Genomic DNA, 47,561 nt, shown 5'->3' with positions numbered 1-47,561 from the left:
GGTGCGAGGGCAACGGTGGCGGGCCGGTCCCGTCGGCTCCCGTGCGTCACGGCGCCCCGGTGGCCGCGGGCGGGCGGTGCCGTACGGGCCGGGGCGCGGCGGCCCTTCTCACAGGGTGCGCTCCAGGCGGTCGGCCATCAGCCGGACGAAGCGCGAGGGGTCGGCCAGCTCGCCGCCCTCGGCGAGCAGCGCCAGGTCGTGCAGGAGCTCGGCCGTCTCCTCCAGGCCGGTGCCGGCCTCCTCGTTCCGGTCGGCGTACGCCCGGTTGAGGCCGCTGACCAGCGGGTGCTCCGCGTTGAGTTCGAGGATGCGCTTGACGTGCGGGACCTCCTGGCCCATGGCGCGGTACATGTTCTCCAGGGCGGGCGTCACGTCGTGCGCGTCGGAGACGATGCACGCGGGCGAGACGGTGAGCCGCGAGGAGAGCCGCACCTCCTTGACGGTCTCGCCCAGCCGCTCGGTCATCCAGCCGAGGAGGTCCGCGTACTCCTGCTGCCGGTTCTCGCGCTCGGTGGCAGCCTCCTTCTTCTCCTCCTCGGTGCCGAGGTCGACCTCGCCCTTGGCCACCGACCGCAGCTTCTTGCCGTCGAACTCCGCGTCCGCCTCGACCCACACCTCGTCGACGGGGTCGGTCAGCAGCAGCACCTCGACGCCCTTGGCCCGGAACGCCTCCATGTGCGGGGAGTTCTCGATGGCCTGCCGGGACTCGCCCGTGAGGTAGAAGATGTGCTCCTGGCCGTCCTTCATCCGCTCCACGTACTGCCGCAGCGTGGTCGGCTCGTCCTTGTCGTGGGTGGTGGCGAAGGAGGCGACGTTGAGGATGGCGTCGCGGTTCTCGAAGTCGCTCAGCAGCCCTTCCTTGACGACGCGGCCGAACTCCCGCCAGAACGTGGCGTACCGCTCCGGCTCGGAGGACATCATGTCCTTGACCGTCGACAGCACCTTCTTCGCCAGGCGCCGGTGCATCAGCTGGATCTGACGGTCCTGCTGGAGGATCTCGCGCGACACGTTGAGCGAGAGGTCCTGTGCGTCGACGACGCCCTTGACGAAGCGCAGGTACGGCGGCATCAGCGCTTCGCAGTCGTCCATGATGAAGACGCGCTTCACATAGAGCTGGATGCCGCGCTTGTACCCCTGCATGAACAGGTCCTGGGGCGCGTGCGACGGGATGAAGAGCAGCGCCTGGTACTCGAAGGTGCCTTCCGCCTGGAGGCGGATGGTTTCGAGCGGGGCGATCCAGTCGTGGCTGATGTGCTTGTACAGCTCGTGGTACTCGTCGTCGGTGACCTCGTCCCGCGAGCGGGCCCACAGGGCCTTCATCGAGTTGAGGGTCTCGGGCTCGCGCGGGGCCTCGTCGGCCCCTTCCTCGTCGCCCGCGCCCTCCACGGCCTCGGGGGCCATCCGCACGGGCCAGGTGATGAAGTCGGAGTACCGCTTGACGATCTCCCTGATCTTCCACGGGGAGGTGTAGTCGTAGAGCCGGTCCTCGGTGTCCTCCGCCTTGAGCCGGAGGGTGACCTCGGTGCCCTGCGGGGCGCTGTCGACGGTCTCGATCGTGTACGTGCCCTCGCCGGTGGACGCCCATCGGGTGCCCTGGCTCTCGCCCGCGCGCCGGGTCAGCAGCGTGACCTCGTCGGCCACCATGAAGCTGGAGTAGAAACCGACGCCGAACTGGCCGATCAGTCCCTCGGCCGCGGCGTTGTCCTCGGCCTCCTTGAGTTCCCGCAGGAATTTCGCCGTGCCCGAGTTCGCGATGGTCCCGATGAGCTGGACCACTTCGTCGTGAGACATCCCGATGCCGTTGTCCCGCACGGTCAGCGTGCGGGCCTGTCGGTCCGTCTCGATCGTGATGTGCAGGTCGGACACGTCCGCGTCGAGCGAGTCGTCGCGCAGCGCTTCGAGCCGCAGCTTGTCGAGCGCGTCGGAGGCGTTGGAGACAAGTTCGCGCAGGAACACATCCTTGTTCGAGTAGATCGAGTGGATCATCATCTGCAGAAGCTGGCGAGCTTCCACCTGAAACTCGAACGTCTCAGTGGGCATAACCGTGATTCCTTCTCAGGTCCGCTTGGTTGGGATCCGGACCCGAGAACTTTAGTTCAGCCGATGATCTCTCCGGGGCGATCCGCGGGAACCCGGCGGAACCTCTTCTCTCCGGTGCGTGGCGCACCACCGGCGTCCTGGCCACCGACTTCGTTTGCAAGCAAGGCAGTTGATGGTCCATCCGCTGTTCATCGTGGCGCCTTCCGCCCTCCATCCTGCCCCCATAGCGTCGCCGCCGCCGACCGAAACGCCACCGAGGAGCAATGTGAGCACTTCCGCCCTGACAGCGCTGACCGCCGCACTCGTGCTGGTGACCGGTGCCCCGACGACGCCTCCCCCCGTCTCCGTCACCGCGTCCGTGGAGACGCCCGCCGTCCACGACGACGAGGCGGGCGGCAACGCCGACGCCGACGACCCCGCCGTCTGGGTCGACCCCGACCGTCCCGGCCGCAGCCTCGTGATCGGCACCCTGAAGGAGGCCGGGCTCGATGTGTACGGTCTCGACGGCAGGCGTCTGCAGCACATCGCCGCGCCGTCGGCGCCGGGCGAGGACGCGGCGCCGGGCCGCTTCAACAACGTCGACCTCGTCTACGGGTTCGAGCTGGGCGGCAGGAAGACCGACCTGGCGCTCGTGAGCGACCGGGGCCGTGACCGGATCCGGGCCTTCGCGATCGACCCCGCCGCCGTCGCGGCCGGCCGGCCGCCGCTGAGGGACGTGACCGCCCCCGACGTCCGGCCGGTCTTCGCCGCGAGCGAGTCCGAGGTGGACGAGCAGCGCACGGCCTACGGACTCGCCGCGTTCAGCGACGACGACGACGCCTACGTCGTCGCCTCGCAGCGCGAGGAGGCCCGGCTGAGGCTGCTCGAACTGGAGGACCGCGGCGGCCGGGTCGGCTACCGGACCGAGGACACGCTCGATCTGCCCGCCTCCTTCACCCTGCCCGACGGGACCGGCTGGCGGCCGTGCGCCGACCCCGGCGAGCGCCCGCAGGTCGAGGGCATGGCCGTCGACCAGGAGGAGCACGTCCTGTACGCGGCGCAGGAGGCCGTGGGCCTGTGGCGCGTCGACCTCGACGACGAGGAGTTCGAGGCGCCCAAGATGATCGACCGGGTCCGCGAGTACGGCACGCCGTGGACGTACGACGCCGAGGAGGAGGAATGCGTCCTCGACACCGCCCATGACCCCGGCTTCGGCGGGAAGAACCTGAGCGCCGACGCGGAGGGCGTCACCGTGTACCACGCGGCGGACGGCGCCGGCTACGTGCTCGCCTCCAGCCAGGGCGACAACGCCTTCGCGGTGTACGGGCGCAAGGGCGGCAACGACTACGTCGGCTCCTTCACCCTCGACGACGGCCCGGCCGTGGACGGCGTGCAGCACTCGGACGGTTCCACCGTCGTCAACGTCCCCCTGGGCCGGTCCTTCCCCGAGGGTCTGCTGGTGACCCACGACGGCGAGGCCACTCCCGCGGACGGCGGGCGCGAGGCCACCGACTTCAAGCTGACGCCCTGGAACGCCGTGGCGTCCGCCTTCCCCGAGCCGCTGACGGTCGACACCGAGTCGTTCGACCCCCGCGACACCGACTGACGCGCACACCGGCGGCCGGGGGCTCGTCCCGGATGTCCGCCCCCCGGCCCGTCGCGGGCCGGGGGGCGGACGCGTAAGGGAACGGGAAGGGTCACGGCGCCATCTCGTACGACCCGGACAGCGCCTCGACGCGCTTCCAGACCCGGTCCGAGCGCCCGGCGTCCACGGCCGGGCGCCGGACGGCACCCAGGGCCCAGAGCTGCTGCTGCTCGGTGGCGGAGTCCTTTCCGTGCAGTTCGACGGCGTGCGCGGAGAAGTCCCGTACGAGAACGGCGAACAGCTCGTCCAGGACGTCCTCGTCGAGCCCGGTCAGCCGCGCCTGCTCCAGGACCAGCTGGCCGTGGACGACGAGCGCGAAGAGCTGGCCGATCGCCAGGAGCAGGTCCAGGTCCCGGCTCTGCTCCTCGTCGGGGGCCGCGGTGGCGACGAACTCGCACAGCGCGTCGGCCTGTTCGCGCAGACGGCCGACGTTGGGCAGGTGGGCGTACGCGTCGTAGGCCGGGCGCCAGTCGTGGAAACGTACGGCGCCCAGGCCGCGGGCCGGTCCCTGGCGGAAGAGGAACGTGTCGTCGGCCCCGTCCAGCCGGGTCGGCACGGGCGCGTAGTCGACCGGGTCCAGCAGGTGGTTCCGCATGAACTTCAGGATCAGCGCCAGGTTGACGTGGACGGTGCCCTCCAGCTTCGGCAGCCCCCGGATCTCGACGGCTGCCTGGGCGAAGTAGTTGTCCTTCTCGAAGCCCTTGGCGGCGATGACGTCCCACATCAGGTCGATGACCTTCTCGCCCTCCGTGGTCACCTTCATCTTCGTCATCGGGTTGAACAGCAGGTAGCGGCGGTCGTCGGGGCCCGCGGAGCGGAAGTAGTCGACGGCCCGGTCGCTGAACAGCTTCATGCCGACGAGGCGGACGTACGCGTCGGTCAGCTCGCGCCGCACGTGCGGGAAGGCGGTGACGGGGCGGCCGTACAGGATGCGGTTCTGCGCGTGCGTGACGGCCTCGTACATCGCGTGCTCGCAGATGCCGATGGAGGCGGTGCACAGGTTGAACTTGCCGACGTTGACGGTGTTGAGCGCGGCGTCGAAGGCGGCACGGCCGGTGTGCAGGACGTCCCCGGCGGCCACCGGGTAGTCCGCCAGGCGGAACTCGCTGACGAACTTCGAGGAGTCGACGACGTTCTTGACCAGGTGGTACGCCGGGTGGCGGCTGTCGGCGGCGAAGAAGACGTAGCCGTCCGGGCCCTCGACGTCGGTGCGGCGGCCGAAGACGGATACGAGTCCGGCGGCGTTGCCGTTGCCGATGTAGTACTTGGAGCCGGTGGCGCGGAAGCCGCCCTCGCTGTCGGGGGTGAGCAGCATGTCGGTGGAGTAGATGTCGGCGCCGTGCGTCCTCTCCGACAGGCCGAAGGCGAACACCTCGCCCTGGCGCAGGAGTTCGGCGGCGCGGTCACGGGCGGCGGCGTTGTCGCTCTGCCAGACCGGGCCGAGGCCGAGGATGGTGACCTGCCAGGCGTACCAGTAGTCGAGGCCGTAGAAGCCGAGGATCTCGTTGAGCGCGGCGATCCGGGCGGTGTCCCAGCGCCGGGTGTCCCGCTCCCCCTCGGCGGCGGCGGAGGCGGGCGTGAGGAAGGCCGCGAACAGCCCCTCCTCGGCGGAGAACGCGAGGAAGTCGGCCAGCCAGGCCCGCGACCGGTAGTCCTCGATCAGCCTGCGCCTGCCGCGCGTCTCGAACCAGTCGACGGTGGCGCGCAGCAGCCTGCGGGTCTCGGGGTCGAAGTGCGCCGGGTCGTAGGTGCGCGGGTTGAACAGCAGCGGATCGGTCATGGGGGTGCCTTCCGTTTCGGGTCGGTGGGAGGGATGGCGCCGGCCGGGCGGTCGTCCCGGCGGCGGCGCGGCCGGGCATGCGTGTGCGCGGAGCCGGGGCGGCGGGTCGCGAGGGGGTGGTTCAGTGCTCGGGGCCGAGCCGGTGGAGCGTGGCGAGCACGTCGTCGAGCCAGGCGAGCGTCATCCGCTCGTACGCGATGCCGCCGCGCAGCACGACGTGCTGGAGCTCCCGCCCCGCGTCGAGCGGACCGGTGCCGGACCGGTCGGTGCCGGACGGACCGGCGGCGGACGGACCGGCGGCGAATGGATCGGTGCCGGGGGACGCCGGGTCGGGGGACGCCGGGTCGGGCGTCCGCGGTCCCGTGAAGTCGCGTTCCTCGCCCGCGAGGTAGTGGGCGAGCCGCTCGGCGTGCACCTGCCGGTACCGCCGCACCTCGCGGATCAGCGCGGCCGGGTCGTCGAAGGCCGACCCCCGGATCTTCACGGCGAGGTCGTGCCGGACGCTCTCGGGTTCGATCGGCTCGTGCAGCCACTCCGAGAGGGCGTTCCGCCCGGGGGCGGCGACGGAGTACTCCTTCTTGTCCGGACGGCCCTCCTGCGGCACCTCCCGGACCTCGACCCAGCCGTCGCCCTCCATGCGCTTGAGCACGCGGTAGATCTGCTGGTGGGTGGCGGTCCAGAAGTACCCGATGGACCGCTCGAACCGCCGGGACAGCTCATAGCCGGAGCCGGGCTTCTCCAGCAGGGACACCAGGATCGCGTGTTCGATCGCCATGCCCCGATCTTTCTATGCAACTCGTTGCATGGACAAGTCGGGCCGCCCGGGTGAGACGCGACTCACCCGGGCGACGGAACCTGTGCCTCCGCCGATCACATGGCCCGCTCGACGCTCCACACCGGCAGCCGCTCGAAGAAGGCGACCGCCTCCTCGCGCCACCGGGGCCGCCAGCCGGCGGCCACCTCGGACGCCCGCTCCGCGTGGCGCCTCATGTCCGCCCGCATCCGGGCCGCCGCCCCGCTGCGCTCGCCGATCTCCCGGACGGCGGCGATGGTCTCCGGCGTGCAGGACCGGTCGCCGAGCGCGGCCTCCACCACGTCCCGGTCGGCGCCGTCGGTGGTGGACAGCAGGGCGGCGACGGTGTAGCTGCGCCGGCCGTCCCGGATGTCGGTGCCGGTCGGCTTGCCCATGACGGCCGCGTCCCCGAACAGGTCCAGGTAGTCGTCGCGCATCTGTCCGCTGATCCCGACCAGCCGTGCGTAGTCGCGCAGTTCCCCGTCGAAGCGCTCCGGCCGCTCCCCCGCCGCCAGGAGCCCGAGCTGGAGGGGGGCGAGGAGGGAGTAGCGGGCGGTCTTGTAGTCGGCCACGCCGTGCAGGACGTCCTCGTCGGGGACGGTGGTGGTGAAGTCGCGTTCCAGGTCGACGATCTGGCCCACGAAGGTGTCGGCCGCCGCCCGCGTCTGCACCTCGACCATGGCCTGGCGTACGGGTACGGGCAGTTCGGCCTCCAGGAGCGCCCGCAGGGACAGGGCCAGGGCCAGGTCGCCCGCGAGCACGGTCAGGCCGATCGCCGCCTGCGGGTGCCCGGGGAACCGCTCGCGGTAGGCGTAGTAGGTGGAGGGGCCGTCCCGGCGGGTGGGGCTGTCGTCGATGAGGTCGTCGTGGACCAGGCCGTGGGTCTGCAGCAGTTCGATGCTCAGCGCGGCGGCGTCCAGCCCCTCGACCGGTTCGGGGGTCACCAGCCGGGCCGCCTCGTGGAGCAGGACCACCCGCATCCGCTTGCCGCCGCGCAGGGACAGGTCCCGCAGCAGCCGGACGCACTCCGGCGTGAAGCGGCTGAACGACGGCGCGTCGAGCCGGGTGTCCAACGAGTCGAAGTACTCCTCGAAGAGCGCGGTGAAACGGCGCTCGTGTCCGGCGGCGCGCTTCAGTACCTCGCCGAAGCCGGCGGTGTCGGTCATGACGGGTGTTCTCCTGCGTGAGGGGCGGGTGACGTGCGCGCGGACGCGCGGGAGTGCCGTACGGCGGCGCGTGCGTCGGGGACGCGATTGTCTCAGGAGGCGCACCGGGCGACGGCCGGGGACGGGGAGCGGGAACGGGCCACGGGGACGGGGCGCGATCGATCAGGAACGAAGAAGCGGCGCCGCCGCCCGGCCCGTAGCGTGAGGCACATGGACATCGAGCTCCCGCAGCACCGCACCGCCGTCGGCGCCCGCGCCGCGGCGCCCGCCCGGCGCCGCGGACCGTGAGTCCCGGTTCACGAACCGGAGGCCGCCCACCGGGTGTTACCCTGCCGCGATCCCACCGGGCGCGAGGCCGACGAGCCGCCCGGCCGGGAGCACGACGCACCACGGCCGTCGCCCGGTCCGGCCCCCGGGGCGCACCTCATGGCCGGGCCGCGGGCCCCGCCCCGGCCGGCACCGCCGATCACACGGAAGACCACCCGCCGCCGCGCCCGTACCGGCGCGGAGGAGCGGGACGCACCGCCCGGAACCGCTCGGGCCGTACGACACCCACGAGGCCGCGAGGGCGGCCCCGCGACGGATGGAGACACGATGAGCACGGCCACGAGGACGAACACCCCGTCGCCCGCGCCGCACACCGCCGACAGCCACGAGGTGATCCGCGTGCACGGCGCGCGCGAGAACAACCTCAAGGACGTCAGCATCGAGATCCCCAAGCGCCGGCTGACGGTGTTCACCGGCGTCTCCGGCTCGGGCAAGAGCTCGCTGGTGTTCGACACGATCGCCGCGGAGTCGCAGCGGCTGATCAACGAGACCTACAGCGCCTTCGTGCAGGGTTTCATGCCGACGCCGGACCGGCCCGACGTCGACGTGCTGGAGGGGCTGACCACCGCGATCATCGTCGACCAGCAGCGGATGGGCGCCGACCCGCGTTCCACCGTCGGCACCGCCACCGACGCCAACGCGATGCTGCGCATCCTCTTCAGCCGGCTCGCGCAGCCGCACATCGGCCCGCCCGGCGCGTACGCCTTCAACGTCCCCTCGGTCCGGGCGAGCGGTGCGATCACCGTCGAGCGCGGTGCCAAGAAGACGGTGAAGGCTACCTTCAGCCGCACCGGCGGCATGTGCACGCGCTGCGAGGGCCGGGGCGCGGTCTCCGACATCGACCTCACCCAGCTCTACGACGACTCCAAGTCGCTCTCCGAGGGCGCGTTCACCATCCCCGGCTGGAAGTCGGAGAGCTTCTGGACCGTGCGGGTCTACGCCGAGTCGGGCTTCCTCGACCCGGACAAGCCGATCCGCGAGTTCACCGAGCAGGAGATGCGGGACTTCCTCCACCGGGAGCCGACCAAGGTGAAGGTCGAGGGTGTGAACCTCACCTACGAAGGGCTCATCCCCAAGATCCAGAAGTCGTTCCTGTCCAAGGACAAGGAGGCGATGCAGCCGCACATCCGGGAGTTCGTGGACCGGGCGGTCACCTTCACCACCTGCCCCGAGTGCGACGGCACCCGGCTCGGCGAGGAGGCCCGGTCCTCCCGGATCGGCGCGATCTCCATCGCCGACGCGTGCGCGATGGAGATCCGCGACCTGGCCGAATGGGTCCGCGGGCTCGACGAGCCGTCGGTGGCGCCGCTGCTGGCGACGCTGCGGCAGACCCTCGACTCGTTCGTGGAGATCGGGTTGGGCTACCTCTCGCTCGACCGGTCCTCGGGCACGCTGTCGGGCGGTGAGGCGCAGCGCGTCAAGATGATCCGCCACCTCGGCTCCCCGCTCACCGACATCACCTACGTCTTCGACGAGCCCACCGCGGGGCTGCACCCCCATGACATCCAGCGGATGAACAACCTGCTGCTGCGGTTGCGGGACAAGGGCAACACGGTGCTGGTGGTGGAGCACAAGCCGGAGACGATCGCGATCGCCGACCACGTGGTCGACCTCGGTCCGGGTGCCGGTACGGAGGGCGGCACCGTCTGCTTCGAGGGCACCGTCGAGGGGCTGCGGACCGGCGGCACCCGCACCGGCCGCCACTTCGACGACCGCGCCCGTCTCAAGGAGAAGGTCCGGACGTCCACCGGCGCGCTCGAGATCCGCGGCGCGACGGCGCACAACCTCCAGGACGTCGACGTCGACATCCCGCTCGGGGTGCTGTGCGTCGTCACCGGTGTCGCGGGCTCCGGCAAGAGCTCGCTCGTGCACGGGTCGATCCCGGCCGGTGCGGGCGTGGTGTCGATCGACCAGAGCCCGATCCGCGGCTCCCGGCGGAGCAACCCGGCGACGTACACCGGGCTGCTCGACCCGGTCCGCAAGGCCTTCGCGAAGGCCAACGGCGTCAAGCCGGCCCTGTTCAGCGCCAATTCCGAGGGGGCCTGTCTCAACTGCAAGGGCGCCGGGGTCATCTACACCGACCTGGCGATGATGGCCGGCGTCGCCACCACCTGCGAGGAGTGCGGGGGGAAGCGGTTCCAGGCATCGGTGCTGGAGTACCGCCTGGGCGGCCGGGACATCAGCGAGGTGCTCGCCATGTCCGTGACCGAGGCCGAGGAGTTCCTCGGCGCCGGTGAGGCCCGCGTCCCGGCGGCGCACAAGATCCTGGAACGCCTCGTGGACGTCGGCCTGGGCTACCTCGGTCTGGGCCAGCCGCTCACCACCCTGTCCGGCGGCGAGCGGCAGCGGCTCAAGCTGGCCACCCACATGTCCGAGAAGGGCGGTGTCTACGTCCTCGACGAGCCGACCACGGGGCTGCACCTCGCCGACGTCGAGCAGCTGCTCGGTCTGCTCGACCGGCTCGTCGACTCCGGCAAGTCGGTGGTGGTCGTCGAGCACCACCAGGCGGTCATGGCGCACGCCGACTGGATCGTCGACCTCGGCCCCGGCGCCGGTCACGACGGCGGCCGGATCGTCTTCGAGGGAACCCCCGCGGACCTGGTCGCCGCCCGTTCCACCCTCACCGGGGAGCACCTCGCGGCCTACGTGGGCGGCTGAACCGGGACCGGCCGCCCGGAACGGGTCCGGGCGTCCGGTACGGGGCGGGGTGCGCCGCCCCGTACCGGACGGCGGACCCCGGGATTCACTGCTGTCCGGTGGGTTCGAACCAGGTGGGTTCGTCCGCCAGCGACTTCTTGATCCGGAAGAGCGCGAACTCGTGCAGCGGGGGCAGCGCGTCCACCTCGAACCAGCCCACCTCCAGCGACTCGTCGTCGTTGACCCGCGCCTGTCCGCCCGTCGCCCGGCAGCGGAAGGTGACGTCCAGGTACTGGCAGCGGTCGCCGTTGGCGTACTGCACCGGCTCCAGGGCCTGGGTGAGCACCACCCGTTCCGCCACGCAGTGCACGGCGGTCTCCTCGTACACCTCGCGCTCCGCCGTCGCCGCCGGCTGTTCGCCCGGTTCGCAGATGCCGCCGATGACCGACCACTTGCCGGTGTCGGTGCGGCGGCCGAGGAGGACTCTGCCCTCGTCGTCGAAGACGACGGCGGTGACGCCCGGCAGCAGGAGCAGTTGCTGACCTGCGGTGGCGCGGATCTCACGGATGAATTCAGGAGTGGCCATGGGGCGACCCTACGTGGTCCGAAGGCTCGCTCACCTGCTGCGTCGCTGCCGCACCGCACGGAGGGCGACCAGGCCGAGCCCGGCCGCGGCGATCAGCACGAGGACGCCCTCGGGGAGCGCGCCCATCCGGGTCGCGGGCGTCTGCGAGGACCGCAGCGGCACCTCGTCCACGAGCGCGTCCGGGGTGAACAGCTTCGTCTGCTCGACGACCTCCCCGTCCGGGCGGATGATCGCGCTGACCCCGCTGGTGACGGGGACGACGACGGACCTGCTGTGCTCGACCGCCCGCACCCTGGACATGGCCAGCTGCTGGTAGGTCATCTCGCTGCGGCCGAAGGTGGCGTTGTTGCTGGGCACGGCGATCAGCTGCCCGCCGTGCGTGACCGTGTCGCGGACGGCGTCGTCGAACGCGGCCTCGTAGCAGGTCACGAGCCCCACCCGGGTGCCCGCCAGATCGAAGACGCCGACCTTCTCGCCGGGTCCGAAGTCGCGCCGCACCCGGTCCACGTCCGAGCTGAAGACACGCGCGACGGACCGCATCGGCATGTACTCGCCGAACGGCTGGATGTGGCGCTTGTCGTACGTGTCGACCGGGCCGCGCCGCGGGTCCCACTCGATGAGGGTGTTGCGCAGCTTGGCGGTGTCGGACTCGGGTTCGAGCACCGCGCCGATCACGGTGGGCGCGCCGATCGCCCGCACCGCCCGGTCGATCAGGATCCGGGCGTCGGCGTTGCGGTAGGGGTCGAGGTCGGAGGAGTTCTCCGGCCACAGGACGAGGTCCGGCTGCGGGACCTTGCCCGCCTTCACGTCCCGGGCCAGCTGCTCCGTACGGTTCACGTGGTTGTCCAGGACGGCGCGGCGCTGGGCGTTGAAGTCGAGTCCGAGCCGGGGCACGTTGCCCTGGATCGCGGCGACGGTCGCGGTGCCGTCCTCGGCCGAGTCGTCGACGAGCGGCAGCGCGGCGAAGGCGGAGGCGACGGGGACGACGACGCTCACGGCCGCGGCCGTGACGGCCGTCCGGGACACCTGTCCGGTGCCTCGGCGGGCCAGGAACTGGCGCACCGCCTCGCAGAGCCCGAAGCCGCACAGCACCACCGCGAAGGAGAGCAGCGGTGTGCCGCCGACCGCCGCGAGCGGCAGGAACACGCCGTCCGCCTGTCCGAACGCGATCTTCCCCCAGGGGAAGCCGCCAAACGGCATCCGGGCCCGGACCGCCTCGTCGAGCGCCCAGACCGCGGCGGCCCACACTGGCCACCAGGACAGCCGGGACACGGCGGCGATCCCGAGGCAGCCGAACCCGATGAACAGCGCCTCCGCCGCGGCGAGCGCCAGCCACGGCACCGGGCCGACCTCCTCGCCCGTCCAGTGCAGCAGCGGCAGCATGAAGCCCAGCCCGGCGAGCAGGCCGAGCCCGAAGCCGGCGCGGAGCCGGCGCCCGTGCAGCACCCAGCCGAGCAGGGCGAAGCCGGGCAGGACCAGCCACCACAGGGGGCGCGGGGGAAAGCTCAGGTACAGCAGTACGCCCGAGAGCACGGCGGCGGCGGGCCGCAGTACGAGGCGTGACTTCCGGGACGCGGGCGCAGGCACCGGCTGCGGGGCGTCGACTGGGGTGATGGTGGCGCTCACCAGGCGGAGTCTACGGTGGGCGGCTGTGGGTCCGGCAGCCCCCGCCCGCCGGGGGCGGTCCGCTCCACCGGGGTCCGGGGCGGGTGCGGGTCCGGCAGGGTTCAGGCCCCGGCCGCCGCGCCGCTCGCCGGCAGGTGCAGGCGTTCGCGGATGAAGCGCACGCCCGCCTCCGCGTCGTCGACCGTGATCGTGAACGTCCGGCCGTCCCCGAGGTGGAGCACCAGCCCCTCGCCCCTGCGGACGACCACGGCGGTGCCCTGTTCGGGGCGCCAGCGGTAGCCCCAGCCGCCCCACTGGCGCGGTGTGACCCGGGGCACGAACTCCGCGCCCACCACGTGGGTGAGCAGGATCCGGCGGCGCGGCAGGCCCATGTGGCCGCAGCGCACCTCCAGTGCGTCGCCGTCGATCCGGACGGCCACGTTCACGAAGGCGAGCGTTCCGAACAGCATGAGCAGTCCGGCGGCGACGCAGCCGACCACGGACATCAGCAGGGGAACGATTCCCGAGGTCCAGTTCGAGCTGACGGCCAGCTGGACGCCCAGCGCCAGACAGGCCGCGCCCGCGACCGCGAACACCCACTGGGCCCGGTTGGTGGCCCGGCCGGTCCAGACGTCGGAGCGGGATTCGGTTCCGGTGTGCGGGGGTGTACGGAGGTGATCCCTCATGCCAAGCAGCGTACTCAGGATTCCGCATGCCGGGAGGTGGGAGCGGCGGCCCCCGAGGGGTCAGCGGGCGGGGCTGACGGCCCCCAGCAGACGCCCCTCGGCGTAGGCCAGGGCTGCTTCCGGCAGGTCGGTGGAGCGGCCGCTGAGGAGCACGGTGAGACCGGTGGAGGGTTCGGCCGACGGAGCGGGTCCGGCACCGATCCGGCGCAACGCCTGGGCGGCGACCGCGTCGGCCGAGCCGTGCAGCTCGACGGGCGGCAGGCCGGGCCGGTGCACGGCGGCGCGGATGCGCTCGGCGACCAGTTCGTAGTGGGTGCAGCCCAGGACGACGGCCCGCACGTCACGGGGGGTGAGCGCGGCGGCCGCGGCGACGGCCCGGTCGATCGCCGCCTCGTCCGCGTTCTGCACGGCGTCGGCGAGGCCGGGGCAGGGGACCTCGGTGACCTCGACGGACCGGGCGAACTCACGGATGAGTCCGTGCTGGTACGGGCTGCCGGTGGTGGCGGGCGTGGCCCAGATCGCGACGGGGCCGCCGCCCGCGACGGACGGCTTGATCGCGGGGACCGTGCCGATGACCGGCAGCTCGGGTTCGAGCGCGGCGCGGAGCGCCGGCAGGGCGTGGACGGAGGCCGTGTTGCAGGCGACGATCAGCGCGTCCGGCCGGTGGGCGGCGGCGGCGCGGGCCACGTCGAGCGCGTGGGCGGTCACGTACTCGGTGGTACGGGGTCCCCAGGGCATTCCGTCGGGGTCGGAGGAGAGCACCAGATCCGCGTCGGGCCTCAGTCGGCGTATCGCGGCGGCCGCTGCGAGCAGGCCGATTCCGGAGTCCATGAGCGCGATCTTCACCCGGTCACCATAGTCGACCGCCCTTGCGGTTTTGTCCGGGTGGGGCAGACTGCGGCGAATGAGCGCCGTTGCCTGGATCGCCGTGTGTTCGCTGACCGCGTGGGTGTGGCTGCTGCTGGGTCAGGGGTTCTTCTGGCGGACCGACCAGCGGCTGCCCCGTCGGGGGGTTCCCGACCGCTGGCCTTCGGTCGCGATCGTGGTCCCCGCGCGTGACGAGGCCGACATGCTGCCGGTGAGCCTGCCGTCGCTGCTGGCGCAGGACTACCCGGGACGGGCCGAGGTCTTCCTCGTGGACGACTGCAGCGAGGACGGCACCGGGGACGTCGCCCGCGCGCTGTCCGTGCGGTACGGGGGGCTGCCGGTGACGGTGGTGTCGCCCGGTGAGCCGGAGCCCGGCTGGACGGGCAAGCTGTGGGCCGTGCGGCACGGCATCGAGCTGGCCCGGGCCCGGGAGCCGGAGTACCTGCTGCTGACGGACGCGGACATCGCGCACGAGCCGGACAGCCTGCGGGAGCTGGTCGCCGCGGCGGTGACGGGCGACTACGACCTGGTCTCGCAGATGGCCCGGCTGCGGGTGTCGAGCGTCTGGGAGCGGCTGGTCGTACCCGCCTTCGTGTACTTCTTCTCGCAGCTCTACCCGTTCCGGTGGGTGAACCGGGCCGGGGCCCGGACGGCCGCGGCGGCCGGTGGCTGTGTGCTGCTGCGGACCGGGGCGGCGCGGCGGGCGCGGATCCCGGAGTCGATCCGGCAGGCGGTGATCGACGACGTGTCGCTGGCGCGGGCGGTGCGGCGCAGCGGCGGGCGGATCTGGCTGGGCCTCGCCGAGCGGGTGGACAGCGTGCGGCCGTACCCGCGGCTCGCGGACCTGTGGCGGATGGTGTCGCGGAGCGCGTACGCGCAGCTGCGGCACAGCACGGCACTGCTCCTGGGGACGGTGCTGGGGCTCGCGCTGGTCTATCTCGCGCCGCCGGTGACGCTCGTCGCGGGGCTGCTGGGCGACGACCCGGTGGCCGCGTGGGCGGGCGGCGGCGCGTGGGCGGTGATGACCGGGACGTACCTGCCGATGCTGGCCCACTACCGGCAGTCGCCCTGGTGGGCGCCGTTGCTGCCGTTCACCGCCGCGCTGTACCTGCTGATGACGGTCGATTCGGCGGTGCAGCACCACCGGGGCCGGGGCGCGGCCTGGAAGGGGCGTACCTACGCCCGTCCCGAGGCCGCGCCCGACCGATGAGCGCAGGGGTCATCGGCCGGGGGCCGCAGGGACGGCCGGACCTTCGGGGGGTCATTTACGGCCGGGCGTCCAGTTCATGCCCCACCCGTAGGCGTAGTCGATGGTGCGCTGCGGGCTCACTCCCCGCTCGGGGACGAGGTAGCGGGCCTCGCGCTGCACCGTGAGGTCTCCCCCGTTGTTGGTGATGAGCGCGAGGGCGCAGACGGTGGACGGGACGGTGCACTCGTCGAGCGAGAAGTCGATCGGTGCGCCGTGCTGGGGCTGGAGGGTGACGGTGGCGTGGAGGTCGGCGAAGCTCCGGGCGCCCTCGTAGATCGTGACGAAGATCAGGACTCGCCTGAGCTCGTTCTTGTGGTCGAGGTTGACCGTGAGGTTCTCACCGGTGGCGACGGCGCCGGTGCGGTCGTCCCCGTCGAGGTGGATGTACGGGGGGTGCTGGAGCGCGCCGAACGCGTTCCCCAGCGCCTGCACGACTCCCTTGCGTCCGTCGGTCAGCTCGTAGAGGGCGCAGAGATCGAGGTCGAGGTCCGAGTGCTGGGCGACGGCCCGGCCGAGCTTGCTTCCCCAGCCCTTGAACTGTTTGCGCACTTCCCAGTTGAGATTCACCCGGAGCGCTCCCGAGGTGCCGCCCTGCTTGGCGAGGGAGACCGAGGGGGCTTCCTTGGTGAGGGTCACCTTGGTCAGCCGGACGGGTGCGGGGGCGGGCGGTGCGGGCGGTGCCGCCGGCGGGGCGGGCGGGAACACGGGCTGGGCCGGTGTCCGGTGGTCGGCCCGTGTCGCACCCTGGTACTGCTGCGACGCCTGCGGTTGGTGATACGGCTGAGTGGGCTGAGTCGGTTGGGTCTGCTGCGGTTCGTCGACTGAGATCCCGAAGTCCGTCGCGAGACCCTCCAGGCCGGAGCCGTACCCCTGGCCTACGGCACGGAACTTCCAGGCGCCCTGGCGCCGGTAGAGCTCGCCGAGGATGAACGCGGTCTCCACCGTCGCGTCCGTGCTGTCGAAGCGCGCGATCTCCCTGCCGTTCGACGCGTCCGTGACGCGCACGTACAGCCCGCTCACCCGGCCGAAGGTGCCGCCGTCCGCGGAGGCGGCCAGGACCACGCGGTCGATGACCGGCTCGACGCGCGCCAGGTCGACCGCGATGTTGTCCGTCGTCCCCGTGCCGGTGCTCCGCTTGCCCTCGTGGCGCACCGCTCCGGACGCGTGGGAGGGCTGGTTGTAGAAGACGAAGTCGGCGTCGTCGCGCACCTTTCCCGACACGAGGAGGAGCGCCGAGCCGTCCACGTCCGGGGCTCCCGGGGAGGTGTTCCACCCCAACTCGACCCGAACGGCCTGAGCCGTCACCGGAACATTGGCTCCTTTAGGCATGGTCATGTTTCGCCCCCATCGCGATTCCGGCTGCCCGAAAACCTTTCCCCGACAACCTAATCCCCCCGACCGGTGAGGGACTCACGAACGGGTCCGTGAACACGGGCTCCGTCTCCGTCCGGCCCCGTCCGCCGGCGCCGGCACGGTGCCCCCGCCGGGCCCGGCCGTCCGTACCGGCCTCGCGGCGGCCCCGGCGGATCGGTGGCGGGTGTGCGGTTTCGAGCCAAAATCGGTGCGGCACCGGAGGGAGTTGCCGCCGAAACGTTCCCGCCGTCTCCTTTTCCGGCCACGCCGACGCGGACCGACCGGTCCGCCGAAGCCCTATCCTCGGGCCGGAAGAAGCGCATGGACAGATCCGGTTCGGCAGAACGACGTACCGGCGCGTCCGGCCGCACGTGACCAGAAGAGGGGCCCCGCATGGGCGAAGAGCTCGATCTCGAAAAGGAAATCCGCAGCGGGACACCGCACTCGGCCCGTGTGTGGAATTACTGGATCGGCGGCAAGGACCACTACCCGGTGGACCAGGCGCTGGGGGACCAGGTCATCGCGTCCTACCCCCAGACGCGCGACCTCGCCCGGGCGTCACGGGCCTTCCAGGCACGCGCCGTTCGCCACCTGGCGAGCGAGGCCGGAATCACCCAGTTCCTCGACATCGGTACCGGACTGCCCGTCCAGAACAGCACCCACGAGGTCGCGCAGCGTTTCCAGCCGAAGGCGCGCATCGTCTACGTCGACAACGACCCGCTGGTGCTGGCCCACGCCCGCGCCCTTCTGACGAGTGCGCCGGACGGCATGACGAACTACGTGCACGCGGACATGCTGGACGCCGAGCGGGTGCTCCAGGAGGCCGGGCAGACCCTGGACCTGACGCGGCCGGTGGCCGTCATGGTGCTGTCCACGCTGGGGCACGTCGCTCCCCGGGACGGAATCGACCTCATGCGCCGGTACATGGCCGGGGTCGTGGCGGGCAGTTGCCTGGTGCTCTGCGACACCGTCGCCACACCGCAGACGCTGGCCGCGCAGGAGGCGTACGCCTCGGGGGACACACCGCCCTACCTGGTGCGCCGGCCCGAGGAGATCCTCGCGAGTGCCGACGGCATGGAACTGATCGAGCCGGGCTTCGGTTCCATCTCCCTGTGGCGTCCGGACGGGAACGAAATCGATGCCGAGCCCGTTGACCAGTGGGGGTTCGTCGCCCGGAAGTGAAAATGCGGTCCGCGCGACAACTCCCGCCGCGCCCATGGCGGCTGACGCCATGGGGCGGGTGCGCGAAAGCGTCCGTGCGCGCGGTGAATAGCGCCGGTCGTCGGCGTCCGGTTTCGGTCGGCGAGAAGTCCATGGCGCTTCCCCATAAAAGAAGTGTGTACGGCGTGCAAAGGGGAAGTGATCATCGGCGCTCCGGCCCGTCCGCACGGTCGGCGGGCCTGCCGACCGTCCACCGGTGGCATCCCTCCGGGAACGAGGAGTGCGAGGTCAGGGGCGCCCGGACCGGGTCTCCGGGCCCCCGCGGGCGCCGCGCGGATGTCGCCCTTTGCAGTCCTTCCACGACTTCTCGTCAACCATGCGGACCATCCCCGAAAAGTCCCCGTCACTAACGGGACCTTTATCAATGTTCTAGCAGGTCAGGCGGCCAGAAACGACATAAAACGGATACCCCCGAGATTAGGTCTCCCCAACCAGCACATCGTGGGCTTAACTTAGGTGCCATGACCTCCCCTCGCTCCACCTTCGGCGGCGGCTACTACGCCTCCTCGTCGTTCCCCGAAACTCCGATCTACGACTCCTTGGTCGCGGAGCGGGGCACCCCTCAGATCGCTCCGATCCGAGTGCCCGCCGCCTATGACACCGGCAATGGTTATCTGCCGGCTCTCCCGGCGGCCCTGCCGGCCCTTCCCGCGGCGCCCTCCCAGCCCGGCCCGTCGTACGGCTACCCCCAGCCGGCGGCTCCGCAGGGTTACGCGCCGATGCAGCCCGCCCAGCTGCAGCACGCCCCGGCGCCGTACATCCCGCAGCAGCCCGCCGCGCCCCGCGGCGGGTACCAGCCGCCCCAGTCGCCGCAGCAGCAGTACCAGCGGCCCGCGCCGGGCACCGGGTACGAGGCGATGCGTCCGGCGTCGCCGCGCCCCGCCCCGGCCCCCTCGCCCCACGAGGACCCGTACAACCGCCCGTACCAGGGCCGGGGGTACTGAGCCGGCGGTCGCGCACGGACGCACGGGGTCGTCGTCGAGCCATGGGGACTCGGCGGCGACCCCGGTGTTCCGGCGTCGGACGGTCCGTCAGCCCGGCCCGCCGCGCGGGAACCGGTGGGGCGACCTCCGCACCGACCGGGTGAAGTTGCTCTCTCTTCGTCCCTTCGGCACCCGAAGCGGGCCGTACCGGGTTATGACGGATGCGGGAAGGGGGGTGCCGGACTGTGCGAGCGGTCGTCGGAGTGTGGCGTTGGCGCCGCAATCCCCTGCGTCGCGCCACCGACCGGTGCGAGGCGTGGGTGGCTCTCGTCGCGCTGCTCCTCATGGCGGTGGCCGCGCCGGCCCTGGGCTGGGTCTGCGGCGCTCTCACCGACGGGTCCCTGCAGCGGACGGTGCGGGAGCAGCGGGCCCGGCTCCATGCCACGACCGCGGTCGTGGTGCGCCTGGCGCCGGGGGCGTCGCGGCCGGTCACCGATCCCGGGGCCGCCGCGGAACAGGGCCCGCGGGCCTCGGTGGTGGCGCGTTGGAGGGCTCCGGACGGCACGGCCCGCAGCGGCACGGTCACGACCTACTCACGCAGCGTCAGGTCCGGTTCGGAGGTGGAGATCTGGACCGGTCCCGACGGCCGCGCCGCGCAGCGCCCCATGGACGCCCCGACCGCCCGTGTCCACGCGGTGCTGGCCGGCGTCGGGGTGGCCCTGCTCGCCGCCGGACTGGTCGAGGGCGGCCGCCGACTGGTCGTCCGGGCCATGACATGCAGGCGGTACGCCCGGATCGACCGGGCCTGGGCCGAGGCCGGTCCGGACTGGGGCAGGACCGGAACCGGCAGCTGATCACCTCCTGATCCGGACAACTCCCGCCCGCCGCGCGCGCTACGGTGGACCGGCCCGCCCGCTTTCCCGGCGGGCGCGCCCGGGGTCCGCCGTTGCCGGAAGACCGGTGGTCCGGGCATCACGCACGCACGAGGTGGGGGCACAACAGCGCCATGGCACAGGGCACGGTCCAGGTGACGCACACCGGCACATCGCGGTGGCGGCGCCGCACAGGCGAATACGCCTCCCTCACCGCAGCCCTGGAGGCCGCGGCGGACGGCGATGTCCTCACCGTCGCACCGGGCACGTACCGGGAGAACCTGGTCCTGCACCGCGCGGTGACCCTGCGGGGGCCGGAGGGTTCCGTCGGTTCCGTGCGGATCGCCCCGGTCGACGGCGTGCCGCTGACCGTCCGTGCCTCCGCCGTCGTCTCGGACCTGCACGTGGAGGGCCAGGACTCGACCGTCCCGGCGCTGCTCGTCGAGGACGGCGCGCCGGAGATCGCGGATCTGCGGATCGTCACCCGTTCCGCCGCCGGGATCGAGGTGCGCGGTGCGGCCCGGCCCGCCGTGCGCCGCTGCACCGTCGACAACCCGGCCGGGGTCGGCATCGCCGTGCTCGACGGCGCGGGCGGGGTGTTCGAGGAGTGCGAGGTGGTCTCCGCCGGGCAGGCCGGGGTCTCGGTGCGCGACGGGGCGCACCCCCGTCTGGAGCGCTGCCGGGTCCATCACGCCTCGGGCGCTGGGCTGAGCGTCACCGGGGAGGGCAGCGGCCTGGAGGGGGTCGGCTGCGAGGTGTACGAGGTCAAGGGCAGCGGCGTCCAGGTGACCGCCCGGGCCGCCGCCCACCTCGGCGAGTGCACGGTGCACCGGACCTCGGCGGACGGCATCACGCTCGACACCGACGCCGTGCTGACGCTCGCCGACTGCGACATCCACGACATCCCGGAGAACGCGGTGGACCTGCGTTCCCGTTCGGTGCTCACCCTGACCCGCTCCACGGTGCGCCGGTTCGGCCGCAACGGCCTCTCCGTCTGGGACCCCGGCACCCGGGTGGACGCCAACCAGTGCGAGATCCACGACAGCACGGGCGACTACCCCGCGGTCTGGGTGAGCGACGGGGCGACCGTGGTACTGGACTCCTGCCGGGTCCACGACGTGCCGGACGCCCTCTTCGTGCTCGACCGGGGCTCGCGCGCCGACGTCGTCGACAGCGACCTGTCCCAGGTGCGCAACACCGCGGTGTCGGTGAGCGACGGGGCGACCGCGCAGCTCGACGACTGCCGGATCCGCGAGGCGTCCACCGGCGCCTGGTTCCGCGACCACGGCAGCGGCGGCACGCTGAACAACTGCACCGTCGACGCGGTGCAGACCGGAGTGATCGTCACCAAGGGCGCCGACCCGACGATCGAGCGCTGCACGGTCACCTCGACCGCCGAGGCCGGTTTCTACGTCTCCGCCGAGGGCCGCGGCACGTTCCGCCAGTGCCGGGTCACCGGCAGCGACGGCTACGGCTTCCACGTGATGGACGGCTGCCGCACGACGCTGTCCCGCTGCCGTACCGAGCGGTGCTCGCGCGGGGGTTACGAGTTCGCCGAGGGCGGCGCGCACGGCGACGGCCAGGGGTCCGGTCCCGTGGTCGAGGACTGCACGAGCGACGAGAGCGCGCTGCGCTCCCCCGCCGCGCCCACGCCCCCCACCGTGCTCACGGCGACCCAGTCGGCCCCCGGCCTGCTCGGCGGGGTGCCCGGACAGCGTGCCGTGGAGCCCTCCCCGGCCGAGGCGCCCGCCGTCGAACCGGCGCGTTCGCCGGACGCGGTCCTCGGTGAACTGGACGCGCTGGTGGGCCTGGACAGCGTCAAGCGGGAGGTGCGCGCCCTCACCGACATGATCGAGGTCGGCCGCCGGCGCCGGGAGGCCGGGCTCAAGGCCGCGTCGGTCCGGCGCCATCTCGTCTTCACTGGCTCCCCCGGCACCGGCAAGACCACCGTGGCGCGGCTGTACGGCGAGATCCTCGCCTCGCTCGGGGTGCTGGAGCGGGGCCATCTGATCGAGGTGTCCCGTGTCGACCTGGTGGGCGAGCACATCGGTTCGACCGCCATCCGCACGCAGGAGGCGTTCGACCGGGCGCGCGGCGGGGTGCTGTTCGTCGACGAGGCGTACGCCCTGTCGCCCGAGGACTCCGGCCGGGACTTCGGCCGGGAGGCGATCGACACGCTCGTGAAGCTGATGGAGGACCACCGGGACGCGGTGGTCGTCATCGTCGCCGGGTACACCCGCGAGATGGAGCGGTTCCTCACCGTCAACCCCGGTGTGGCGTCCCGTTTCTCACGGACCATCACCTTCAGCGACTACGAGCCCGCCGAACTGCTGCGGATCGTGGAGCAGCAGTCCGACGAGCACGAGTACAGCCTGGCGGACGGGACCGGGGAGGCGTTGCTGAAGTACTTCGCGGAGCTGCCCAAGGGGCCCGCGTTCGGCAACGGCCGCACCGCGCGCCAGACCTTCGAGTCGATGGTGGAGCGGCACGCGGGCCGGGTCGCCCAGCTCGCCGAGCCGAGCACGGACGACCTCAGCCTGCTCTACCCGGAGGACCTGCCCGAACTCCCCTGAGCACGGGGGGATCCGGTGTCGCCCGCCCCGTCGGCCTGGTGGGGCAGGACCGGGGCCAGCCGGTCCAGCAGCGCGGCCCGTTCCTGGGCGAAGACCGGGTCGGCCTGGTAGTCGGAGTGGCCCAGGACGGCTTCGGGCAGCGGGTGTTCCCGGGTCCGTCCGTAGACCAGGGGGTCCTTCAGCGGCCCCCGGTCCACCTCGGGCCCCGGCCCCTCGTCGAGGCGGACCCGGCCGCCGATCGGGTCGGTGGCCCGCCACAGGTTGCGCCAGCAGTGCACGGACCGGTGCAGCGCCCCCAGCGGTACGGGGCCGAAGTAGGCCGGGAACCAGCGCCCGTACAGTCGCTCGATCGGCGAGCCGTAGGTGAGCAGGGCGACCCGGCTGCGGGTGCCGGCGGGCAGTTGCCAGACCGCGGACGCGGCGAGGACGCTGCCCTGGGAGTGCCCGGAGATGACGAGCCTGCCCCGGGTGAGCGCGGTCCAGCCGGACATCCGTGACGCCAGGTCGGGGACGGCCCGTTCGGCGTAGCAGGGCGGTGCGAAGGGGTGGGCGGCGCGCGGCCAGAAGGTGCCGACGTCCCAGAGGATGCCGATGGTGCGCCGGGCGGAGGCGTCGCGGTAGGCGCGCCGGCCCCAGGTGACGAAGAGTATGAAGCCGAGGCCGACCATCCAGGAGCCGGTCGACTGGGCGGCCTGTGCGAGGGACTCGACGAACGGGCCGCTGCCCTTCATCGCGAGCCCCGGCACCTCTCCGCTCACCCAGGCCCCGACGACCGCCCCCGCGCCGAGCAGCAGGGTGGCCGCGCAGACCGGGCCGAGGATCCAGGGCGCGGAGTCGGTGAGGGCGGCCGTGGCCCGGATGCGGGCGATCTGCCGGGTCCGGGCGGGGTCCGGCCGCTCCTGCTCGTACTCCTGGTCGATCCCGGGTTCCAGGGCGCGGGCGGCGAGCCAGGTCCGTACGAGCAGCAGGAGGGCGGGGACGGCCAGCAGCACCAGGAGGACGGGGATGACGGACGCCTGCCAGCTGAGCAGCACCGGCGGTCCCTCGATGACGGAGTTCCTGCCCATGCCGGGGGTGCCGGGGCCGTCGAGCCAGTCGGCGACGCGCTGGGAGACCCCGCCGCTCATGACGCCGCCGAGGGCACAGGCGAGCATCGCGACCACGGGTCCGCCGAGTCCGTACATGACGGTGCGGGGTTCGGGGGTCCGGCGGTACAGGTTCAGGGCCACCGCGGCGAGCACGACGACGAGTGCCCCCTGGCCGAGGGCGATGGCGCTGAAGGCGAAGTCGCCGGGCAGCGTGCCGGAGGAGGTCCAGTCCGGGCGGGACCAGGAGGCGTACACCGCGGCGAGGAGCAGCAGGGCCAGGGCCGCGTCGGGCAGGTAGGTGATGAGGGCGCGGTCGAGCCGGTTGTCGAGGCGCCGTTCGCTGCGGCCGCGGCGGCAGACCACCCAGAGCACGACGAGCGCGCCCGCGGCCAGCGCCGCCTCGATCAGGCGGCCGACGAGGTCCGGCACCGGGCCGGTGACCGCGCGGTCGTGGCGTGCGGCGGCCCCCGCGACCGACGCGGCGACCGTCAGGAACCCGGCGGCGGTGTGGGCGGCGCGCAGCCGGGCGACCAGGCGGCGGCCGTACCAGAATCCGGGGCGGCCGAGGGCGGGACGGCCGCCGGGCTCGGCGACCGGTTCGGTGAGGGTGTCGTCCTCGGGCTCCGATCCGGCCAGGGGGCGCTGCGACTCGTACGCGCTCCAGGTCCGGTTGGACAGGAACCAGAGCAGCGCGACCAGGGCGGTGGGCACCAGGGCGGCGAGGGCGAGCCGGCGGCCCGGCTGGGACCACCAGCCGCCCTGGGCCGTGGACAGGAAGCCGAGCCAGGAGCGCTGGTTCGAGCAGTCCGGGACGCCCGCGCACTGCCAGGCCGCCAGGTCGAGCGCGACCTCGCAGACCGCCGCGGTCAGCAGGACCGTGAGGCTGAGCGCGAGGAGCCGGACGAGGACGCCGTACAGGCGCACCGCGCGGGTGCGGCTCCTGGCGGTCGGGCGCATCCAGTGGGCGAGGTTGACCACCATGAACGGCAGGAGCAGCAGCCACAGGGCGCGGGAGCCGTTCCCGGAGGTCAGGTTGGACCAGCAGTAGGCCTCGGCGATGGGCCGGTCGCGGTAGCGCTCCGGGTGCTGTTCGGCGTCCTTGTCGTCGACGCGCCGGTAGATGGCGGCGGTCGCGTCGCCGGTGATCCTGACCGTGGACGGGTCGTCGAGCATCTCCTGGGGAGTGGCGCCGCCCACGCCGTGGACCAACAGCTCCAGCGCGGGCCCGGGACTCTGTGGGGCCGGGGTGGCAGGTGGCACTGAGGTGACTCGCTCTCTTGGTCGTGGGGGAGGTGCTGATGCGGTGTCACCAGAATCGTGGAAGAGGGGCGGTGTCCGCACCCTCTCCCCGAATCTCCCCGGTGCGGCGGCCGGCCACACCGCGTGGCAGGATGACCCCGTTCGAAGGGACTGCCGCACAGCTGGAGGAAAGGACGGGACCCCGCGTTGAGCGAGAATCAGAATCTGCTCGCGGAGCAACGGCGCGCCCTGATCCTCGACGAGGTGCGCAGGCGCGGCGGGGTCCGCGTCAACGAGCTGACCCGGAGGCTGAACGTCTCCGACATGACCGTGCGCCGGGACCTGGACGTGCTGTCCCGCATGGGGGTCGTGGAGAAGGTGCACGGCGGAGCCGTCCCGGTTGCCGGGGCCAGCACGCACGAGCCCGGTTTCGAGGCCAAGTCGGCGCTGGAGCTGACCGCCAAGGAGGACATCGCGCGGGCGGCGGCGGCCATGGCCGCGCCCGGCAGCGCGATCGCGCTCTCCGGCGGCACGACGACGTACGCGCTCGCCCAACGGCTGCTGGACGTGCCGGATCTGACGGTGGTGACCAACTCGGTCCGGGTCTCCGACGCGTTCCACTCCGCCCAGCGGGCGGGGGCCGCGTCCGGGACGCGGGACGGGGCGGCGACGGTGGTGCTCACCGGCGGGGTGCGCACCCCGTCGGACTCGCTGGTCGGTCCGGTGGCCGACCGGGCGATCGACTCCCTCCACTTCGACGTGCTGTTCCTCGGGGTGCACGGGATCTCGGTGGAGGCCGGTCTCTCCACGCCGAATCTGGCGGAGGCCGAGACGAACCGCCGGTTCGTGCAGTCGGCGCGGCGCGTGGTGGTGGTCGCGGATCACACCAAGTGGGGCACCGTGGGCCTGAGTTCGTTCGCGTCGCTGGATCAGGTCGACACGTTCGTGACGGACGACGGGCTGTCGGCCGCGGTCCGTGCGGAGATCGAGGAACACCTGCCCGGTCTGGTGGTGGCGGGGCGGGGCGCGGAGAGCGACTCCTGAGCCGAAGGCCCGTCGGCGGATTCCGTTTGTCCTCCCCCGAAGGAGCGGCAGGACGGCACGATCCGGGCGGCATTTGTCGGACACGCCCTAGGATCGTGGGGTGGCAGTCTTCCGGATCGAGCGATTCAGTTCCTTGACCGCGGCCGAGTCCTGGCGCCGCGTCACGGACTGGGAACGGCATGCCGCACAGGTTCCGCTGACCAGGATCACCGTGCCCACGGGGCTGCCCACCTCGGTCGGGACGGTCTTCGTGGCGCGCACGGGGGTGGGTCCGCTGGGGTTCGACGACCCGATGGAGGTGGTGCGGTGGACCCCGCCCGCCGCCGGGCGCGCGGGGCTGTGCAGGCTGGAGAAGCGCGGTCGGCTGATCCGGGGCCGGGCCTCGATCGATGTGTATCCGACCGGTTCCGGATCGCATGTGGTGTGGGTGGAGGAGCTGACCGTCAGGCTGCTGCCGCGGTGGGGCGATCCGCTGATCGCCGGTGCGGGTCGCCGGGTCTTCGGCCGGGTGCTCGACAGCATGCTGGATCCCGCGGCCCGGCAGCGGCCGTAGCGCCTTTCGTCCGGATCGCTCAGGGCGGGCGGCCGGGGTGTGCCAGATGCCGGGTGTCCCGGGTGCCGGATGGCCCGGGGTGCCGGATGGCCCGGGTGCCGGGGGCGGCCCGGGTGCCGAGTGTCCGGGTGCCGCCGTTCGGAGTCCTGCGCCCACCCCGCGCCGTGATCGGTGCGAGACTCGGGAAGGTGGACGAATCCTCCGCTGACACGCGGCTGCGCTGCCTGGTGACCGGTGCCTCCGGGTACATCGGCGGCAGGCTGGTGCCCGCGCTCCTCGACGCCGGCCACCGGGTGCGCGCGATGGCCAGGACCCCGCGCAAGCTGCGGGACCATCCGTGGGCGGACCGGGTCGAGGTGGTCGAGGGCGATGTGGGGGACGCCGCGTCGGTGCGGGCGGCGATGGCCGGCATGGACGTGGCGTACTACCTGGTGCACGCGCTCGGATCCGGGCCCGGGTTCGAGGAGAGGGACCGCGAGGCGGCCCGGATCTTCGGCGAGCAGGCGCGGGCGGCGGGGGTCGGCCGGATCGTCTACCTCGGCGGGCTCACCCCGGCCGGGGTGCCCGAGCGGGAGCTGTCGCCGCATCTGCGGTCGCGGACCGAGGTGGGACGGATCCTGCTGGATTCAGGGGTGCCGACGGCCGTGCTGCGGGCCGCGGTCGTCATCGGGTCGGGCTCGGCCTCGTTCGAGATCCTGCGCCACCTCACCGAACGGCTGCCGCTGATGATCACCCCGAGCTGGGTGCGCACCTCGATCCAGCCGATCGCGGTGCGGGACGTCGTGCGTTACCTCGTCGGTTGCGCCGGGCTGCCCGCCGAGGTGAACCGCACGTTCGACATCGGCGGGCCGGACATCATGACGTACCGGGACATGATGCGGCGCTACGCCCGGGTCGCCGGGCTGCCGCGGCGGCTGATCCTGCCCGTACCGGTGCTCACACCGGGGCTCTCCGGTCTGTGGATCGGGCTGGTGACCCCGGTGCCGCCCGCCATCGCCCGCCCGCTGGCGGAGTCGTTGCGCCACGAGGTGGTCTGCCGCGAGCACGACATCGCCCGGTACGTGCCCGACCCGCCGGACGGCGTCATCGGTTTCGACCGGGCGCTGCGGCTGGCCCTCCAACGGGTCAAGGAGGCCCGGGTGGACACCCGTTGGTCGTCCGCCGCGGTGGCGGGCGCGCCCAGCGACCCGTTGCCCACCGACCCCGACTGGGCCGGCGGGAGCCTCTACCGCGACGAACGGGAGCTGACGGTGCCGGTGGCGCCGGACGCGCTCTGGCGGGTGATCGAGGGCATCGGCGGCGAGAACGGCTGGTACTCCTTCCCGCTCGCCTGGGCCGTACGGGGGTGGCTGGACCGGATCGCCGGGGGCGTCGGGCTGCGGCGCGGGCGGCGGGACGCGCAGCGGCTGCGGGTCGGGGACTCGCTGGACTTCTGGCGCGTGGAGGAGATCGTGCCGGGCGAGCTGCTGCGGCTGCGCGCGGAGATGCGGCTGCCGGGTCCGGCCTGGCTGGATCTCTCGGTGGGCCGGGACGACCGGGGGCGGACGGTCTACCGGCAGCGGGCCCTGTTCCATCCCCGCGGGCTGCTGGGCCATGCCTACTGGTGGAGCGTGTGGCCGTTCCACTCGGTGGTGTTCGGCGGCATGGCCCGGAACATCACCGCGGCCGCCCGGAGCGTCCCGTGCGGCGACCCGGCCGGTCCTCCGCCCGGTCCCCGGTCGGCCGCCGGGCACACGGAGACATCTGACGGTACGCCAGCTATGGTGTGCGCGACCCGTCCGCCGCCGATCGCACGGGAGGTGCGTTCCATGCCACGCCGACTCCGTTCCGTGGGGCTCGACTTCATCGACTCCGCCCCGCTGCGGCTGGTCTTCGCCGCCGAGATGTCCGCACCGGCCGACGCCGTCTACCACGCGCTCGCCGACGACGTGCCGGGCTGGCCCGCCTGGTTCACGGCGGTGACGGCGGCCCGGCCGACCGAGGACGGCGCGGGCCGCGAGATCCGGCTCAAGGGGGGCGGGGCGCTCCGCGAGACGATCGTGGCGGCGGAGCCCGGCGAGCGGTACGCCTACCGGGTCGACGAGGCCAACGCCCCGGGGGTGCACGCCCTGTTGGAGGAGTGGCGGCTCACCCCGGCCGGGACGGGGACCCGGGTGCGGTGGACGTTCGCCGCCGACGGTTCCGCGCCCTTCCGGCTCGCCCTGCGGCTGGGCCGGCCGGGGCTGGGCCGGGCCTTCCGGAGCGCGGTGCGCAACCTCGACGGGCGGCTGGCCGGCCCGGCGTCCTGAACTCCCCGGCGCCCGCGGCCGGACGGGACTTCCGGAACACGCTTCAGCAGGGCCACTTCCCGTCGGTCAGGAAGGACTCGATGGTCGCCGCGTACGGGGCGATGTCCAGGCCCTGGTCGGCGAGCCAGCTGTCGGAGTAGTACTTGTCGAGGTAGCGGTCGCCGGGGTCGCAGATCAGCGTGACGACGCTGCCCGTGCTGCCCTGTCCGACCATTTCGGCGACCAGCTTGAACGCGCTCCACAGCCCGGTCCCGGTGGAGCCGCCCGCCTTGCGGCCGATGGCCTTCTCCAGGGCGCGCACGGCCGCGACGCTGGCCGCGTCCGGCACCTTCATCATCCGGTCGATGGCCCCGGGCACGAAGCTCGGCTCCATCCGGGGCCTGCCGATGCCCTCGATCCGGGAGCCGCAGTCGCTGGTGGCCAGCGGGTCGTGCCGGGTCCAGCCGTCGAAGAAACAGGAGTTCTCCGGGTCGGGCACACAGATCCGGGTGTCGAACTGCATGTAGTGCACGTAGCGGGCGATGGTCGCCGAGGTGCCGCCGGTCCCCGCCGTGGCGACGATCCACGTCGGCTCCGGGTAGCGCTCCAGCTTCATCTGCTGGTAGATCGACTCGGCGATGTTGTTGTTGCCGCGCCAGTCGGTGGCCCGCTCGGCGTAGGTGAACTGGTCCATGTAGTGCCCGCCGGTCTCCTCGGCGAGCGCGGCGGACTCCTCGTACATCTTCCGCGAGTCGTCCACGAAGTGGCAGCGGCCGCCGTGGAATTCGATCAGCCGGCACTTCTCGGGGCTCGTGGTGCGGGGCATCACGGCGATGAACGGCACGCCGATCAGTTTGGCGAAGTACGCCTCCGACACGGCCGTCGAACCGCTGGACGCCTCGATCACCGGCTTGCCCGGCCGGATCCAGCCGTTGCAGAGCCCGTAGAGGAAGAGCGAGCGGGCCAGCCGGTGCTTGAGGCTGCCGGTGGGGTGCGTCGACTCGTCCTTCAGGTAGAGGTCGATGCCCCATGCCTCGGGCAGCGGGAAGCGCAGCAGGTGGGTGTCGGCGGAGCGGTTGGCGTCGGCCTGGACCTTGCGGACGGCCTCCTTGAGCCAGACCCGGTAGTCGGCGTCGGAACGGTCGATGTCGACGGTCTGTGCGACACGCCCGTCGCCCCTGTGTCCCATGATGCCCATCAACGCGCTCCTCCTCGTAAGGCCGGACTCCCTGACCCCAACGATATTCCCCCCACCTGCACAAACGTTTACTTTGATGTTCCATAGCCCGGCCTTGGCCCCGCGGGGTCGAACGGCCGGGTACGCGGCCTGGCGCGTCGGCCCCCGCTTGTGCAGACTTCCCATCAGAAGCATCACGAAGGGGGCGAAGCCGTCATGCCGGAAACGGAGTTCAGTGCCACGGGGGTACGGATCGAACGCTGGGCCCGCTCGCTCACGCGGGCCGGGCAGGTGATCGTCAAGGACGGCAGGCTGGCCCTGCTGACCAGTAACGGACGGGAGATCGACAGCGCGCCGGTGGTGGCGGTGAGCGCGGGCAGGCCGTGGTTCGCCGGGGCCGGGGCGGCCGTGGCCCGGCTCAACGGGACGCGGTACCGGCTGACGATGGGGCAGCGCGATCACGACCCGGACCGGACGGGACCGGCCCGCCGTTTCCTGGAGACGCTGCGCAGCGCGGGCGGGCGGACGACCTGATCCGGCGGCGCCACCGGAACACCGCGAGTTGCGGAGCCGCGACCCCTGGGTGACATTGGACACGCATCACTCATGGTTCACCGGCGGTGACACTGTGATAAGCGCCGCCGGACCGGATCCGGCAGCCGGTCGGCTGCCGCGTCCGTCACTCCGTCTTCTTCCGGACCTATTTCGGGGAGTCGCAGCCGTGATCAGCGAGCCAAGCAGGCACTGCACGGTGGAGCTCCAGGCCCTGCCGTCGCGGATCGGTCAGGTCCGCAGAATCATCTCGGCGCAGTTGCGCTACTGGCATCTCGATCCCTTGATCGACCAGGCCGCGCTCGGCGTCACCGAACTGCTGACCAATGTTCACCGGCATGCCCAGCCGGACAAGTCATGCACCGTCGAGATCGAGCTGCTGCTCGAACGGCTGACGGTGTCCGTCCACGACCACGACCCACGGCTGCCCACCGTGCGCGAGGCGAGCACGTCCAGCACCTCGGGGCGCGGGCTCGCACTGATCGCAGCGGTCAGCGAGAGCTGGGGGGTCCGCCCCCGGGGCGGGGCCGGCAAGGTCGTCTGGTTCACCCTTCCGGCCCCTCCCCGGTGCGTCGCACCGGCACCGCATTCGGTGTACGGGGCGACCACCGACGGCCCGTTCGAGCCGGACCTCGTCACGGAGCCGGAGCTCGGGCTGCCCTCCGTCGCACGGTCCGCGGTGGTCGGCTAGGGCGGGTCACGGCCGGGCCGTGCCGCCGGGCCGCCGGGGCCCGTGTCGCTGGTGCCGTTCCGCCGGGGCCCGTGTCGCCGGTCCTCCGGGACCTCCACGGACCGGCGGTCCGGCCCGGGGGCGTCGTCCCCGGGCCGGACCGCCGTCCGTCGTGCCGTCGAGGTGTCCGCGCGGTTCCGGCGGGCGGCGCGGTCGGCCCTCAGACCGACTGCGACACCGTCCCTCCCGCGTTGTGCATCATGCGCTGCAGCACCTTCAGGGCGATCAGGTACTCCTCGTCCGTGATGTCCGCGTGCACCTTCGCCCGGTTGGCCCTCTGGGTCTCCGCCGCCCGCCGGTGCAGCGCCCGGCCCTCGTCGGTGATCCGGAGCCGGCCCGCCCCGTCCACGACGATCAGCTCCCGCTCGACCAGGAGGTCGATGTCGGGGGCCAGCCCCGCGCCGACGTCCAGATTGGCCCGCTGGGCGGCGATCACCTCCTCCCGGGTGACGCCCGACTCGCCGTGCAGCACCTGGTGCAGCACCCACCACTGGGGCTGGGTGATCCCGATCGCCGCGAGCCGCCCCCTGACATACGCCGTGAGCACCTTGTTCGCGGCCCATGTCCAGTACCCGATCGGCTGGTTCACCAGTTCCTCGTCGGTATGCGAGTACTCCATCACGTCGCCTTCGCCCTCGGTCGTCCCGTTCCGCGCGCCGTTCACCCGTGGTCGCGGCACGGGCGGCCCCGGCCGCAGCCACCATGATCACCAGCCTCCCGGAGCCCCCGGCGGAAGTCCAGGAGCCAGTGGTTCTCGCGGGCAGCACCCCCGCTTATGGGGCTCCGCCCGCCCTGAGACCCGGCCGGCACGGCGCCTTCTCACGCATCCCGGCCGGGTGCGGCGGTCATGCCCCCGCCCCCTTGCCGCCGTGGCCGAACTGCTCGTCCAGGACGGAGAGCCGGCGCCAGTACTCGTCCTCGTCGATCTCCCCGGCCGCGAAGCGGCGGCCGAGCAGGGTGATCGGCGACGGTTCGACGGGCGCGCCTACCGGGGTACGGGCCTGCCAGGGGGCCCGGCCGCCGCGCCGGACGGTCCTGCGCAGCAGGGTGACGCCGCCGATGACGACGGTCGCCCAGAAGAGCGGGAAGAGGAGGATCCAGGGTCCGGGTCCACCGCTGTGCGCCAGGGTGTTCATCTCGGTCAGCTCCCTCGTTCGGGGGTTCGCGGCCGGGTTTTCCCGACACCTCCGAGACTGGCCCCGGCAGGGGGTCCGGGTCGTCGTGCGGCCGGCGGCCGTGTGCGTACCCCCTCGGGAGTACGCGACGTGCTCCCCCCTGCTCCCCCACCGCCCCGGCCGCCCTCTCCCCCGCGCGGCGGGCCCGGCGGCCGGATCTCAGGCGAGGGCGGCCAGCGGGTCGTCCAGCACCGGCTGCCAGGCCAGTTCCGCCGCTCCCACCAGGCTGTTGTGATCGAGCGTGCAGGGCAGGATCGGCACGCTGCCGCTGCGCCCCCACAGGCTGCGGTCGGCCACCACCGCACGCAGCCGCTCCGGGTCGGCGTCGAGCAGGGCGCGGTGCAGCCCGCCGAGGATGATGCGGTCCGGGTTGAGGATGTTGACCAGTCCGGCGAGTCCGAGGCCGAGCCGGTCGGTGAGTTCCTCGGCGGCGCCCCGTACCGCCGGGTCCTCGTACTCCGTGCGCAGCAGATCGCCGGCCTGCTTGAGCAGGGACTCCTCCGGGCCGGGTTCGCGGCGGGCGGCGACGAGGAAGGCCAGCGGGTCGGTCTCGACGTCCAGGCAGCCGCGGCCTCCGCAGTGGCAGGGACGCCCCTCGGGGTTCACCGTGAGATGACCCACCTCCAGCGCCAGCCCCGAACTCCCGGTGTGCAGGCGGCCGTCGAGCACCAGGGCGCCGCCCACGCCGCGGTGGCCGGTGGCCACGCAGAGCAGGTGCCGGGCGCCCCGGCCGGCGCCGTGCCGGTGTTCGGCGAGCGCGGCGAGGTTGACGTCGTTCCCGGTGAACGCGGGCCCGGTGACGCCCGCCTCGCGTACGCGGGTGGCGAAGATCTCGCTCACCGGGGCGCCGGCCGGCCAGGCGATGTGCAGCGGGTTGAGCGCGTTGCCCTCCGGTTCGGCGACCGCCGACGGGACCGCGAGACCGGCACCGACGCAGCGCAGTCCGCTCTCCCGCAGCAACCGGGCGCAGGCGTCGACCACTTCGCCGATGACCTGCGCCGGGTCCGCCGTGACCATGACGCAGCCGGGGGCGGTGGCCACCAGCCGGCCGCCGAGACCGACCAGGGCGGCCCGGAACCCGTCGGCGTGCACCTGGGCGGCGATGGCGACGGGGCCGGACTCCCGGACGGCCAGCCGGTGCGAGGGCCGGCCCTGCGAGCCGGCGGCGGAACCTGGCCGGGAATCGACCCTGATCAGGCCGAGTGCCTCCAGTTCCGCGGCGACCGCACCGGCCGTCGCCCGGGTCACCCCCAGCTCGGAGGTGAGGACCGCGCGGGTGGGCGCGCGTCCGGTGTGGATCAGTTCCAGCGCGGGCCCGAGCGCTCCGCGGCCCCTCTCCAGCTTTGTCCGGGTGGTGGACACCTTGCCGTTCATGGGGGCGAGTCTCCCATGGTCCACAGGTGCCACCGACGCCCCGGTGGCGCGGTCGCGCCCCTTGCGTTCCCCCGCGTGTCCCCCGTACGCATCCGCCTTGCACCCGCCGTCCCGGCGCCCCTATGCTGAGTTTGTGCCGCAACTAAACAAACTGCGGACGGCACTGTCGGGGGGACCGGGCGGAAACACCGCCGCAACCCCGTCGGCCCGTCTCCGTCTCGCCCTCACCGTGTTCTTCGCCCTCGACGGATTCCTCTTCGCCGGCTGGGTGGTCCGTATCCCGGCCATCAAGCACCAGACCGGCTCCTCGGCCACCACCCTCGGCCTCGCCCTGCTCGGTGTGTCCGCCGGTGCCGTGGTGACCATGATGTTCACCGGCCGGCTGTGCCGACGCTTCGGCAGCCATCCGGTGACCGTGGTCTGCGGCGTCCTGCTCTCCCTGGCCATCGCCCTGCCCGCCCAGACGCATTCGGCGTTCGCGCTCGGCCTGGTGCTGCTGGTCTTCGGTGCCGCGTACGGCGGGATGAACGTGGCGATGAACAGCGCCGCGGTCGATCTGGTCGCCGCCCTGCGCCGCCCCGTGATGCCCGGTTTCCACGCCGCGTTCAGCCTGGGCGGGATGATCGGCGCCGGGCTCGGCGGACTGGTCGCCGGCGGCCTCTCCCCCGCCGCGCACCTCCTCGCCCTCACCGGGACCGGGCTCCTGGTCACCGCCGCGGCGGGGCCGGTGCTGCTGCGCCACCCGGCCCCCGTCGCCGTGTCCGGGACCGGCGGCGCCGGGAAGCCGCGACGGCCGGACGGCAGGAACCGCCGTCCGGTGGTCCTGTTCGGCGTGATCGCGCTCTGCACCGCCTACGGCGAGGGCGCGCTGGCCGACTGGGGCGCGCTCCACCTGGAGCAGGACCTCCACGCCCGTCCCGGTGTCGCCGCCGCCGGATACTCCCTGTTCGCGCTGGCCATGACGGCTGGCCGGCTCACCGGCACCGCCATGCTCGAACGGCTCGGCCAGACCCGCACCCTCGTCGTGGGCGGCACGACGGCCGCCGCCGGGATGCTGCTCGGCTCGCTCGCGCCCTCCGTCTGGGCCGCCCTGATCGGTTTCGCCGTCACCGGGCTCGGCCTGGCCAACATCTTCCCGGTCGCGGTCGGCCGGGCGGGCGAGCTGGCCGGCCCCGGTGGGGTGGCCGCCGCCTCGACGCTCGGGTACGGCGGGATGCTGCTCGGGCCGCCCGCGATCGGCTTCCTGGCCGACTGGTTCTCCCTGCCCGCCGCCCTGACCACGGTGTCGCTGCTGGCCGTCGCGGCCGCGGTGCTGGGGTACGGGGCGCGCAACGCGACCGTGCACGGCCACCCGGTCGCGTCGCGGGAGGAGCCCGTCGTGTCGCGCCGGGAGCCCCGGAGCGCTGCCACAATCGGAACATGAAGATCACGGATCACATCCGATCGCTGTCCGCCGAAGGGAAGTTGCTGGCGGACGCCGCGCAGCGGGCGGGCACCGCGGCACCGGTGCCGACCTGTCCCGACTGGCGGGTGCGCGACCTGCTCCGGCACACCGGCATGGTGCACCGCTGGGCGACCGCGTTCGTCGCCGAGGGCCACACCTCGTACCACCCCGACGGCGGGGAGCCCGACCTGGACGGGGCGGAGCTCCTCGACTGGTTCCGCGAGGGCCACGGCCTCCTGGTCGACGCGCTGGAGGCCGCACCGGCCGGGCTGGAGTGCTGGACCTTCCTGCCCGCCCCGTCGCCACTGGCCTTCTGGGCCCGGCGGCAGGCGCACGAGACCACCATCCACCGGGTGGACGCGGAGTCGGCCCTCGGCGGGCCGCTGTCGCCGGTCGGGGCCGATCATGCGGAGGACGGGATCGACGAGCTGCTGCTCAAGATGCACAGCCGCCCGAAGAGCCGGGTGCGCACGGACACTCCGTACTCGCTGCGGGTCCGGGCCACGGACACCGATGCCGCCTGGACCGTCCGGCTCTCGGCGGAGCCGCCGCGGGCCGAGCGGACGGACGGGGCCTCCCCGAAGGAGCCGGTGGACTGCGAGATGAGCGCGTCGGCCGAGGACCTCTATCTGATGCTCTGGAACCGGCTGCCATTCACGGCGGTCACCGTGACGGGCGACCCGGAGCCCGCCCGGATCTGGCGCGAGAACTCCGGGATCACCTGGTCCTGACGGCAGGCCGGGGCGGTGGGCGCCGCCCCGGTCCGTCCGGCATCCGGTCCTGCCGGCGTCCGGTCCGTCCGGCATCCGGTCCTGCTGGCGCCCGGTCCGGTACCGCCCTCCATGGTGGCTTCGCCCCTGCGTGGCGCGCCCGGTTCTCCGCCGCGCCCTCCCCCGTCAGCCGAGCCAGCCCGGACGCACCAGCCCCGACTCGTAGGCGAGCACGACGAGTTGTGCCCGGTCGCGGGCGCCCAGCTTGACCATGGTGCGGCTGACGTGGGTCTTGGCGGTGAGCGGGCTGACGACCAGCCGCCGGGCGATCTCCTCGTTGGAGAGCCCCATGCCGACCAGCGCCATCACCTCCCTCTCCCGTTCGGTGAGTTCGTCCAGCCCCGTCGCCGCCGCGGGCTCCTTGGACCGGGCCGCGAACTCGGCGATCAGACGGCGGGTGACCCCGGGCGAGAGCAGTGCGTCACCGCCCACCACCGCGCGTACGGCACGCAGCAGTTCGTCCGGCTCGGTGTCCTTGACGAGGAACCCGGAGGCCCCGGAGCGGATCGCCTCGAAGACGTACTCGTCGAGCTCGAAGGTGGTGAGCATGACCACCCTGACATCGGCCGACGCGGTGTCCCCGGCGAGGGCGCGGGTCGCGGCGAGGCCGTCGAGACGCGGCATCCGGATGTCCATCAGCACGACGTCGGGGCGCAGTTCGCGCACCAGGCGCACGGCCTCCTCGCCGTCCGCGGCCTCCCCCACCACCTCGATGTCGGGCTGGGCGTCCAGCAGGGCCCGGAAGCCCGCCCGGACCAGCAGCTGGTCGTCGGCGAGCAGTACGCGGATCACGGTGTCTCCTCCTCGTGCGCCGTCGCATCGGACGGACCGGGCGGGGCGGGTGGGGCGGGTGAGCTGGACGGACCGGGCGGGGCGGGTGCTCCGGTCGGGTCGGACGGGGTGGGTGAGCCGGGCGGGGCCGGTGCTCCCGTCGGGCCGGGCGGAACGGGCCGGAGCGGGAGCTCGGCCCGTACCCGGAATCCGCCGTCGGTCCGGGGGCCCGCCTCGATCGTGCCACCCAGGGCCGCGGCCCGCTCCCGCATCCCGGCCAGGCCGTTGCCGCTGCCGCCCGCGTCCTTGCCGGTGGCGGGCCCGTCGTCGTCGACGCGGAGCCGGATGCGATCGGGCCGATAGCCGACGCGGACCCTCGCGGTGCGCGATCCGGAGTGCCGGACCACGTTCGTCAGCGCCTCCTGCACGATCCGGAAGGCGGCGAGGTCCGCGCCCGGTGATACCGCCGGGCGCACGCCGTCGGTCCCGACGGTGACGGTCAGTCCGGCGCTCGCCGCCTGTTCGACGAGTTCGGGGAGCCGGTCGAGTCCGGGGGCCGGGGCCCGGGGGGCGTCCCCGGGGGTGCGCAGGGTGTCGAGGACCTGACGGACCTCGCCCAGCGCCTCCTTGCTGGCGGCCTTGATGGCGGTCAGGGCGGCACGGGCCTGTTCGGGGTCGGAGTCCAGCAGGGCGAGCCCGACGTTCGACTGGACGTTGATGACGGAGATGCTGTGCGCCAGGACGTCGTGCAGTTCGCGTGCGATCCGCAGCCGTTCCTCGTCCGCCCGCCGCCGCTCCGCGGCCTCCCGTTCCGCCCGCCGGTCCGCCCACTGCTCACGCCGTACGCGTACGAACTCGGCGGCGGCGACGATGGCCAGCACCCAGGCGGCGATGCCCAGTTCCTGCCCCCAGGGCGAGGCCTGGTCGCCGGAGGGCGGCAGCCACCGGTAGAGCCAGTGGCCCACCGCCACGTGCCCCAGCCACACCATGCCGACGGCCGCCCAGGCGGCCCTCCGGTGCCCCGAGACGACGGCGCCGAAGCAGCCCACGGCGACGGCCAGGAAAACCGGCCCGTACGGATAGCCGGCCGCCAGGTAGACCATCACCGCGGCCGAAGTGCCGAAGACGGCCGCCACGGGGTGACGGTGGCGCAGCAGGAGCACGGCGACGGCCAGGAGGATCAGCAGCCGTGCGAAGGGGTCGAGCGGCGCCCGCTCGCCCGTCTGCCACCGGGCCGCGACGGTCGATCCGGCCATGACGACGGCACCGATCAGGATCGTCGAGGCCCAGGGGAGGCGGGCGGCCGCGTCCCCCCGCTCGCCCGTCAGCCACCGGGGCGGCTCGCCGTGCGGGCGGAAGGGGCCACCGCCTCTGCGTGAGCGCTGCTCTTCCATGCCGGTCACGCTAGACCTCGGGCCCCGGCGAAGACGTCAGCCGGGCGTGGTGGTCGCCCGTACTCCCGGTGGAGTACGGGGTACGGCGTACGGGCCCGGCGCGACGCCCCGGTCACCCCGACCTCACCAGCCGCACCGGCCACCCCGACGCTCCGGGGATCGCGCGCACCGGCCGGTGCGCCTCCCCGGCCCGTGCGGCCGGTGCGCCCCTCCGGCCGGGCCGGGTGGTTCCGTCAGGGGCGGAAGGTGTCCCGGCCCCGGCGGCTGTCCAGCAGGCCGACCGAGCGGGCCAGTTCGGTGACGGCTTCCCGGAAGAACACCTCGCGGGCCTCCACGACCTTGTGGAACTGGCCGAAGACCTCGAAGGAGACCAGCCCGAACAGCTGCGACCAGGCGGCGATCAGCGGGGCGGCGGCCTCCGGAGGCAGTTCGGGGGCGATCTCGGCGGCCATCCGCCCGGCCTCCGCGCGCAGGTCGTCGGCGAGCGGCGGCAGGGCGAGGCCGTCCGAGCGGTAGGCGTCCGCGACCACACGGATCAGGATCCGGCCGACGCGCGCCGCGGGGCCGACCGTCGTCTGGGGCGCGGTGTAGCCGGGCACGGGCGAGCCGTAGATCAGGGCGTACTCGTGGGGGTGGGCCGTGGCCCAGTCGCGTACGGACCGGGCCACGGCGATCCAGCGCGCGAGGTGCGGGGCGGCCTCGGCCACGGCGGCGCGATGGGCGGCCTCGGCGGTTTCGCCCACGGCGTCGTACGCGTCGACGATCAGGGCCGTGAGCAGCTCGTCACGGCTGGGGAAGTAGCGGTAGAGGGCGGAGGACGCCATGCCCAGCTCCCGCGCGACGGCGCGCAGCGAGAGCTTCGCGGCCCCCTCGGCCGCGAGCTGCTTCTTCGCCTCGTCCTTGATCGCTGCCGTGATCTCGATACGGGCCCGTTCCCTGGCTCCTCGGACTGTGCTCATGCCCATCAGTCTGCCACGCGAAGAGAGCACCGACCAACAACGAGAGCACTGCTCTTGATTTCGAGCACCAATCTCGTGCACACTGATCTCAAGCGAGAGCACCGCTCTCAAAACGTGAAGGAGTTGCCATGTCCCAGGAGCAGACGCCCCAGACCCCGGCCCAGCCGTACTACCTCCGCGGCAACGCCTTCAACGTCCGGATGAACAGCGTCATCGGCTGGCTCGCCCGGCACGGCATCAGCCTCAAGGGCTCGGCCGAACTGTCGGTGCGCGGCCGCAGGAGCGGGCAGATGCAGCGCATCCCCGTGAACCCGCACACCCACGAGGGCGGGCAGTACCTGGTCTCCGCCCGGGGCCACTCCCAGTGGGTGCGCAACATGCGGGTGGCCGGCGGCGGCGAGCTGCGGGTGGGGCGGAAGGTCCGCGTCTTCGACGCCGTGGAGATCGCGGACGACGCGGAGAAGGCGATGGTCGTCCGGACGTACCTGGAGCAGTGGGGCTGGCAGGTCAACGAGTACTTCCGGGGCGTCACCGCGAAGTCCACGGACGCCGAGATCCTGGCCGCCTGCCCGGACCACCCCGTCTTCCGGTTCACCGTGCGGGGCTGACCGTCCGGCCCGCCCCGCACGTATCGGGCCGGAGCCCCGGCGGCCCGTCGCCCGCTAACGGTCCATCGCCGACAGGGCCCGCTGCGCCAGCGGATGCGTACGGACCAGTTCGCCGAGCGAGGTCGTCCCCCGGGTGATTCCGGCGAACGCGTTCCAGGCCGGGCGGAATCCCGTCAGCACCGCGTGCAGCACTCCCGGGCGGCGCTCGAAGAGCTTCAGCATGCGCCGGCCGACACCCATCTCGACGCCCAGACCTGCCTTGATGGCGAAGGCGTAGTTCAGCGCCTGGCGCCTGGCGTCCACCGCGTCGTGCGCCTCCGCGATCCGGACCGCCCACTCACCGGCGAGCCGCCCCGACCGCAGCGCGAAGGAGATCCCCTCGCGGGTCCACGGCTCCAGCAGCCCCGCCGCGTCGCCGCACACCAGCACCCGCCCGCGCGACAGCGGGGAGTCCTCGCTGCGGCAGCGCGTCAGGTGCCCGGAGGAGATCTTCGGCTCGAAGCCGGCCAGACCGAGCCGGGCGACGAAGTCCTCCAGGTACCGCTTGGTCCCCGCGCCGTCGCCCCGCGCCGAGATCACGCCGACGGTCAGGACGTCGCCCTTGGGGAACACCCAGCCGTAACTGCCGGGCATGGGGCCCCAGTCGATCAGCACCCGTCCCGCCCAGTCCTCCGCGACCGTGGCCGGAACCGGGATCTCCGCCTCCAGGCCGAGGTCCACCTGGTCGAGCTTCACCCCGACATGGGCTCCTATCCGCCCCGCGCTGCCGTCGGCGCCGACGACCGCGCGGGCCAGGATCGTCTCGCCGCCGGACAGCACCACGGCGACCGTGCGCCGGTCCGGCACCGAGGCGCCGTGCTGCTCGACCCTCGTCACCGTCGCGCCGGTGCGGAGTTCGGCGCCCGCCTTCTGCGCCTCCTCGACCAGTCCCGCGTCGAACTCGGGGCGGTTGATGAGCCCGAAGAGCATCCGCTTGGAGCGGCGGGTCCGCGCCAGCCTGCCGTTGAGCGAGAACGTGACCGCGTGGATCCGGTCCCGCAGCGGCAGTTCGAACCCCGGCGGCAGGGAATCTCGCGAAAAGCCGATGATGCCGCCGCCACAGGTCTTGTAGCGGGGAAGTTCCGCCTTCTCCAGGAGCAGCACCCGTCGGCCGGCCACCGCCGCCGCGTATGCAGCGGAGGCTCCGGCCGGTCCGCCGCCGACTACGACCACGTCCCACACGGCCGGTTCTTCGTGCTCATGTACGGCGTCTGCGTTCTCGCTGCTCACGATGTGCTTCTGCTCCCGATCCCACCAGTGGCCCATGCTGCTCACGGCATCCTACGGCGCGCCGGTACCGGTCCCCGCTGTGGGAGGATCGACCGTGCGTTCGTCCTGCGTGCGCCGCCGCACACCGGGGGCGCACGCAGCCGGATTCGTACATACAACGTCGCACCCACGAGGAGCGTGCCCATGACCGCCCGTCCGATTTCCGAGACCATCGCCTCGCTGATGCCCCGCGCCAAGGCGGAGCTGACGGAGCTGGTGGCCTTCCAGTCGGTGGCGGATCCCGCGCAGTTCCCGAAGAGCGAGTGCGAGGCGGCCGCCGACTGGGTCGCCGACGCGCTGCGCGCCGAGGACTTCCAGGACGTCGCACTTCTCGACACCCCCGACGGCACGCAGTCGGTCTACGGCTTCCTGCCCGGCCCGGCCGGCGCCCCGACCGTGCTGCTCTACGCGCACTACGACGTGCAGCCGCCGCTCGACGAGTCCGCCTGGCTCTCCCCGCCGTTCGAGCTGACGGAGCGCGACGGCCGCTGGTACGGCCGGGGCTCGGCCGACTGCAAGGGCGGCTTCATCATGCACCTGCTCGCCCTGCGCGCCCTCAAGGCCAACGGCGGCGTCCCGGTCTCCGTCAAGGTGATCGCCGAGGGCTCCGAGGAGCAGGGCACCGGCGGCCTGGAGCGGTACGCGGAGGCGCACCCCGAGCTGCTGGCCGCCGACACCATCGTCATCGGCGACACCGGCAACTTCCGGGTCGGCCTGCCGACGGTCACCGCGACGCTGCGCGGCATGACGATGCTGCGGGTCACGCTCGACACCCTCGAAGGCAACCTGCACTCCGGGCAGTTCGGCGGCGCCGCCCCGGACGCACTGGCCGCGATGATCCAGCTGCTGGCGTCGCTGCGCGCCGAGGACGGCACCACGACCGTGGACGGGCTGACCACGGACACCGAGTGGGAGGGGCTGCAGTACCCGGAGGCCGACTTCCGCCAGGACGCCAAGGTCCTCGACGGCGTCGGGCTGATCGGCACGGGCACGGTCGCCGACCGCATCTGGGCCCGGCCCGCCGTCACCGTCATCGGCATCGACTGCCCGCCGGTGCTCGGCGCGACGCCCTCGCTCCAGGCGAGCGCCCGCGCGCAGATCAGCCTGCGGGTGCCGCCGGGCCAGGACGCCGCCGAGGCGACCGAGCTGCTGACCGCGCACCTGAAGGCCCACACCCCGTGGGGGGCCAGGATCACGGTGGAGCAGGTCGGCCAGGGCCAGCCGTTCCGCGCGGACACCTCCAGCCCCGCGTACACGTCCATGGCGCAGGCCATGGAGGTCGCGTACCCGGGCGAGAAGATGCAGACGTCCGGGATGGGCGGCTCGATCCCGCTCTGCAACACCCTCGCCGCCCTCTACCCGGAGGCGGAGATCCTGCTGATCGGCCTGAGCGAGCCGGAGGCGCAGATCCACGCGGTGAACGAGAGCGTGTCCCCCCAGGAGCTGGAGCGGCTGTCCCTCGCCGAGGCCCTGTTCCTGCTCGACTACGCGGCTTCCAAGCAGTCCTGACCCCACGTCACCGATCGCGCCGGATTCCGGCGGACCGGGCCCGGACCGATCCTTGACGGGTCGGTCCGGGCCCGGTTCCGCAGGATCGGTCCGTGACGACGGGGACGGAAACCGGCTGGACGCCGCCTGCGGAGACGGGCTGCCGGCGCCGGACGGGGCGGTCACCACCACGGTCGCCCACGACTGCGGACGGGCCGTGAACCTGGCCCGCCGGGGGCTGTCCGCCCTGTTCTGCCACCCCCACGAGGCCGAGCAGGCGATCGTGCACGCGGGGGCGCCGAGCAGGTCGGCCCACGCGTCGTGGGAGGACTTCTCCGCCGCGTACACGCTGGGCCGGGTGCTGCGCCTCGACGACGAGCAGTACGGCACGTACTACGAGCAGAACGTCACCGCCCACCACCTCCCGGCCGGGGACGAGGGCAGTCCGTGGCGGAACGTCCCCTGGCGCCGACCCCGGTCCGCGCCCTCTCCCGCAGGCCCGGGTGCGGTGGCTCGGCCGCGGCGCCGCTACGCGTTGGGCGAAGCTCGCCCAGAGCGTAGAACGACGACTCCGGGCGGGCCGTCCGCGTACGTTCGCGGCATGGACATCGTCGAGGTACTCCCCCAACTGCACATGTTCCGCTTCCGCATCGGCCAGGCGTACCTGTGGCGCGACGGCACCGACCTGACCCTGATCGACGCGGGCGACATCGACGCGGCGGCCGCGATCGAGGACGGGGTGCGCGGCCTGGGCCTGGACCCGGCCCGCATATCGCGGATCGTGATCACCCACGGGCACTGCGACCACTACGGCGCCGCGCAGGAGCTCGCCGACCGGTACGGCGCCGAGATCCTCGCCCACGGCCTGGACGCGGCGGTGATCCGGGACGAGGAGAAGATCGCCGACCCGGTCCTGCTCGACTGGGAACGCCCGCTGTGGGAGCACGCGCGGACCGTTCCGCCCGCCCCGCCGACCCGGGTCGACCGCGAGCTGGCCGACGGCGACGAGCTCGGCTTCGGTCCGGGGGCCCGGGTGGTCCACGCGCCGGGCCACACCCCGGGATCCATCGGGGTCCATCTGCCGCACCACGGCGTGCTGTTCACCGGGGACTGCGTGGCCGGGGTCGACCGGGTGATGCTGGGCGTGTTCAACATCGACCGGGAGCAGGCCGTGGCCTCCTTCCGGCGGCTGGCGGCGCTGGAGCCGGCCACGGTCTGCTTCGGCCACGGCGATCCGCTCACCACCGACGCCGCCGCCACGATGCTCGCCTCAGCCGACCGGGACTCCGGCCTCCAGGTTGAGCACGGTTGACCGTTCACGGGCGCGCAGGGCCCAGCGCAGCCGCTCGTAGCGGGTCGGGGGCAGCAGGGTGGCCGCCTCCTCCTCGGTGACGAACCGCCAGCCACGCAGTTCGGAGCCGGGCAGCAGCAGCCGTCCGGCGTCCGCACCGGTCAGCAGTCCGCCGTCGAAGAGCAGCCGCAGCCCCCCGTAGCCGGGCGGTCGGGGCGCCTCCCAGTCGACGACGAGGAGTTTCGGCACCCGGTCGAGGTGGATGCCTATCTCCTCGGCCACTTCGCGGATGCCGGCCTGGGCGGGCGCCTCCCCGGACTCGACCACCCCGCCGGGGAACTCCCAGCCGGGTTTGTACGTCGGGTCGACGAGCAGCACCCGGTCGTGTTCGTCGAAGAGCAGGACGCCGGCCGCCACGGTCTCCCCGGTCGGCTCGGGCGTCTGCACGATCTCGCACGGGGACGCCGCCCCGCTGCTGACCGCCTCGGCGATGAGCCCGGCCGTCTCGGACGGGGTGAGGGCGCCGGTGTCGATGGTGTGGGCGTCCCGGGTGAGCCAGTGCAACGCCGCCCGGTAGGGCTCGATGTGCTGGTGGGCCCACTGCCGTACCCGCTCGCTGTGCTCCGGGTCGTCGGGAAACTCCACCCGGTCGGCGATCCGTTTACGCAGGATCGTTTCCTCGGGCGAGAGCAGGACATGACGCACGGGGATGCGCCGGGAGGCGAGCCCGCCGAAGATCTCGTCGCGGTACTCCTGCCGCAACAGTGTCATCGGTACCACCAGCACCCCTGGCATCTCGGCGAGCAGGGCCGCCGCGGTGTCCACCACCAGGCGCCGCCAGATCGGCAGGTCCTGGAAGTCCGTCACCTCGGCGAGTCTCTTCTGGGGCAGCAGATGGCGCAGCCCCGCGCCGATCAGTTCAGGGTCGTAGAAGGTGCTGTTCGGGATCAGATCGATCAGTTCGCGCGCGGCGCTCGTCTTGCCCGCGCCGAACGCACCGTTGATCCAGATGATCACGGTTCCCCCTCTTCCGTAGCCCCCTGTGGCTTGCCCGCAACACCCTGCCGCGAAAACCAGGCCGTGGCGATGCTTGTTGCCCGAACGGAACCGACGGCCGCCCGGCGCCCGCGCCCGCGGCACGGCTCCGGCCGGGCGCGCGACCGGTACGGGGGCGCACAAAGGGAGTCGAAGCGGAGACGAGGGCGGGAAACGTCCCCGCCCGACCGGGTGCGGCAACCCCCTCACCGGACGGCGAAGCGCATGCCGACGGGCGCCACGACCACCACCCGGACACCGACCTTCCACCTTTTCATCACAATTGAATCACCAACGGAACATGTGACTCCTGGGCTTTCGGCGGGGCAGTTACGTTCATCTCTCCATGAGCCGTACCAGGGGGGACATATGTCTCGAAGTCAGCAGCCGCCGTGGGGTCAGCCGCCCCGGCCGCCCGCCAACGCCCCGTACGGGCCGCCCCCTTCACCGGACCACCGTCCGAAGTGGGCACGGAAGCGGGTCCTGATCCCGGTCGCCCTCGTCCTGTTCCTCATGGGCGTGGGCATCGGGGGCGCGGACGACTCCGCCGGGACGGAGAAGACCGCGGACGCCGGGGCCGCCCCGTCCGCGACGGTGACCGCCACGGCCACGGTGACGGCCACCCCGGCGCCGTCGGCCACCGAGACGGTGACCGCGAGCCCGAAGCCGGCGCCGACCGTCACGAGGACCCGGACCGTCCGGGTGACCGTCCCGCCCGCGGCCGAGGACGACGGAACCTCCGGCGGGTCCGGATCGGGCGGGGGCGACGGCAGCAGCACGTACTACGCCAACTGCAGCGCCGTGCGCGCGGCCGGCGCCGCCCCCATCCGCGTGGGCCGGCCCGGCTACGGTCGCCATCTCGACCGGGACGGGGACGGGGTCGGCTGCGAGTAGCGGCCCCCTCGGGAGTGGTGCCGATCCGGCCGATGCGCATCGGATCGCCGTGCGGGGACCACACGCCGATGCCGGTCGCCATGGGCGTGGGGCGGGGTCAGGGGGCGCTGATGCCCACGATGTTGATCGGTCCGGAGGCACTGGCGTTGTGGTTCCGGCCGACGAATACCGACCACGGCACCCGGTACGCCTTGTCCGTCACCGTCGTGGAGACTCCCGCCTCGGGCACGGACACCGTGATCTGAGTAGCGGTGACGACGCAGCGCAGGGTGTGGACGGTGTTCGCCGGAAGGGTGGTGCCCGCCGCGGTGCCGGCCAGTTGGGTGGAGGTGCCGGCCGCGGCGTCGTCGCGGTAGATCCGCAGGGAGCCGGAGTTGCTGACCTGAACGGTGTACCCGTTGTGCAGGATCTCGGCCGAGGTCAGTTTGGTGGGTGCGTCGTCGGCGCCCAGGTGGAGGGAGAGCAACGACCAGCCGGCGCCCCCGGCCGTCGGCACGCTGAACCGGACCTCGAAGGTCCCGGTCGGCGCGGCTGCACCGATCTCACCGGCGAGGAGCACCTGGGTGTCGGTCGCGGCGGTGGGTGCGGGAAGGGGGATGCGACCGCTGGAGTCGAGCACGGGGCGGGTCTTGCCGGAGGGTACCCAGCCGAGCCCCCAGAACCCGGTGTTCGTCGACGTGGCCGTGCGGCGCGGTGCGCGGCCGGAGACGTAGCCCGGGTAGTCGGTGACGATGCCTCGGCAGCCGAGGCCGAGGGCGCGGTCGCGCTGCACGCGTCGGGTCAGGGTGTGCGCCCAGACCCCGAGCGGCGGGGCTGCGGCGACAGCCGCCGTGACGAGGGAGTCGGATGCGGCTATGTCGATGTCGAGGACGTCGGCCCCTGCGGCGACGAACGCGCCGAAGTCGTCACCGGCCATCTGTGCGGCGGACCGCCACAGGTGAGCCCGGCACCCGGCCGTCCGGATGAGCGGTACCACCGCCGGATCGTTCGTGTTGACGAGCACGGAGTCCTGCAGCCCCCGGTCCAGGATCAGGCCGGCCAGCGCCTGCACCCCGGCCGGGTCCTTCGCCTCGACGGTCATCACCCGCACCCCGCCGAGCTCGTCGAGGACCTGGGCGACCGTGGGCACGGTGAGGGCGGGCGACGCGGCGGCGAACCACGTGGCGGGGTCGGCGCGGAGCTGGAGCCACTGGGCGAGCCCGAACGCGGCCACCGGTCCGGAGCGGTCGGTGGTGCGGTCCACGGACGCGTCGTGCATCAGCACGGGTGTGCCGTCGGCGAGGACCTGTGTGTCGAGATCCAGGACGTCCGCCCACGGCGCCGACGAGCGGAGCGCCTCCAGGCTGTTCTCAGGGGCCTCGCCCGCGCCGCCGCGGTGGGCCGAGCAAAGGATTCCGGGCAGGTCGTCGAAGGTGGTGGTCACGTCTGCCTTCCGTAGATCATGCGGACTTGTGCGGCAATACTGCCGGTGCCCGCCGTTCCGCGGTACGAGGACGGCGGCCACGGCCCGGAGCGCGATGGTCCGCCGCATCGGCCGTCCGGCCGCCCGGCTGCCGGCCGACCCCCGATTCACGGCCCGGGCCCCCGGGCAACCGGTCACCGCATCCGGCCGGTGCCGGCCGCACGGCCGCGACCGGTCAGGCCGCCGCCTCGCCCGGGCCCCTCGTCCCGCTCGCCGGGCACGGACGCGCCCGCCGCGTTCGAGACGCGGCCACCCATGGCCCACAACACCCCGGCCGGTCCCCGGCGTTGGTCAGCCCCGGGGGTCCGCAGCCCCGTCCGCACCCGCCCGCACGGCTGCCGCGGCGGCGCCCACCAGCCCGGCGTCGGTGCCCATCACCGCCGGGGCCACCGTGAGTTGCCGGACGAAGGAGAGCGTGGCGTACTGGCGCAGGGAGCGGCGCAGCGGATCGAAGAGGATGTCGCCCGCGCCGGCCACTCCCCCGCCGATCACCGCGATGTCGATCTCGACGAGCGTGGCGGTGGCCGCGATCCCGGCGGCCAGGGCCTGCGCGGCGCGCTCGAACGACGCGAGGGCGATCGGGTCCCCGGCGCGTGCCGCGGCGGCCACCGCGGCGACGCCTCGGCCGCCGCGGTG

39 protein-coding genes and 1 pseudogene are annotated in these 47,561 nt (G+C 73.0%); 19 read left to right on the top strand and 21 right to left on the bottom strand.

Annotated elements, in window-relative coordinates:
• Positions 1-108: 108 nt before the first annotated feature.
• The gene (gene htpG / locus ABZZ04_RS35060; RefSeq protein WP_356936275.1) at positions 109-2,040 is read right to left on the bottom strand and encodes a molecular chaperone HtpG; all 1,932 of its coding nucleotides are present in this window, start codon (positions 2,038-2,040) and stop codon (positions 109-111) included.
• 265 nt (positions 2,041-2,305) lie between these two features.
• On the opposite strand from htpG, the gene ABZZ04_RS35055 reads away from it, so the two are divergent.
• Entirely contained in the window at positions 2,306-3,625 is a 1,320-nt protein-coding gene (locus ABZZ04_RS35055; protein ID WP_356936274.1) for a phytase, read from the top strand.
• A 91-nt stretch (positions 3,626-3,716) separates the two neighbouring features.
• Here ABZZ04_RS35055 and ABZZ04_RS35050 read toward each other — a convergent pair whose 3' ends face one another.
• The 3 genes from ABZZ04_RS35050 to ABZZ04_RS35040 all read right to left on the bottom strand — a co-directional run bounded on the left by ABZZ04_RS35050 (position 3,717) and on the right by ABZZ04_RS35040 (position 7,403).
• A complete protein-coding gene (locus ABZZ04_RS35050) occupies positions 3,717-5,444 on the bottom strand; it encodes an acyl-CoA dehydrogenase family protein (protein ID WP_356936273.1) in 1,728 nt (575 codons plus the stop codon).
• A gap of 121 nt (positions 5,445-5,565) precedes the next feature.
• Positions 5,566-6,219 (bottom strand): PadR family transcriptional regulator, encoded by a 654-nt coding sequence (locus ABZZ04_RS35045; RefSeq protein WP_356936272.1) that lies wholly within the window; start codon positions 6,217-6,219, stop codon positions 5,566-5,568.
• 95 nt (positions 6,220-6,314) lie between these two features.
• Positions 6,315-7,403: a polyprenyl synthetase family protein gene (locus ABZZ04_RS35040; RefSeq protein ID WP_356936271.1), complete on the bottom strand. Its 1,089-nt coding sequence runs from the start codon at positions 7,401-7,403 to the stop codon at positions 6,315-6,317.
• 594 nt (positions 7,404-7,997) lie between these two features.
• Here ABZZ04_RS35040 and ABZZ04_RS35035 point away from each other — a divergent pair.
• Positions 7,998-10,388: an excinuclease ABC subunit UvrA gene (locus ABZZ04_RS35035; protein ID WP_356936270.1), complete on the top strand. Its 2,391-nt coding sequence runs from the start codon at positions 7,998-8,000 to the stop codon at positions 10,386-10,388.
• Between the two features lie 85 nt (positions 10,389-10,473).
• Here the strand turns inward: ABZZ04_RS35035 and ABZZ04_RS35030 are convergent, their stop codons facing one another.
• From ABZZ04_RS35030 to ABZZ04_RS35015, 4 genes are all read right to left on the bottom strand, one after another.
• Entirely contained in the window at positions 10,474-10,953 is a 480-nt protein-coding gene (locus ABZZ04_RS35030) for an NUDIX domain-containing protein (RefSeq protein ID WP_356936269.1), read from the bottom strand.
• 30 nt (positions 10,954-10,983) lie between these two features.
• Positions 10,984-12,579: an apolipoprotein N-acyltransferase gene (gene lnt / locus ABZZ04_RS35025; protein ID WP_356936268.1), complete on the bottom strand. Its 1,596-nt coding sequence runs from the start codon at positions 12,577-12,579 to the stop codon at positions 10,984-10,986.
• Between the two features lie 101 nt (positions 12,580-12,680).
• Positions 12,681-13,244 carry a hypothetical protein gene (locus ABZZ04_RS35020; protein ID WP_356936267.1) on the bottom strand — a complete coding sequence of 188 codons (564 nt, stop codon included), beginning with the start codon at positions 13,242-13,244 and terminating at the stop codon, positions 12,681-12,683.
• 60 nt (positions 13,245-13,304) lie between these two features.
• Positions 13,305-14,090, bottom strand: a complete 786-nt coding sequence (locus ABZZ04_RS35015; protein WP_356936266.1) for an aspartate/glutamate racemase family protein — start codon at positions 14,088-14,090, stop codon at positions 13,305-13,307.
• 58 nt (positions 14,091-14,148) lie between these two features.
• Between ABZZ04_RS35015 and ABZZ04_RS35010 the strand changes: the two genes are divergently transcribed.
• The gene (locus tag ABZZ04_RS35010; RefSeq protein ID WP_356936265.1) at positions 14,149-15,321 is read left to right on the top strand and encodes a glycosyltransferase; all 1,173 of its coding nucleotides are present in this window, start codon (positions 14,149-14,151) and stop codon (positions 15,319-15,321) included.
• Positions 15,322-15,372: 51 nt separating this feature from the next.
• Here the strand turns inward: ABZZ04_RS35010 and ABZZ04_RS35005 are convergent, their stop codons facing one another.
• Positions 15,373-16,695 carry a TerD family protein gene (locus ABZZ04_RS35005; protein WP_356936264.1) on the bottom strand — a complete coding sequence of 441 codons (1,323 nt, stop codon included), beginning with the start codon at positions 16,693-16,695 and terminating at the stop codon, positions 15,373-15,375.
• A 411-nt stretch (positions 16,696-17,106) separates the two neighbouring features.
• On the opposite strand from ABZZ04_RS35005, the gene ABZZ04_RS35000 reads away from it, so the two are divergent.
• The 4 genes from ABZZ04_RS35000 (at position 17,107) to ABZZ04_RS34985 (ending at position 22,302) form a co-directional block, all read left to right on the top strand.
• Positions 17,107-17,895 carry an SAM-dependent methyltransferase gene (locus ABZZ04_RS35000; protein ID WP_356936263.1) on the top strand — a complete coding sequence of 263 codons (789 nt, stop codon included), beginning with the start codon at positions 17,107-17,109 and terminating at the stop codon, positions 17,893-17,895.
• A gap of 500 nt (positions 17,896-18,395) precedes the next feature.
• Positions 18,396-18,878, top strand: a complete 483-nt coding sequence (locus ABZZ04_RS34995; RefSeq protein ID WP_356936262.1) for a DUF6643 family protein — start codon at positions 18,396-18,398, stop codon at positions 18,876-18,878.
• 224 nt (positions 18,879-19,102) lie between these two features.
• Positions 19,103-19,711: a hypothetical protein gene (locus ABZZ04_RS34990; RefSeq protein WP_356936261.1), complete on the top strand. Its 609-nt coding sequence runs from the start codon at positions 19,103-19,105 to the stop codon at positions 19,709-19,711.
• 152 nt (positions 19,712-19,863) lie between these two features.
• Positions 19,864-22,302: a right-handed parallel beta-helix repeat-containing protein gene (locus ABZZ04_RS34985; RefSeq protein WP_356936260.1), complete on the top strand. Its 2,439-nt coding sequence runs from the start codon at positions 19,864-19,866 to the stop codon at positions 22,300-22,302.
• On the opposite strand, the gene ABZZ04_RS34980 is transcribed toward ABZZ04_RS34985, so the two are convergent.
• The gene (locus tag ABZZ04_RS34980) at positions 22,272-24,650 is read right to left on the bottom strand and encodes a hypothetical protein (RefSeq protein ID WP_356936259.1); all 2,379 of its coding nucleotides are present in this window, start codon (positions 24,648-24,650) and stop codon (positions 22,272-22,274) included. The two genes, ABZZ04_RS34985 and ABZZ04_RS34980, sit on opposite strands and share 31 nt — an antisense overlap.
• A 186-nt stretch (positions 24,651-24,836) precedes the next feature.
• On the opposite strand from ABZZ04_RS34980, the gene ABZZ04_RS34975 reads away from it, so the two are divergent.
• The 3 genes from ABZZ04_RS34975 to ABZZ04_RS34965 all read left to right on the top strand — a co-directional run bounded on the left by ABZZ04_RS34975 (position 24,837) and on the right by ABZZ04_RS34965 (position 28,514).
• A complete protein-coding gene (locus ABZZ04_RS34975; RefSeq protein WP_356936258.1) occupies positions 24,837-25,673 on the top strand; it encodes a DeoR/GlpR family DNA-binding transcription regulator in 837 nt (278 codons plus the stop codon).
• A gap of 100 nt (positions 25,674-25,773) precedes the next feature.
• Complete coding sequence (locus tag ABZZ04_RS34970) at positions 25,774-26,226, top strand: SRPBCC family protein (protein ID WP_356936257.1); 453 nt, start codon at positions 25,774-25,776, stop codon at positions 26,224-26,226.
• 188 nt (positions 26,227-26,414) lie between these two features.
• Complete coding sequence (locus ABZZ04_RS34965; RefSeq protein ID WP_356936256.1) at positions 26,415-28,514, top strand: DUF2867 domain-containing protein; 2,100 nt, start codon at positions 26,415-26,417, stop codon at positions 28,512-28,514.
• A 43-nt stretch (positions 28,515-28,557) separates the two neighbouring features.
• Here the strand turns inward: ABZZ04_RS34965 and ABZZ04_RS34960 are convergent, their stop codons facing one another.
• Complete coding sequence (locus tag ABZZ04_RS34960; protein WP_356936255.1) at positions 28,558-29,691, bottom strand: PLP-dependent cysteine synthase family protein; 1,134 nt, start codon at positions 29,689-29,691, stop codon at positions 28,558-28,560.
• Positions 29,692-29,886: 195 nt separating this feature from the next.
• On the opposite strand from ABZZ04_RS34960, the gene ABZZ04_RS34955 reads away from it, so the two are divergent.
• On the top strand, positions 29,887-30,204 hold the full coding sequence (locus ABZZ04_RS34955; protein WP_356936254.1) for a hypothetical protein: 318 nt from the start codon (positions 29,887-29,889) through the stop codon (positions 30,202-30,204).
• Positions 30,205-30,391: 187 nt separating this feature from the next.
• Positions 30,392-30,913, top strand: coding sequence for an ATP-binding protein (locus ABZZ04_RS34950; protein ID WP_356936253.1), 522 nt, complete (start codon positions 30,392-30,394; stop codon positions 30,911-30,913).
• Between the two features lie 199 nt (positions 30,914-31,112).
• Here the strand turns inward: ABZZ04_RS34950 and ABZZ04_RS34945 are convergent, their stop codons facing one another.
• The 3 genes from ABZZ04_RS34945 to ABZZ04_RS34935 all read right to left on the bottom strand — a co-directional run bounded on the left by ABZZ04_RS34945 (position 31,113) and on the right by ABZZ04_RS34935 (position 33,501).
• Complete coding sequence (locus ABZZ04_RS34945; RefSeq protein WP_356936252.1) at positions 31,113-31,571, bottom strand: MarR family transcriptional regulator; 459 nt, start codon at positions 31,569-31,571, stop codon at positions 31,113-31,115.
• A gap of 226 nt (positions 31,572-31,797) precedes the next feature.
• Positions 31,798-32,088 (bottom strand): SHOCT domain-containing protein, encoded by a 291-nt coding sequence (locus ABZZ04_RS34940; RefSeq protein ID WP_356936251.1) that lies wholly within the window; start codon positions 32,086-32,088, stop codon positions 31,798-31,800.
• A 198-nt stretch (positions 32,089-32,286) separates the two neighbouring features.
• Complete coding sequence (locus tag ABZZ04_RS34935; RefSeq protein ID WP_356936250.1) at positions 32,287-33,501, bottom strand: ROK family protein; 1,215 nt, start codon at positions 33,499-33,501, stop codon at positions 32,287-32,289.
• 133 nt (positions 33,502-33,634) lie between these two features.
• Here ABZZ04_RS34935 and ABZZ04_RS34930 point away from each other — a divergent pair, with 133 nt between their 5' ends.
• Positions 33,635-34,924 (top strand): MFS transporter, encoded by a 1,290-nt coding sequence (locus ABZZ04_RS34930; protein ID WP_356936249.1) that lies wholly within the window; start codon positions 33,635-33,637, stop codon positions 34,922-34,924.
• Entirely contained in the window at positions 34,921-35,676 is a 756-nt protein-coding gene (locus ABZZ04_RS34925) for a maleylpyruvate isomerase family mycothiol-dependent enzyme (RefSeq protein ID WP_356936248.1), read from the top strand. Before ABZZ04_RS34930 ends, ABZZ04_RS34925 begins: the two co-directional genes overlap by 4 nt.
• Positions 35,677-35,841: 165 nt before the next feature.
• Here the strand turns inward: ABZZ04_RS34925 and ABZZ04_RS34920 are convergent, their stop codons facing one another.
• The 3 genes from ABZZ04_RS34920 to ABZZ04_RS34910 form a co-directional block, all read right to left on the bottom strand.
• Positions 35,842-36,507 carry a response regulator transcription factor gene (locus ABZZ04_RS34920; protein ID WP_356936247.1) on the bottom strand — a complete coding sequence of 222 codons (666 nt, stop codon included), beginning with the start codon at positions 36,505-36,507 and terminating at the stop codon, positions 35,842-35,844.
• The gene (locus ABZZ04_RS34915; RefSeq protein WP_356936246.1) at positions 36,504-37,880 is read right to left on the bottom strand and encodes a sensor histidine kinase; all 1,377 of its coding nucleotides are present in this window, start codon (positions 37,878-37,880) and stop codon (positions 36,504-36,506) included. Before ABZZ04_RS34915 ends, ABZZ04_RS34920 begins: the two co-directional genes overlap by 4 nt.
• A gap of 233 nt (positions 37,881-38,113) precedes the next feature.
• A complete protein-coding gene (locus ABZZ04_RS34910) occupies positions 38,114-38,839 on the bottom strand; it encodes a TetR/AcrR family transcriptional regulator (protein WP_356936245.1) in 726 nt (241 codons plus the stop codon).
• Between the two features lie 128 nt (positions 38,840-38,967).
• Between ABZZ04_RS34910 and ABZZ04_RS34905 the strand changes: the two genes are divergently transcribed.
• Positions 38,968-39,447 carry a nitroreductase family deazaflavin-dependent oxidoreductase gene (locus ABZZ04_RS34905; protein WP_356936244.1) on the top strand — a complete coding sequence of 160 codons (480 nt, stop codon included), beginning with the start codon at positions 38,968-38,970 and terminating at the stop codon, positions 39,445-39,447.
• Positions 39,448-39,501: 54 nt separating this feature from the next.
• Here ABZZ04_RS34905 and ABZZ04_RS34900 read toward each other — a convergent pair whose 3' ends face one another.
• Entirely contained in the window at positions 39,502-40,716 is a 1,215-nt protein-coding gene (locus tag ABZZ04_RS34900) for a geranylgeranyl reductase family protein (protein ID WP_356936277.1), read from the bottom strand.
• 183 nt (positions 40,717-40,899) lie between these two features.
• On the opposite strand from ABZZ04_RS34900, the gene ABZZ04_RS34895 reads away from it, so the two are divergent.
• From ABZZ04_RS34895 to ABZZ04_RS34885, 3 genes and pseudogenes are all read left to right on the top strand, one after another.
• Positions 40,900-42,264 carry a dipeptidase gene (locus ABZZ04_RS34895; protein ID WP_356936243.1) on the top strand — a complete coding sequence of 455 codons (1,365 nt, stop codon included), beginning with the start codon at positions 40,900-40,902 and terminating at the stop codon, positions 42,262-42,264.
• A gap of 52 nt (positions 42,265-42,316) precedes the next feature.
• Positions 42,317-42,697, top strand: a pseudogene (locus ABZZ04_RS34890) (DUF1266 domain-containing protein); the annotation flags it as partial.
• A 147-nt stretch (positions 42,698-42,844) separates the two neighbouring features.
• Entirely contained in the window at positions 42,845-43,555 is a 711-nt protein-coding gene (locus tag ABZZ04_RS34885) for an MBL fold metallo-hydrolase (RefSeq protein WP_356936276.1), read from the top strand.
• Here ABZZ04_RS34885 and ABZZ04_RS34880 read toward each other — a convergent pair.
• Complete coding sequence (locus ABZZ04_RS34880) at positions 43,514-44,551, bottom strand: NUDIX domain-containing protein (RefSeq protein WP_356936242.1); 1,038 nt, start codon at positions 44,549-44,551, stop codon at positions 43,514-43,516. The two genes, ABZZ04_RS34885 and ABZZ04_RS34880, sit on opposite strands and share 42 nt — an antisense overlap.
• Before the next feature lie 387 nt (positions 44,552-44,938).
• Here ABZZ04_RS34880 and ABZZ04_RS34875 point away from each other — a divergent pair, with 387 nt between their 5' ends.
• Positions 44,939-45,463, top strand: coding sequence for an excalibur calcium-binding domain-containing protein (locus tag ABZZ04_RS34875; RefSeq protein ID WP_356936241.1), 525 nt, complete (start codon positions 44,939-44,941; stop codon positions 45,461-45,463).
• 97 nt (positions 45,464-45,560) lie between these two features.
• Here ABZZ04_RS34875 and ABZZ04_RS34870 read toward each other — a convergent pair whose 3' ends face one another.
• Together ABZZ04_RS34870 and ABZZ04_RS34865 are read right to left on the bottom strand one after the other, a co-directional pair.
• On the bottom strand, positions 45,561-46,886 hold the full coding sequence (locus ABZZ04_RS34870; RefSeq protein ID WP_356936240.1) for a glycerophosphodiester phosphodiesterase family protein: 1,326 nt from the start codon (positions 46,884-46,886) through the stop codon (positions 45,561-45,563).
• A gap of 330 nt (positions 46,887-47,216) precedes the next feature.
• The coding region (locus tag ABZZ04_RS34865; protein ID WP_356936239.1) for an ROK family protein at positions 47,217-47,561 on the bottom strand (345 nt) is incomplete at its 5' end.

Origin of the sequence: Streptomyces sp. NPDC006435 (assembly GCF_040612315.1) — a bacterium.
GTDB lineage: Bacteria > Actinomycetota > Actinomycetes > Streptomycetales > Streptomycetaceae > Streptomyces.
This window is presented reverse-complemented; position numbering and strand designations above follow the sequence as displayed.

Coding starts and splice junctions, on each gene's coding strand:
- ABZZ04_RS34995 (WP_356936262.1), top strand. CDS start 18,396: ATGACCTCCCCTCGCTCCACCTTCGGCGGCGGCTACTACGCCTCCTCG.
- ABZZ04_RS34935 (WP_356936250.1), bottom strand. CDS start 33,501: ATGAACGGCAAGGTGTCCACCACCCGGACAAAGCTGGAGAGGGGCCGC.
- ABZZ04_RS34925 (WP_356936248.1), top strand. CDS start 34,921: ATGAAGATCACGGATCACATCCGATCGCTGTCCGCCGAAGGGAAGTTG.
- ABZZ04_RS34940 (WP_356936251.1), bottom strand. CDS start 32,088: ATGAACACCCTGGCGCACAGCGGTGGACCCGGACCCTGGATCCTCCTC.
- ABZZ04_RS34895 (WP_356936243.1), top strand. CDS start 40,900: ATGACCGCCCGTCCGATTTCCGAGACCATCGCCTCGCTGATGCCCCGC.
- ABZZ04_RS35010 (WP_356936265.1), top strand. CDS start 14,149: ATGAGCGCCGTTGCCTGGATCGCCGTGTGTTCGCTGACCGCGTGGGTG.
- ABZZ04_RS35020 (WP_356936267.1), bottom strand. CDS start 13,244: ATGAGGGATCACCTCCGTACACCCCCGCACACCGGAACCGAATCCCGC.
- ABZZ04_RS34955 (WP_356936254.1), top strand. CDS start 29,887: ATGCCGGAAACGGAGTTCAGTGCCACGGGGGTACGGATCGAACGCTGG.
- ABZZ04_RS34960 (WP_356936255.1), bottom strand. CDS start 29,691: ATGGGCATCATGGGACACAGGGGCGACGGGCGTGTCGCACAGACCGTC.
- ABZZ04_RS34875 (WP_356936241.1), top strand. CDS start 44,939: ATGTCTCGAAGTCAGCAGCCGCCGTGGGGTCAGCCGCCCCGGCCGCCC.
- ABZZ04_RS35050 (WP_356936273.1), bottom strand. CDS start 5,444: ATGACCGATCCGCTGCTGTTCAACCCGCGCACCTACGACCCGGCGCAC.
- htpG (WP_356936275.1), bottom strand. CDS start 2,040: ATGCCCACTGAGACGTTCGAGTTTCAGGTGGAAGCTCGCCAGCTTCTG.
- ABZZ04_RS35040 (WP_356936271.1), bottom strand. CDS start 7,403: ATGACCGACACCGCCGGCTTCGGCGAGGTACTGAAGCGCGCCGCCGGA.
- ABZZ04_RS35005 (WP_356936264.1), bottom strand. CDS start 16,695: ATGACCATGCCTAAAGGAGCCAATGTTCCGGTGACGGCTCAGGCCGTT.
- ABZZ04_RS34905 (WP_356936244.1), top strand. CDS start 38,968: ATGTCCCAGGAGCAGACGCCCCAGACCCCGGCCCAGCCGTACTACCTC.
- ABZZ04_RS34885 (WP_356936276.1), top strand. CDS start 42,845: ATGGACATCGTCGAGGTACTCCCCCAACTGCACATGTTCCGCTTCCGC.
- ABZZ04_RS34910 (WP_356936245.1), bottom strand. CDS start 38,839: ATGAGCACAGTCCGAGGAGCCAGGGAACGGGCCCGTATCGAGATCACG.
- ABZZ04_RS34985 (WP_356936260.1), top strand. CDS start 19,864: ATGGCACAGGGCACGGTCCAGGTGACGCACACCGGCACATCGCGGTGG.
- ABZZ04_RS35000 (WP_356936263.1), top strand. CDS start 17,107: ATGGGCGAAGAGCTCGATCTCGAAAAGGAAATCCGCAGCGGGACACCG.
- ABZZ04_RS35030 (WP_356936269.1), bottom strand. CDS start 10,953: ATGGCCACTCCTGAATTCATCCGTGAGATCCGCGCCACCGCAGGTCAG.
- ABZZ04_RS34915 (WP_356936246.1), bottom strand. CDS start 37,880: ATGGAAGAGCAGCGCTCACGCAGAGGCGGTGGCCCCTTCCGCCCGCAC.
- ABZZ04_RS34945 (WP_356936252.1), bottom strand. CDS start 31,571: ATGGAGTACTCGCATACCGACGAGGAACTGGTGAACCAGCCGATCGGG.
- ABZZ04_RS35035 (WP_356936270.1), top strand. CDS start 7,998: ATGAGCACGGCCACGAGGACGAACACCCCGTCGCCCGCGCCGCACACC.
- ABZZ04_RS35045 (WP_356936272.1), bottom strand. CDS start 6,219: ATGGCGATCGAACACGCGATCCTGGTGTCCCTGCTGGAGAAGCCCGGC.